Genomic DNA, 57,671 nt, shown 5'->3' with positions numbered 1-57,671 from the left:
CAGTTTTCACATATCTAAATGCACAATACGCTAAAGAAAAGCCACAGGTTCTTGACTTCGCAAAATATGTAGTATCTCCAGAAGGTGCTCAAAGATTGGCCGGTGACAATGGATTTGCTCCACTGCCTGCTGCTCAATATGAAGGATATTTAAAGCAATTAGAAGCTATTAAATAGAGATCAATAAAAGGTTTATACTTTAGGATGAGAAGCACTATGGCCTCTCATCTTAAAGTCGTTTTAAGTAAAGAATGTTTTGGTTTAAGTATATACCTTTTGTCTTAATCTTCAGTAGAAAGGATAAAACCATATGAATAATAATGTAAGAGAAATCATTCTAAAAAATAATAAGAAGCAAAAAAAATCATTAGATAACGTTATGCCGGTTATTTTTTTTACTGCAGCTCTAATTTCTATAATAACAACTATAGGAATTGTGTTAACTTTAGTATTTGATGCCCTGAAATTTTTTCGGGCGGTACCCTTCGCCGATATCTTTAGCACACAGTTGGCACCTTTAGCCGCTAATCCTAGATTTGGAATATTACCCTTAATTAATGGAACAATTCTAACATCTCTGATTGCCATGATGGTGGCCATCCCTGTAGGACTAACCTCAGCTATATATTTAAGTGAGTTTGCTACAGAAAAGATTCGAAAAAGATTAAAACCTATTATGGAGTTATTGGCGGGAATTCCTACAATTGTGTATGGATTCTTTGCCTACTCCTTTGTTACACCATTGCTAATGGCGGTGATTCCAGGATTAGAAGCAAAAAATGCCCTTAGTCCAGGAATTGTAATGGGAATTATGATTATACCCCTAGTAACTTCTCTATCAGAGGACGCTATGAACTCAGTACCCAATGCATTAAGGGAGGGGGCTTATGCTTTAGGATCAACTAGACTGGAGGTTGCTGTGAAGGTAGTGATACCTGCTGCAATTTCAGGCATTATAGCTTCCTTTGTATTGGCCATTTCCAGGGCCATTGGTGAAACCATGATTGTAACCATTGCCAGTGGCAGTTCAAAAAATTTCACCTTCGATATCACCAAGTCTATTCAAACTATGACAGCCTATATCGTGGAGTTTACCAGTGGAGATGCAGGTAGTGGAACCGTCGGTTATTACAGCCTATATGCAGTAGGATTAATATTGTTTGTCTTTACACTACTAATGAATCTATTAGCCCAGTATATTTCTCGTAAATATAGGGAGGAATACTAAGGAAGATAATTAAGTAGATAACCCAATCTATGATTGGCGTTAGTCACTTATCTAGGAATTTGCCATAAGATTTCATTAACATATCTAACTATTTTATGGGAAATTAACTAGCTACCTTATTTCAACATTCAACATTGAAAATCTTTTGAATTCAATAGTATGATAGCGATGACCTTTAAAGCTCGGTAATTGATTTACAGGGTAAACCTAAGGAAAGGAAAGGTTGCAAAATGGAATGCAAAATCACTAAAAATAATGAGCTAAATGTAGAAAATCTTAAAAAGAAAATAAAAAAACGGATTATGATTGATAAATCGGCAAAGCTAGTATTTCTATTATCAGCGTTATTCGCCTTGCTGGTATTAGGAATATTAATATATAGAATTTTTACTCAAAGCATTGGTTGGTTAGATATTCAATTCTTAACCAGTAAGCTTTCAATTTTCCCCGAAAAGGCAGGGATTTTTGGAGCGATTGTTGGGTCCTTTTTATTAATGGTAATCGTGGCTCCGGTAACAATTATTCTTGGTGTTTCGACAGCCATTTATCTAGAGGAATACTCTAGTAAGGGAAGGCTACAGACCCTAATAAAAACCAATATTTCAAATCTAGCAGGGGTGCCCTCGGTAATATTCGGACTCCTGGGGCTTACTGTTTTTGGAAGGCTATTGAATTTGGGATCCAGTATCTTAGCTGGAGGATTAACCATGTCTCTTTTGGTGCTTCCAATCGTGGTTGTAGCCAGTCAAGAGGCAATAAGAGCCGTGCCTGGTTTCTTAAGGGATGCCTCCTATGCTATGGGAGCATCAAAATGGACCACAATCAGTAGGGTAGTTTTACCGGTGGCATTGCCGGGTATTCTTACGGGATCCATATTAGCCCTCTCTAGAGCCATAGGAGAAACGGCTCCTCTGGTGGTTTTGGGAATACCAACTTTAATATTAAAAATTCCACAAAACATCATGGATGATTTTACTGCACTACCGATACAAATCTATTATTGGACTCTAGATACTGTCCTTACGGCTGAGTATGCCAATCTAGCCGCTGCTACTATAGTGGTATTATTGTTAATGCTCTTTACTCTAAACTCCATTGCAATCATTATTAGAAACAAATTTCAAAGAAGATACTAGAAATGGGAGGATTACCTTTGAAAACGATAAATGAATTAAAAGATGAGAAAAAAGCGATTTTTAGTATAAAGAACTTAAACCTTTGGTATGGAAATGATCAAGCCCTGAAGAATATTAATATAGATATAATGGAAAAAGAGGTTACTGCAATCATTGGACCTTCGGGCTGTGGAAAGTCTACCTTTATCAAAACCCTAAATCGTATGGTAGAGATGATCCCTATTGTAAAAACATCTGGAGAAATCCTTTATCATGGCAAAAATATTTTTGATAAGGGCTTTGGTGTAGAGGAGTTAAGAACTACTGTAGGAATGGTTTTTCAAAAACCCAACCCCTTTCCGAAGTCAATATATGAGAATGTTGTCTATGGTCCCAAAATCCATGGTATTAAAGATAAAAGAAAGCTCATGGAAATTGCTGAGGAAAGCTTAAAAAGTGCTGCCCTTTGGGATGAAGTTAAAGATCGTTTAAATGATAACGCCTATGGTTTGTCAGGGGGACAGCAGCAAAGGCTTTGCATAGCCAGATGTTTAGCAATCCAACCGGATGTTTTATTAATGGATGAGCCCACCTCTGCCTTAGATCCAATAGCCACCCATAGAGTGGAGGGTTTAATTGAGGAGTTAAAAAATCATTATACAATTGTTATTGTAACCCATTCTATGCACCAAGCTGCCAGAATTTCTGATAATACGGCTTTTTTCCTGTCGGGTGACCTTATTGAGTTTGGAAAGACTCAAGCCATATTCTCAAAGCCTAGAGATAAGAGAACAGAGGACTATATTACTGGTAGATTCGGTTAATTTTTGATAAAATATAAATAATAATAGTAGGATTGAAGAATGGAGGCAAGCTATGAGAAATCAGTTTCATAATCAGCTAAAGGAGCTTAATTTAAAACTACTCAAGATGGGGGCTATGGTGCAGGAAATCATAAATGAATCAGTGAAATCCTTGGCAAATCAGGATTTGGAATTAGCAAGAAAAATCTATGTAATGGATGATGCAATAGATGAAATGGAATTGGAAATAGAAATGGATTGTATGAATCTAATAGCCCTTCAACAACCGCTAGCTAAAGACCTAAGGGTAATAGGAACAATTCTTAAGATGATAACCGACCTTGAAAGAATGGGGGATCATGCAGTGAACATTGCCAAGGTTACAATTGAAATTGGGGATGAGAAGCTGATAAAGCCTTTGATTGATATCCCTAGGATGGCAAAGCTGTCTCAAGAAATGGTTAAGAAGTGTTTAGATGCCTTTATGACACTGGATGTTGATTTAGCTAGAGAGGTAGCAAATGATGATGAGGCAGTGGATGAAATATACGAAGAAATTTATACAGAGCTTATTAATATGATGATAGAGAACCGAATGATTGTAAAGCAAGCTACAAACCTTATATTTGTAGGGAGGTATCTAGAAAGAATTGCAGATCATGCAACCAACATAGGGGAAAGAATCATTTATATTGTAACGGGAGAAAACGTAGAGATTAATTGATATAAGAAGGGCCTGAGGTTTATCCTCAGGCCTTTTGTTATTATTTCTTAGCTTGGTTTAATGCATCTTGAAGGGCTGCTTTAGCACCATCACTTGATATCGTTGCTTCGGTTACTGTATCTACTTCAGCTGATTGATTTGCAATTGCTTGCTCAATGATCTTTTCAATGGCTTTATCGCCAATTCCAGGAGTTTCATCCATCGCTACGATGCTAATATTGGTTATTTTACCACCTGCAATTTCTACCTGAAGCTTAATGTCTCCGTAAAATCCTTCACCTTGACCAGTATAAGTACCATCCTTATAAGGAGAAGCTGGAGCTGGTGCTGGAGCTGGTGCTGGAGCAGGAGCAGAAGCTTCTTCTTCCTCTTCTTCGGCTGGAGCTTCCTCTTCCTCAGCTTCGCCTACTGCATTAGGATCAATAGCTTCACTTGCTAAAGCTGCTATAACAGCATCAATTGTTCCTTGGCTTGATTTAGTAGCACCTGTGATGGCATCCACCTCTGTAGATTGATATTCCATAATCATAGTAGCTGTATCTTCAGCAGCTGTGTCTCCCATATTGGCAGTATCGATAATTTCTAAGATTTCAATAGCTGAGATTTTTGTCTCTTCTACAGTTACTCTTACTTTTATATCTCCCTTAAAGCCTTCGCCAACGCCTTCGTATACACCATCAACAAAGGTCATAGCTTCTGGAGTTTCTGCTACAGCAGGTGCTTCTTCAAGGCCTAAAGCAACCTTTATTGCTTGAATCAGACCGTTACTTGTACCAGTAGCCCCAGAAACAGTATCAACATCCACTGATTGGGTTTCAATTACTTTTGCTGGTATAGTAGTAATTGCTGGATCACTGATGCCTTTTGTTTCACTATGGTCTAAAACTTCAATTGCAGTAATTTTTCCGCCTGCAACTTCAACCTTAACCTTAATATCCCCAGCATAGCCTTTTCCTACACCTTCATGGGTTCCGTCTGGGAAAGCACCGCCAGCTTCGCCAGATGCCTTCGCGAGGGCCTTCTTAACAGCTTCTATTATACCTTTACTGGATACTGTTGCCCCAGTTTCCACATCAACATCTGCAGATTGTGCTTCAACAATCTTTGCAGGTATACAGGTTATTGCTGGATCGCTGATACCGGCTGATTCGCTATGGTCTGTAACTCCGATAGAAGAAATTTTTCCTTCTTCTATAACAACTTCTACTTTAATATCGCCACCATAACCCTTACCTACTCCTGTGTAGCTTCCGTCTGTGTAACCTGGCACCTCTGCATCTTTATTAGATAAAGCTGTACAGCCTGCTAAGATAGCAACTGTCAATAAAGGCAATAGTATTATAGCTACAATTTGCTTCTTGTCCATTTAATGCACCTCCTATTAATTTAACATATATATAATATCATATTAATTGAGGAATTTAAATATTAATTAACAATCTTTATATATTAAAATTATTTATAACGAATAATTCTCCATTAAAGAAAAAAACCAGTAATCCCATTGGGATTACTGGTTAAATATTGACTATATGCTATGCTGTTGCCTTTTCTTTTTCGATAGTTGGTATGGTTATACCAAGGTATGCATAAATAACATTTACAATTGGTAATAGTAAATTCAAGAATGCATAGGGTAGATAGGTGAAGGGATGTACCCCTAAGGTTTCATACATATAAACCCCGCAGGTATTCCATGGAATTAATGCAGAGGTAACAGTACCAGATCCCTCTAGGGCTCTTGATAGTACCTTAGGATGAATACCCTTTTCGGCATAGGCATCCTTATACATTCTACCAGGAATTACGATTGAAAGATACTGCTCACCAGCCAATATGTTAACGGCTATAGATGAGACAACAGTTGCTAAAACTAAAGAACCGGTACCCTTAGCAAATTTAAGCATTGAGTTTACAACAGCATGAAGCATTCCGGTTTTCTCCATAACTCCACCAAAGGCTAAGGCTATAAGAATCAATGAAACTGTCCACATCATTCCGTCTAAACCGCCTTTACTTAGCAAGTCATCAACTATTGGAACTCCAGAATCTAATACATACCCATAATGGGCGGCATCGATGATAGCTCCCATGCCAGCACCTTGGAAAAGGGCTGCAAATATTCCACCAAGGATTGTTCCGCCAATTAAACCAGGAATAGCTGGTATTTTCAATACTACGATAACAATAACAAGGATCGGTGGTATTAATAATAATAATGAAATATCGAAGTTAGCTGAAATTGTTGATAATATCAAATCTATTTGTACGATATCTAATTCTCTACCTGCGTATCTTAAACCTAGAATAGCATATAATATTAAAGATATTACTAAAACAGGTACTGTAGTATAAATCATGTGTCTTACGTGCTCAAATAATGTAGTTCCTGCCATTGCAGGAGCCAAGTTTGTAGTATCTGATAGAGGAGACATCTTGTCTCCGAAGTAAGCACCAGAAATGATAGCACCAGCAACCATGCCTACTGGAATGCCTAAGCCTGTGCCAACCCCTATTAGAGCAATACCTACTGTTGCTGCTGTAGTCCAGGAGCTTCCAGTTGCTAAAGAAACGATACAACAGATAAGACATGCAGCAAATAGAAAGATTCCAGGTGATAGTATTTGTAACCCATAGTAAATCATAGTAGGAACTGTTCCACTTAAGATCCAGGTTCCGACGATGGTACCAATTACCATCAGTATCAGAACGGCCTGCATGGCCATTTTAATGGTATCGATCATACCCTCTTCAATTTCAGACCATTCAAAGCCTAGCATTGTTACTGCTATTCCTGCCGCAAGTATGGTTGAGGCTATTAGAGGTATATGAGGATCGGCTCCATAAACTCTGATGGCAACAGCTAAAGTAACAATTAAGAATATAATTACAATAAGAGCGTGCCAAATGGTGGCTTGTTTTTTTACCTTAATACTCATTAAATTTTCCTCCCTTTTTTAAAAAATCATGCAAAAATTCTCTCTAAAAAGTAATCTCCCTCCCCTTATTTTTATTATTGGTATATCAGAATAATACCATATGGGGAAGTCAATTTCAAACTAATTAGAATTATTTGACAATAAAAAATATTTAAATCATAAAAAAAAATATATATTTAATATATATACTCAAAGGAATTTTGCAGGTTCTGTCATTAATTATAAGCGAATATGAATAAAAATACAATTAACTATATCTGTAAAGAATGATTTAAGGTGTTAAGCAAATAATAAAATTGGGTAGATAATATTTAAAGGAATTAAGAATGAGGAATGAAGAATTAAAAGTTAAAATCCAGTAGTGCTTTATTTGATTTTCAACCTTCAATCTTTAACTTTTAATTTCTAATAGTTCAACATTCATCATTTAGAAAAATCCTAGTTGAACAACATGAAAATCATGGATGAAACTATTGACATAATCTATTATTCTGCATATAATGAAAATATACACACCCCCCGGGTAAGGGGGTTATGATAAGAAAATAATTCTATAGGGAGGTATAGATATGTTTATTAACGTAACTCAGGAAGCTAAAGAGGTAATTTCCAAGCAGAATCCAGATGGAAAAAAGGTTAGGGTATATGTAAGCAGCGTTACCTGAGGTGGCCCCAAATTTGGCATATCTCTGGATGAGATGAAGGATTCAGATGTTGAAAAGGAAGTTGAAGGGATTCAATTCATTATTGAAAAGGGCCTAGATAATCAGTTTGAGGGCATTGAAGTAGATTATAGACAAAATATGTTTAGCAAAGGCTTTGCCATAACCTTACAGGGCTCTAGAGGCGGCGGTTGCGGACACTAGGAATATTATAAAAAAAGATAGAATCCAATTGGATTCTATCTTTTTTTATATGTACTTTGAGATAATTTCCTTTGCTTCGGCTACTGTGGGAATTCTGCCACTAAGAACTACCTTTCCATTGATCATTAAGGCAGGTGTGCTCATAACACCTAAAGATAAAATTTCAGCCATGTCCCCAATCATCTCGAATTCATCATTAATTCCAAGTTCAGTTAAGGCCTTGTCAACGACAGGCGCTAATTTACTACCTCCTCAGCAAATTTGTTCCAAAAGTTTAATTTCCATAATTTAACCCTCCGTTTTTTATATATTTATAGTGGAGTGATATACTCCTTCTAAAATTGATTACATTACTATAAAAGTTTAGAATCGTACCAACAAATAAGATAGATATAATTATATTACCACATTTTTTATCATTGAAATCATAATTTAAAATATATTTAATAATGGAATATGAATCAAGGTCTATTGAAGCAGATAACAAAGAAATTTAAAGTAAAGGATATTTGGTTTTTAATTAAAGTGTTTTACTTAGTTAAAATAAGGAAATAAATAAAATAAAGGAGTTCTATATGAGGAGTGGTAAATGTGTTTATGAAAAAAGTTCTAATTGCTACAGATTTCTCACCAGCAGCAGAGGCGCTACTAAACTGTATAGATGAGTTTAAAAGGATGGGGCTAGAAGAGGCAATCCTCGTTCATGTCATTGACATTAGATTTGGTGAGGAGACCATAATCGACCTGCAACTTGAAGCTATCAAAAAGCTAGAGTCCATCGGCAAAAAGCTGGAGGCCTACGGAATTAAAACAAAGAAATATACCCCCGTTGGCTTTGCGGCTACAGAAATCGTCCAAATTGCTCGAACAGAGGAAGCATCGTTAATTCTTATCGGATCTAAAGGGAAAAGCGTATTAAAAGAGGTTTTTTTAGGCAGTACAACCTTCGATGTAATACGCTTGGCGGATGTGCCGGTACTGGTGGAAAAGTATAATAAGCATCAAGGTCATGTTAAAAATGTTTGTATAAACAAGTTCCAAAAGATTCTTATACCCATGGATTTTTCAGATTACTCTACTGCCATAATAGAAAAAGTAATGACAATTTCACCCAATATAATAGAAGAAATCATATTACTATCGGTGGTGGAGCAGGGTGAAACCTTAGAGGAAATAGAAGATGCTAAGAAGCAGTATAGAGAGCTATTAGAGGAGATCGCTGGTGAATTTAGAGATTTCGGAATCAGGGTTAAAGTTGAGGCTAGGGAAGGCATACCATCAGTTGCCATCACAGAGCTTGCCAATGAAGAGGAAGTGACCTCCATTGTCATGGGAACCAGAGGGAGGGGCCTAATAAAAGCCCTACTTTTAGGGAGTACCTCCGATGCTGTTGCAAGAATATCAAAAAGGCCGGTGATTCTAATCCCAGTTAACGCTACTAAATAGAATTAAGACCATGAAAAAACCTTAAAACAAAGGAGTAATCCGTTGCTTTAAGGTTTTATTAATTTCCAGCAGCTATTGTATATGTAGTACCATCCTCTAGGATTTTCAATATTTGCATTTTAGATTTTCTAGTAAAGAAGATCTCTATAAAGCAGATGCTACAAAAATATCTAGATTTGCTCAATCGTCCTGTATCTTCATTACCACAAATAGGACACTTCATGATATCCCCCCTAGCTAAAATCCTATCTATCTGTATTTTAGCTTCAAAATTTTTCAAAATATCCCCATTTATACTACCATAATTATAATATAAACGAGACCTCCTTCGCAAGGAATATTTTGAGTATTGAAATTTTTTCGATATATGCATATATTAATATATTTATGCACAGGAAATTTGAAAATTTCATATTATGTATTACTTAGAGTTATTGTAGGTACTTGATTATAGATAATTATCTAAAGACTAAGGGAGGTATATAATTTGGAAAATAACATGGGGCCTGCCCTTCACATATATATTCCCACTGAAGATAAAGTAGTTACAAAAACAATAGAGGATTTCACCAAAGAGCTGGTGGCTTGGAGTATTCCTATAGACTTTCACCTAGAGGCATTAAAATGCCAAAGCATTATTATGCGTACTAGTATCGTGCGTAAAATTAAACGCTACGGTGGAGTCAGTAATGAAGATATCCCCTGTGGTGATTTATCTATAGAGGATTACAAAGGCATTAAACCACTGGAGGAGTATGAAGAAATCTGGAGAGACCAATATCAGGATTATATAAAAAAAATTCATAAGGCTGTAGATGAAACCCAAGGGAAAATTATAACCTTTAATGGTAAAGCAATAGATAGTAGATACCATGTAGCCTGTGGAGGTTCCACTGAAAATAGTGAAAACGTAGATGGAAATGTTGTTTTTTACTTAAGACGTGTTTTATGCAGACATTGTAGTGAAAGTCCATATCTACTAAACTATGTGGATATTCCATTGGAGGATATTGAAAAAAAAGCCAAGGTTCACTTTCCCAATGATAGCAGTGATCGAAATATGGAAATAGAAGATATTTTAGATAACATTCTAAGGGATTCCCATGGAAGGGTTATTAACTTAGAGGTAGCTGGTAAAATTTATGAGGGCAAGAATTTCGCAAAGCTATTAAATCTTAACTCCACTAGATTCAGCTGGAGGCCAAAGGTCCTCCGTTTTTTCACCAGTGGTAAAGGAGAAGGTTTAGGCTTTTGTCAGTTCGGGGCTGAGGGTTTGGCCAAAGAGGGGAAGCAGGCTGAGGAAATCTTAAAATATTATTATACAGGCATTGAAATTGAAAAATTCCATCATACATGTATAAAATTTCCCTTAAAGGGCAAAGTAATCGTGATTGATGCTGGGCATGGTGGAGATCATGGAGAAGATTATAAAGGAACCTTAGGATTAAGGGAAAAGGATGTAAATTTAGATATTGCTATTAAGCTGAAGGAGAGGCTTAAAGAATTGGGGGCAGAGGTTTATTTAACTAGAATAGAAGATCGATTTGTTCCTTTAGGTGAAAGGGCCCAATTAATTAATAGCATTAAGCCCTTATTTTTTTTAAGTATTCATCAGAACTATTTAAAAAACTCTACGATATCTGGAACAGAAATATATTATTACAGAGGAGATAAAGAAGCTGAAGCCTTAGGTAGACTTATAATGGATTCGATAGTCAAAGCTGTAGATACAATAGATCGGGGAATGAAGGTTGCCGAATTTTCACTATTAAGAGATTCCCGTGTCACTGGTCTTCATATTGAGGTTGGTTATTTATCCAATCCCAGTGATGAAAGGAAGCTATCAACAGTTGAATTTATTGATAATTTAGTTATGGCTATGGTGGAGGGGATTTCTAGCTATTTTAACTTATAAATATCTAATTAGATATATACTTGGATTAAAACCATTGATAAAAAATATTTGACAAATTGATGCTTCAAATTATATAATATAAATTTATGAATTTGACAAATACCATGAAACATGTTATTATTATAATGTTAAAATGTGAAAGAAGGTGATTTTTTGGCAACTAGAACCACCCTGAATGAGATAAAGAGAAATATCGAGGGTTTCGTTGGGCAAAAGGTTACGTTAAAGGCAAATAAGGGAAGAAAAAAGATTATGGTTAGAGAAGGTATCTTAGAGAACACCTATCCCAACATATTTGTCGTATTAATTGACGGAGGCTTTGATTCGGTTAGAAGAGTTTCTTATAGTTATTCAGATATATTGACAGAGACTGTTGAAATAACAATTTGTAAAGATAACCAAAGAATTAAAGTAAGTTAATTAATCCACCAGGAAGGTGGATTTTTTTTGCCTTTTTATCTGATTTTTTGGGGGATTAAAAAATCTTTTATAAGCTGAAAATTATGTTTATTCAGTAATCCATTCCTTCAAAATAATTAGGATTTGTGGAGGATGAAGGTATATGGTTGTGTAAAGGAGAATAGAAAAAAATGATTTAAAAACCTGGTGAATAATGTTTCAGCAATATACATTTAATGAATAAAAGTTTAGAAAACCTTATAAAATAGCCACTTGATTTGTGTATAAAAAAAATATATACTGGTGGTAGAAATGGAAACCAAATAACCAAAATATAATTACCCTTAAATAGTGTAGTAAAAATACTTCTATTAAGGAAAAATGAAAGGGGCTGCCAAAAGATGAAAGAGGGATTTCTTAATGTAACCTCCGAAATTGGTAATTTGAAGGCTGTATTGCTTCATAGACCTGGCAAAGAACTTGAAAGACTAACTCCGGAATATCTTCATGAGTTACTATTTGATGATATTCCATGGTTAAAGAAGATGCAAAAGGAACACGATGAATTCGCCCGCCAAATGGAGGCAAGGGGTACTAAGGTTTATTATTATGAAGAATTACTGGCTGAGGCAATAGAGGATCAGCATATTCGACAGCTATTTATTTCCGACGTAATTAAGAACTCTAATATTGCCAATCTGCAATTAGAAAGGATCATCGAGGAGTACCTACAAACTCTAAAGCCAGAGGCGATTGTAGAGATTGCTATAGCTGGGCTTCATAAAACAGATCTTCCAGAAATAGAGAGGGAGCTTCATTTAGTAGATCATATCAAAAAAAGCTATCCCTTCTATATAAATCCTCTGCCCAACCTTTACTTCACCCGTGACCCTGGTGTTGTTATAGGCAATGGATTATCCATTAATAAAATGAAAACTCCAGCAAGAGATCGTGAAACCATGTTTTTAGAGTATATATACCGGTATCATCCTCTTTTTAAAAAGGAATCAACTCCACTCTGGTATGACTATAAAGAGACCTTCAGTATAGAGGGGGGAGATGTTCTGGTATTAAGCGATTCTGTTGTGGCCATTGGCTGTAGTGAAAGAACCTCAGCTAGGGGAATAGAGATTTTGTCAGAAAGACTTTTTGAAAATAGTAATATAAAGCAGGTTTTAGCTATTCATATCCCCTTTACAAGGGCCTATATGCATTTAGACACAGTATTTACAATGATTGATTATGACAAATTTACAATTTATCCAGGGGTAGAGGGCTTATTAAAGGCCTATCAATTAACACCTGGAAAAACCGTACCTAAGGTAGAGCCGATGGAAAGCTTAAATGTTGCCCTTAAGAAGGCATTGAAGCTACCAGCAGTAGATCTGATACAAAGTGGTGGCGGAGATGAGATAACAGCAGCACGGGAGCAATGGAATGACAGTACCAATACTCTGGCCCTGGCTCCTGGAAGGGTGGTTACCTACAACCGAAATGAGGCTTCAAATGAGACCCTAAGAAACCATGGGATAGAAGTTGTAGAAATAGAAGGTTCAGAATTGGTTAGGGGTAGAGGGGGCCCAAGATGTATGTCGATGCCCCTAGTAAGGGAAGGCTTATAATAATGAAATAAAAGACAATAAGGTTTCTTATAATAAAATTACAAAGGAGGATTTACCAATGCCAGTGAATTTAAAAGGAAGAAGCTTAATAACTTTAAAAGACTATACTCCCGAGGAAATTAAATACCTACTAAATTTATCTAAGGAGCTTAAGGCAAAGAAACGTATAGGTGGTAAGGAAAAGCTTTTAGATGGAAAGAACATTGTTCTATTATTCGAAAAAGCCTCCACTAGAACCAGATGTGCCTTTGAGGTTGCAGCTCTAGATGAAGGAGCCCACGTAACCTTCCTTGGCTCCAATGATTCACAAATGGGTAAGAAGGAATCCTTAGAGGATACAGCAAAGGTTTTAGGAAGATTTTACGATGGAATTGAATTTAGAGGCTTTAAGCAGGAAACCGTTGAGCTTTTAGATAAGCACTCAGGTGTACCTGTATGGAATGGTTTAACCGACATGTACCATCCAACTCAAATTTTAGCCGACCTCCTAACCATTATGGAGCATGTTAACAAGCCATTAAACAAAGTGAAGTTTGTGTATGTAGGAGATGCTAGAAATAATATGGGCAATTCCTTAATGATTGGTGCTGCTAAAATGGGTATGGATTTTAGAGCCCTTGCACCAAAGGCCCTTTTCCCAGCTGAAGATCTAGTGGCAGAAATGAAGGTGGTAGCTGCTGAAACCGGTGGAAAAATTACCCTTACTGAGGACGTAGCAGAAGCAGTAAAAGACGCTGATGTAATTTATACAGATGTATGGGTTTCAATGGGCGAAGAAGACCAATTCGAAGAAAGAATCAAGCTTCTTATGCCATACCAGGTGAATATGGAAATGATTAAGGCTACTGGAAATTCAGATGTGATATTCATGCATTGCTTACCTGCCTTCCACGATTTAGAGACAAAGGTAGGAAAGGAAATCTATGAGAAGTTTGGTTTAGAGTCAATGGAGGTTACAGACGAGGTGTTTAGAAGCAAACACTCTGTTGTATTTGATGAGGCTGAAAATAGAATGCATACAATAAAAGCAGTAATGGTGGCTACTTTATAACATTCTAATTCTTAAAGATTTACATAGAGCAATTAGATATGGAAGAATAGCAATAAAACAATTTCCTCCATGTCTTTTTGTTATTGAAAAATAGAGTTTTCACAAAGGAAAAGGAGAGGAAAAAATGGTAAATCAGAAAAGTAGAATTGTTTTAGCCCTTGGGGGTAACGCTCTACAGGCTAATCCTAAGGATACAAGGGCTGAGGCTCAGATCGTTACAGCAGCACAAACAGCTAAGCCTATTGTTGATTTAATTGAGGGAGGCCATGAATTAATCCTTGCCCACGGCAATGGCCCACAGGTGGGACAAATAGTAGGCACCTATGAGTCAGCAGCAGCTGGAAATCCTAGCCTACCTGTAATGCCCTTCCCAGAGTGTGGTGCCATGAGTCAAGGATACATAGGCTATCACCTTCAACAGGCTGTAAGACAGGAAATGGTTAATAGAGGTAATCATAAATCCGTTGCCACCATTGTTACCCAAGTAGTAGTAGATGAAAAGGACGAGGCCTTTAAAAATCCTACTAAGCCCGTAGGCTCCTTCTTTACAGAGGAGGAAGCAAAGGTATTAGAAAAGGAAAAGGGCTACACCATGAAGGAGGATGCAGGTAGAGGCTGGAGAAGGGTAGTAGCTTCACCGATTCCTGTAGATGTTGTTGAAGCCCCTGTTGTTAAAACCTTGGTTGAGGCTGGTCATGTTGTCATCACAGTAGGTGGCGGTGGTGTACCTGTTGTCAATAGAAATGGCAGCTTAGAGGGGATTCCGGCAGTAATTGATAAAGATTTTGCTTCTGAAAAAATAGCTGAAATTCTAGACGCTGACTTCTTAATTATTTTAACAGCGGTGGAGCAGGTGGCAATTAACTTCAATACTCCTCAGCAAAAGAATCTTGATAGAATTACCATAGAAGAAGCAAAAAAATACATTGAAGAAGGACATTTTGCTCCTGGATCAATGCTACCAAAAGTTAAGGCCGCCCTTAAATTTGTTGAGTCTAAGCCTGGTAGAAGAGCTCTTATTACATCTTTAGAAAAGGCCAAGGAAGGTATTGAAGGTAAAACTGGAACTATAATAGTGGCATAAAAATCAGGACAGGATCTAGTCAAAAGTAGATGCTGTCCTTTTTTAAAAATTAATTATTACATTTAATTAACAATTGGAACTTTTTATGGAAAATATACGTCTATATGGATAGACCATCAAATAAGGTCCATTTTACAGTTTAATTACAGTTGCATATAATTGTAATTTATGTAAAAATTATATTGTATACATAAAGGATAAAGGAAAGAAGGAGTGATAAAAATGAAGCTAAAAAAGGCAGTAAGTATTACATTAGTTGCAGGTTTGTTGGTTTCTAGCCTTGGCTTTGCCTATGGTAATGAAGAAGTAAGTGAACCTGAGATTAGACAATCAAAGGCAGTAAAGGCAGTTAAGCAGACTATCGAAATTTCAGAAGAAAAGGCAGAAGCCCTAGCCAAAGATTATATAAAGGATTTCTTTGGCCAAGATGTTGATACCAGCACCTACGAAAAAAGAGTTGAGTATGGCCCATACTGGGGTAGCCAAGGTGAATATACATGGATGATTAGCTACCATAAGTATACTAGAGACTCAAGTAATAGCTTTGAAATTGTACTAAAGGCAGACACTGGAGAAATAAAACAGATATACAGATACAAATATGATAGGGAAACAGAAAACAATGTGACAAAATACAACAGAGATGAGCTAAAAGAGGTTGCTGAGAATTTTCTAAAGAAGGTTAACCCCACCCTGACGAATGAGCTGGTTTATGATGAGAACCAACAATATTATACTTACTACTCATCAATGGGCTTAAGACCTACTCAATATCACTATAACTTTACAAGAGTAGAGAATGGTATAAAGGTAGCTGGTGATGGGGTAGCTATAGGTGTTGATAGTGGCACAGGAGAGGTTGTAAGCTATTCCTACAATTGGTCAGATGATCAACTACCCACCACCGAAGATATAATCTCTATTGAAGAAGCAAGAGAGCTATATAAGGATGAAATAACCCTACAATTATCATACCTTCCTAAGCGTGGAGACTATTATTACATGTACCAGCCTGAAACAGAGGAAATTAAAATTGTTTATAATCCAGTAATGGAAAGGGGTTATTTACTAGACGCCGCAACGGGAGAATTTATCAATGGCTATGGATCAGCAAATGAAGGCATAACAACAATTGATATAACCGATGCTCAAAGAAAAGAATTTGAAGGCGTTAAAGCTGAAAAGGTTGAAAGGGAAAAGGAGCTAACTCAAGAGGAAGCTACTGAGATGGCTACTGAAATCCTAAATGATTTATATCAGCAGGAGGTAAAAATCCAGCATACCAATTTTTCAACCTACTATAGAGGTAACACAAGAAGAAGAACCTGGAATATAAACTTTACCCTAAATGATAATAACTATGTTCATGGTTCTATTGCAATAGATGCATTGACGGAAGAGATTATGAATGTACATTACTATGATTATAGAGCTATGGAAAAGATGATGTATGAAAAGCCTATGGAAAAGGAAGATTCCTACGAAGTTGAAGCCTTAGAATATCCAGATGCCTATAACAAAGCAATAGAAATCATTAAAAAGCTGTACCCAGATAAGCTAGATAATATCCAAACTGAGCAAACCTACCATGGCAATCACTATCACCCAGAATTCTATTTTAACTTTAATAGAATAGAAAATGACATACCTTATCATTACAATCATATATCTGTGTCCATAAATGCTACAACCGGTTTACCTCAGAGTATTTATTTCAGATGGGACGATGTAGAGCTACCAAAGCCAGAAGGATTGCTTCCAGAAGAAACCATATTAAGTAAGTATACAGAGGATATTAATTTACAGTTACAGTATACAAAAATATATACTCATAATTATCCAGAGCCACCCACCTTTGAAACTAAATTGGTATATGCAAATACAGGCCTAGTAAGCACTGGAATGTTTAATATTATCGATGCGGTCACTGGAGAGTATTTAAACTATAACGGCCAAACCATTAAAGAACACAATAAGAGAAATGACCAATTCAATGACATTATTGAAGGCCATGAGGCAGAAAAAGAGCTTAAGATTATGATTGACAATGGAATGCTGGATTTAGATAAATACTCCTTGCAGGATGCTATACCTAAGAAAGAGGTAATAAAAATGATGGTATTAGCCAATGGCTACTATCACCATATGATTGCTGAAGCTGGTGACTTAAAGTTCTTAGATGTAGACAAAAATGATGAATATTATCAATACATTCAAGCGGCAGTATATCAAGGGATATTAACAGATGAAGAGGTTGAACTTGGATTGAATGAGACTGTTACGAGGGAAGAATTGGCTGAAATGCTAGTGAAATTGGTAAGGCTTGAGAAAATTGCTGAGGTTGAGGGAATCTATACCCTTCCTGTAGATGATGTAGATGAGATAAACTCAGATTTACTTGGCCATATAGCATTAGTCTATGGAATGGAAATCATGGGGGATGTTGATGGAAGCTTTAGTCCTAAGGCTGAAGCCACCATGATAGATGTAGCCATCGGAATCTACAGAGCCTTTAGCAAGTTGGGTATTCGATACTAATCAGCTGATTTAGGATTAAATATACAAAAGAAGTGAAAATCAAAAGATTTTCGCTTCTTTTTTTTATACATGCTTCATATATATATAAAGAAATCTACTTGGCCAAACAGTGATAAATAAATCATATTCTGAAATGGAAGCAATATGATATATTAAAGATTATATCAATTTGGAGGGAGGAAGCAAAATGCCTGTAGAATTACTAAAGGATACTTTGGCAACGGATATTACAATAGCCGAGGATACTGCCCAGGCAATCATTGAGGGGGATATATTGGTGCCTGATATAAAGCCCGATATTTCTCGGGTAATATCGGTAGATGGTACAATACAAGTAAATAAGCTGGAGGCAGGAGAAAACAAACTAACTACGGAGGGAAGTATTAAATTCAAAATACTTTATGTTTCAGATAGGGGGGATGCTGCCCTATATAGTATTGATAGTAGCACAGCCTTTAAACAAACAATGAATCTTGAAGGGATGAACAATCAAACGTTGGCTAAGGTTGATGCTGTTATAGAACACATTGACTACACCATAAACAACGAAAGAAAAGTTGGTGTGAAGGCTGTCATTAATCTAAAGGCCACAGGTAAAATGAAACGTCAAAAAGAAATTACCAGAGAAATAACTGGATTAGAAGACATTCAGGTGCTAAGGGAGAATTTCAATTATACAGAGGTAATAGGCCAAGCTACCTCAGAAACCTTAGTTAAGGATACATACGAATTATCTGAAGACCTGCCCGGCATAAGGGAAGTGATTAATTGGAGGGCAACAGCCGTTGAAAGGGAAACGAAGATTACCGATGGCAAGGTAATTGTAGGAGGCATCATGAATATCGAACTCCTATATATTGCCGATGATTATGATGGAACATTAAATATCTTTAAAGAGTCCATTCCCTTTACTCATTTTGTAGAAATTGATAGGGCTCAATCAGATATGAAATACCTGCTTAAGCTAGAGGTTCCAGAGGTTTATACTTCGATTAAAGAAAACCTTCAAGGTGAGGAAAAGGTGTTGGAGGTAGAGGCTATTACAAAGATTGGGGTTAAAGTAATCAACAATATTACCCGGGAGTTTGTTGTGGACGCCTATTCTCCATCAAAAAAGATTAAGATAAAGAAGGATTCTATAGATTTTAAAGAAAACATCGGAATGAATCGATCCCACGTAATGTTGAGGGAAACCATAGATATTCCCAACAGTATGCCATCTATAGCAAAGGTTTTTTCAGCATCTGCAAAGCCAATCTTATCGGATTACTCCATTGTTGATGATAAGGCTGTAATAGAAGGGATACTAGAGGCATCCATCATTTACTTAGCAGAGGAAGGGGATTTACCCATATACAGCATTAGACAAGAGGTACCCTTCAGACATTATGTAGATGTAGATGGGTTAAAGGACAATATGAGTGCAAATATAGATCTATATACCGAGGAAGTAACCTTTGAGCAGATTAATGGCCAACAGGTGGATATTAAAATTAATGTAGGGGCCGCCTGTGAAGGATATTTGAACAAAACCATTGAAGTGGTGAATGAAATTCTAGAGCTTGAAGAGGAAGCTGTCAATACAAATAAACCCAGCTTAACCATCTATTACATTCAACCAGGAGATACCCTCTGGAAAATAGCTAAAAAATACCGAACTACCGTTGAAAGGCTTATGGCAAGTAACACCCTGGAAAATTCATTAAATATTAAGGTAGGAGATTACTTACTGATTGAAAAGGTCCATCACTTTAAGTTCTAAACCGCCCTAGGGTGGTTTTTTTTTGCCCAAGGAATGGTGAAATACTTTCGTTCTTCTTTTCTATAGGCTATAATTATATAGACATATAACAGTCATTTAATCGTATATTTTTATTAGGGCGATTTTTTATTTAATAGGAAAGTTTTCTTGTTACCTATTAAATGGGGGGATTTTAAGGGGGCACCCCCCTTATAAAAATAAGGAGAGGTGAGTTGTGTCACGAAAAAGTGACACTATGCTACGAACGGCGTCGAGACGGTGAGACGACCGAAAACGAAGTGTCCTAGAGAACGCATGGGTTCTCTGGAAAACAAAAGCATTTTAACCATAAATATTAATGCATGAAATGCTTTTGTTATAATCTGTCCTTCGTCCTATAATTATCAATTAGCAGGAAAAAACTTACGAAGGTATAATATATACAAGGGAGATGATGGGGGATGAAAAATATTCATTTAAAGGCAAGGGCAAAGATCAATTTATCCCTAGACGTATTAAATAAACGACCTGATGGTTATCATGAGGTTGAAATGATTATGCAGCAAATCAATCTATACGATGAAATAAGACTTTTCGAAAGAGATGTCAATGAAATCAGGATTTTAACAGGCTGTAAATTTATCCCTACCAATGCCACCAATATTGCCTATAAGGCTGCTGAGCTAATGAAAGAAAGCTATTCAATTGATAAAGGTGTAGATATTTATATTAAAAAGAATATTCCAGTTGCAGCGGGATTGGCAGGGGGAAGCACCAATGCTGCTTCAGTAATAAATGGATTAAATAGAATGTGGAGGCTAGGACTATCTCTAAAGGAAAGAATGGATTTAGGAATAAAAATCGGGGCAGATGTACCCTTCTGTATCATGGGGGGAGCTGCCCTTGCAGAGGGAATAGGAGAAAGACTAACTCCTATCAATTCCCTAAAGAATGTTTGGTTTTTAGTTTCTAAGCCTTCCATATCCGTTTCGACGGCGGATGTATATAGTCAGCTGGAATTGACAAAAATCATGGAGAGACCAGATAATAAGCTTTTGTTAACGGCCATGGAAAAGGAAGACATTGTAACAATCTCAAAAAATATGAAAAACGTACTTGAGACAGTAACAGAGACCAAATATAATGATATAAAGAATATCAAAAGAAAAATGATAGAGTATAATGCATTGGGAAGCATGATGTCGGGTAGTGGCCCAACGGTTTTTGGCATATTTAAAAATCATAAACGTGGAAAGGCTGCCTACAACAACTTATCTAAGCTATATAAGCAAACCTTTCTTGTGCAAAGCTATTATGGGAGGAATGAGGATGAACAATCTACAGAGTTTAAAGATAGAAAGCTTTAAACCCTTAAGAGAAATCGTTTTTGAAAACTTACGGGAAGCTATCCTAGAGGGAAAACTTGAGCCCGGTCAGAGATTAATGGAAATTCAACTAGCCGATCAATTAGGGGTTAGTCGTACTCCTGTTAGAGAAGCCATAAGGAAGCTGGAGCTAGAAGGCTTAGTAATTATGGTGCCTCGAAAGGGAGCCTATGTAGCTGATGTTTCTATTAAGGACATTATGGAGGTACTGGAAATTCGAGCGGTTTTAGAAGGCTTAGCTGCTTCTTTGGCAGCTGAAAGAATGACAGAAGAAGAGCTTGATGAGTTGGAGCTTTTATCTTATCAGTTTAAGCAATGCTATCAAAAAGATGATGTTGATGGGATGATTCAAAAGGACATAGATTTTCATGAACGAATATTTATTTCTGCTAGAAATCAAAAACTCATTCAAATAGCCCTTAGTCTAAGGGAACAAATTCATCGCTTTCGAGTAACCTATATCTCTGAGTATAACAAGGGTAAAGACCTTGCAGCCGATCATCAAAAAATTGTAGAGGCAATTTCTGAGAGGGATGCAAATAAGGCCTATGAAATTGCCACCAGCCACATTGAAAATGCAGGAAGCAATATGATGGAATCTGTACTTTATGGAAAGGACAGAGACTAAATCAGATATACAACAGGAGGCGTATCCATGAAGGTGATATTATTAGCCGGGGGGAGCCCAAAGGATCAAATCGAATTTGATGGTTATAAATCCATAATAAAACTAAAGGGTATTTCTATGATCAGATACGTAGTAGATGCCCTATCCTCGACAGATGATATTGAGGAAATCATTATAGTAGGGAATATTCCAGATTTACCCTCTGTACTAGATGGAAATACCTATAAACTTCTGGAGGAAGGCCCAACCATAATGGATAATGTACTAAGGGGATTAGACTTTGCTGGCGATGAGGACTTTATTTTGATTGCAACCTGTGATATTCCTTTAATAAAGGGAGATATCATAAAGGGCTTTATCGAAGAAGGCATAAAGGCCGATGTAGACTTGTTTTATCCAATCATTGATAAGGAAACCTGTATAAATGGGTATCCAGATATAAAAAGAACCTTTGCGTCCTTAAGGGAAGGAGAATTTACTGGAGGGAATCTCATTTTGTTAAAACCAAAGGCCATATCTAAAATCGAGAGGGTTGGCCGCTATATGATTGATAATCGAAAAAATCCCTTAAAAATGAGTGCCTTCTTTGGCCTTGGCATTATTACAAAATTCTTAACCAAAACCTTAAGCATAGCCCAGTTAGAGGAGTACATCGAAGACCGATTTGATATTAGTGCAAAGGCCTATCACTGTAAAAATCCTGAAATATGCCATGATTTAGACGATCCAAAGGAAATTGAAATATTTGAAAAATACCTATAAAAGATTTAGAGGAAACTCTAAATCTTTTTTTATATTCTTATTTGCTGTATATAAACACCTATTATTGCAAAAATTAAAAGAGATTCTAAAAAGAGGTGAGGGTTTTGAATTTTATTATTGAGAACTTAAAGGACCTATTTACTTTACCAATTCTTTTTTTATTTATTTTTATCGGTGTTTTTTTGCTGCTGGTGGATGTACCTCTTCTTAAAAGGAAAAAGTATGACAGGGAGGCCTTGATGGCTAAACTACTGGGCTATGCCTATATAGCCGGCAGTATAGCTGTATATTTTATGTTTCAAATCATCTAGGGTAGGAGGCATTTAAATGGGACTATGGGATAAATTGTTTAGCAAAGGCAATAAAAATCAAGATGGATTAAAGGTACATAAAAACATTGATAAAAACTTGCAAGCTATCAAAGATATTTTAACCGATGCTTCAGATGTAGTATATAGAGAAATTAAGGTTGGAGATGAATTAGATTATAAGGCGGTTTTAATATATGTCGACGGAATGGCAGATCGGATACTTCTCAACAAGTTTGTTCTAACCAACTTAATGATTAGCACCAGAATCACTGATGAGAGACCTATTTCAAAGGAAGAAGTACCAAAGCTGATAAAGGAAAGGGTAATAGCAGTTTCAGAAACGAAGGAAGTAGATACCATTGACGATGCAGTTTTGAACATCCTCAGTGGTGAGACAGTACTACTATTAGATGGCTACGAAAAAATCGTAATTGTAGCTTCAAAGGGCTGGCCCGCCAGAGGGGTTTCTGACCCTGTTACCGAGTCGGTTATTAGGGGGCCTAGAGACGGCTTTACCGAGACACTAAGGGTAAATACCGTTTTAATACGGAGAAGAATAAGAGACCCTCGATTAAAAACAAAGCCCTATCAGCTAGGGGTGAGATCAAAAACCGACGTAGCAGTATTTTATATCGAGGACATTGTAGAGAAGAATTTACTGGAGGAAGCAAATAAACGCTTGAAGCAAATAGAAATAGATGCAATATTGGAAAGTGGAATTGTGGAGCAATTCATTGAGGACAATTGGATATCTCTCTTTCCGCAAACCCAGTACACTGAAAGGCCAGATGTGGTGGCAGCAGCTCTCTATGAAGGTAAGGTGGCAATCGTGGTAGATAACAGTCCCTTTGTTTTACTAATACCTGCAACCTTCAACTCCTTGATGCAATCTGCTGAGGATTATTATGAAAGGTGGGCCATTGCAACAGCAATAAGATTTCTAAGATATTTGGCTGTTTTTATCTCCTTAACAGCTCCTTCTTTATATGTAGCCCTTACCTCCTTTCACCCCCAAATGATTCCTGTTAAGCTGGCATTAGCCTTAGCTGCCAACCGTCAGGGAGTACCCTTTCCATCAATTGTGGAGGCATTATTGATGGAAGCCACCATTGAAATTTTGAGGGAAGCTGGGGTTCGGCTACCTAAGCCCATTGGAGCCACCATAGGAATTGTAGGCGGTTTGGTGATTGGTCAGGCAGCGGTGGAGGCAGGACTTGTAGCCCCCTTAATGGTAATAGTAGTAGCTGTAACGGCCATATCGTCATTTGCAATACCCAGCTACAATGTATCCATTGCTTTTCGTTTATTAAGATTTATCTTCATATTTGCAGCAGGATTTCTAGGTCTTTATGGTATTTCACTAGTAGGCTTGCTTTTGCTGATTCACCTATGCAGCTTAAAAAGCTTTGGAACTCCATATCTATCACCCTTTGTTGTATTTATAGATAATATAAGTGACTTAAAGGATTCCATCATTAAAGCTCCTGCCATTGCCTTAAGCAATAGACCTTCTACAGCCAATAGAGGGCAAAAAAACAGGATGGACGATAAAAGACCAGAGGATTTTGGGAAGGGAGAGAAATAAATGTATCAAAACAATGATAAAATATCCATCTCTCAAATAACGAGTATTTTAATATTAACCTTAGTGGGAACAGGAATTCTAACCTTACCCCAGGCCTTGGCTGAGGAAGCAGCCACAAATGGCTGGATTATAATAATTGTCGGTACCCTTTCAGCTCTATTGGTTGCCTTCCTCCACAGCTATATTGTTAAATCCTTTCCAGGAAAGGGTCTTTTTGAAATACTTGAAGCCACCCTAGGTAAACCAGTGGCCCATATAATCGGAGCAATATTCTCTCTATACTTTATTGTAATTAACAGTTTTTTATTAAGGATTTTTGGAGAAGTGGTAAAGATGTTTTTACTTTTTAGAACTCCTATTGAAGTAATCATGTTCTTTATGCTAGCTACAAATATCTATTTAGTACGAAGAGGTATAGAGACCTTGGCACGGCTAGCCGAGCTTCTTTTACCATTAATTTTAATACCCTCCTTAGTTTTATTTTTACTCACCATTCAAGGCACGGACTTTAGCAATTTGCTTCCGGTTTTTCAGCTTTCAGTTGGAGATATTATCAAGGCATTACCCATCGTTTTTTTCAGCTTTCTGGGCTTTGATTTAATTTTGGTATTTGGAAGATTCGTGAAACCTGAAAAGAACATTTCTAAGGCCATGGCCATTAGTATATTGGTTGTAGGTTTACTGTATGTATTTCTTAATACCATCACATTAGCTAGGTTTGGGGTAGAGCAAACGGTCCACTTAATATGGCCTACCCTCACAATTTTTAAAACCATTGAATTTCCAGGCCTCTTTATTGAAAATGTTGAGGCAATAGTTATGGTTTTATGGGTTTTTATCGTTTTTATGTCTATGGCTCCCCTTTTTTTAGGAGCAACAATCACCCTATCCAACTCAATGAATATAAGAGAACACGGATTTTTGGCCCTTCCCTTAATACCCATAATCTATTTTATTTCACTATTTCCAGATAGTGTAACAGAAGCCTATTATTACTTAGATTATTTTACAAAATTTATAGCAACCTCAATTATAGTAATCATTCCATTAATAATAGCAATGGTGATTGTCTTCAAAAGGGGTATCAGGAAGGAGGATCAGGGTGCGTAATAAACGATTAATTATGTTGGTGTTATTGATGGCAGCTACCTTACTAGTGGGTTGCTGGGATCAGGTGGAAATCGATGATAGAATTTTTATTGCTATCTTAGGCTTTGATATAGCTCCTGAAGATCTTGCTGAAAATCCTGGTCAAAGCAAGTATCAGCTGTCTATATCCTTTCCTAATCAATCAGGAGGACTTGGGGGAGAGGTGGAGCTGACAAATGTTTATCTAAGCTCTCTAGGCAGTAATATGCATTCCATATTAAGGCAAATTGGAGCAAGAACCAGTAAAAGTATTTACTTTGGACATCTACGGGGATTGGTCCTAGGGGAAGAGCTGGCTAAAGACCCTAGAATGATACGTGAAATTTTGGATGCCTTTGAAAATAATCCTTTAATTAGTAGAAGAATTAGCATAGGAATTGTTGAGGGAAAGGCTAAAGACATTATAGAGATGGAGCCCCAACAGGAGGGTGACGTTGGTCAGTATATCACCAGAATTTTTAGAAAGATGGATAAAAGCCAAAGGGCCCCCTTAATGGATATAGGTGAGGTGCTAATATCCCTCCATAATAATGGAGATGTATTAATACCAAGATTAGTACCAGATGAAAAGGAAATTAAAACAGCTGGTTCGGCTGTTATAAAGAATTTTGCTCTAGTGGGCTGGCTAGGAGAAAAGGAAACCATTGCAGCCAATATGGCTGCAGGAAAGGTTGATTTAATTGTAATAGACATTCCTTTTGAAGAAATGCTTATACCCTATAACATTACCGACGGTAGAGCTAGATATGAGATATTCCATAATAAAGAGGATATAATATTTAAAATTGAAATAGATGTAGAGGGGGATTTGGAGCAAATGTATCTGAATGCAGAGGAGGATTTGACAGATCCAAAATTTATCAATGAGCTGCAGAGCCAAGCAGAAAAGAAGATTAAGGATATGGTGGAGGGAACCCTTGTGAAGCTGCAAAAAGAATTCAATTCTGATGCCTTAGATATTTCCAGCTATATTCAGAAATACCACCCTAGCCTATGGAAGGAGATTGAAGAGGATTGGGATGAGGTATATAAGAATATGAACTTTGAGGTAGTTGCGGATGTTAAAATTAGAAGGGTTGGATTATCAAGATAATAAATAGTTTTGCAATGAAGGCCTCCTTATACGAGAAAATATAAGGAGGCTTTGTATATTTTTTCCCCCTCTTGTACATACTGAAAGTGTACATAATTTTTGGTGAGGGAGGAGAAATTTAAGTGTATAAATCAGCTACTATAATTACCTTCATATTAATACTAATCATTACAGCTATTTATATAATTCCAGAGGAAAATAAAGCCGCCATTAATACCGGCTTTCCAGAGGGAGATATTATTCGCTTTCATGTTTTAGCCAATAGTGATGCCCCAGAGGATCAGATCCTTAAGGAAAAGGTGAGGGATGCGATACTGCCGGAAATGTCTAAGCTTATGGTGGGTGTAGAAGACGTTGTGGAGGGTAAGAAAATCCTGCAAAATAATCTTCAATCCATTAAGGCTATTGCAACACAAGAAATAAAAGACAATGGAAAAGCCTATCCCGTTGAAGTGGTTTTAGAAAATCATTTATTCCCCACAAGAAAATACGGTGACATGGTTTTAGCAGCAGGTGAATATGAAGCCTTAAGGGTTATTATAGGTGAGGGCAAGGGCCAAAACTGGTGGTGCGTGATGTTTCCTCCCCTATGCTTTGTAGATATCAAAAGTGGCTTAATAGATGAAAAGACAAAGGAAGAGTTACAAAAGGTCTTAAGTGAAGATGAATATCAGATACTAATATCTGAATCTGATACAACAGAGGTGCCAATTCAATTAAAGTCTAAAATATGGGAATGGATAAAATCCTCAAAGGATAATCTTATGAGATTCGCTTCGAAATTCTAATATTAAAAGTGCATGGGTACATGCACTTTTTAATTTAATAGGAAAGTTCTCTTTTTTCCTATTAAATGGGGGATTTTAAGGGGCCCCTCCCCCTTATAAAAATAAGGAGAGGTGAGTTGTGTCACGAATAAGTGACACTATGCTACGAACGGCGTCGAGAAGGTGAGACGACCGAAAACGAAGTGTCCTAGAGAACGCATGGGTTCTCTGGAAAACAAAAGCATTTTAACCATAGAAAATTAACGCATGAAATGCTTTTGTTATTTAAGAGTTTTTGATCTTTAAATAATATTAGATACAATAGTAAAAAATAAAAATAAGCCTTAAAGGTTTAATTATAAATTACTAATTATGAATTAATATAAGGAGGTATTCAAATGAGCAAAAATAATCGTCAGAGGCTACCGGAAGATGCAAAAACAGAGATTGCAAAAGAGTTGGGGATTTACGATACAGTTGAGAAAGACGGAGATTTTGGTAATGTAACCTCGAGAAATTGTGGCAACATAGTAGCTAAGGCTGTTGAGAGGGCAGGGAAGAATATAAAAAATAGTTAAGAATTAAGAATGAGGAATGAAGAGTAAAGACCACAAGGAAACCCAGTTATGGTAGCGTATAGAAATAATACGTAAGAATGCTGGGTTTCTGTAGTATAGAACATAATGGTTTTTCAATCGTTATATATCGGTTCTTTTATAAATATAATCGCCAATTAAAGTTGCCAATTACCATAAACAAGAGTAGAATAGTAATATGAAAGAGGGTGAAGTAATGAGCAAGCTCAATGTAATGGTTCTATTTGGAGGAAGATCCGGGGAACATGAGGTTTCTTTAATGTCAGCAGCCTCTATTTTAAAGGCGATAAGCAAAGAGAAGTATAATGTTATACCCGTTGGAATTACTAAAGATGGCCTTTGGAGGGTATGCAATAACCATATAGATGAAATTGAATCCGGAGAGTGGGAAGGTATTCATAATCTGCTATTAGAAAGTAATAAGACAAATGATTGTATTTCTCTACTACCCCTAGAAAAATTTAATGGATATGTTTCAACAGACAATAATAGTCTACAGAAAATTGATGTGGTATTTCCTGTTCTACATGGACCCTATGGGGAGGATGGTACAGTACAGGGATTATTAGAGATTGCAGGAATCCCCTATGTAGGAGCTGGAGTTTTAGCCTCTGCTCTAGCTATGGATAAAGCAATGATTAAAAAACTTTTTATTTCTGAAAGGATCCCTCAGGCTGCCTTTGAGGTGATCTATATGAAAGCCTTCAGAAGGAACCCTGATACTTATATAAATGCTCTAGAAGAAAAATTTAATTATCCTGTATTTGTTAAGCCGGCCAATTTAGGATCAAGCGTTGGAATTAGCAAAGCTAAAGATAGAAAACAGCTTTTAGAAGCAATAGAAGAGGCAGGTAAATTTGATCGTAAAATTGTTATTGAAGAAAATATAAATGGACGGGAAATTGAATGCTCAGTATTAGGAAATGATGATCCAATTGCGTCATTACCAGCAGAAATTATTCCCTCCCATGAATTTTATGACTATCAGGATAAGTACTTCGATGGTAAAACACAATTTATAATACCGGCGGATATCTCAGATGCAATGATTAAAGAAATACAGGAAATGGCAATACGGTCCTATAAGCTTATTGATTGTACTGGCTTAGCCAGAATAGACTTCTTCATAGAAAGGGACACCAATAAAATATTACTGAATGAAATCAATACAATGCCGGGTTTTACCAAAATAAGCATGTATCCTAAGATGTGGGAGGCTACGGGTATCCCCTATGAGGAGCTTTTTAACAGATTAATTCAATTGGCAATAGATAGGTTTAGGGATAAAAGCCAATAGTAAAAAGGAGAACCGATTAAAAAGATGAAGGAAAATATTTTAATTAGAATTACTGGGAAGCAAAAGGATAAGTCTGGAGAAGAAAATCAGATAGAACTGACAACTGAAGGCACTATTTACGATAAAGGTGATAATATCTATATAGTTTACGAAGAAACAGAAATTTCAGGGATGGAGGGAACCACAACAACCCTAAAGATTGAGAAGGACAACAAGGGCCTCCTGAAGAGATACGGAACCAATGTCTCAACAATGGTTTTTGAAGAGGGCAAACGTTCAAACACTCTATATCAGACGATGTTTGGAGATTTTGAGATGGAGGTATTTACCGATAAGGTAGATATAAGCCTTAATAGAGATAAGAAAAGAGGAAAAATCCAAATAGACTATGATTTGTTTATAACTGGAATGGTTGAAAGTAAAAATCAATTAAATATTAGATTTTAAAGGGATGGGGCTACAGTAAAAATTACTGTAGTCTTTTTAAATTATTAAAGGATTTGAAACAAAAACAACGAAGTATATTATATAATTTTTGTAATAAATATTTTAAATAATTGAAATGTATTGACAAAATACGACAACTCTTAAATAAAATTTTTTATATAATAGTGTAGCGTAAGATTTTAATCTTAAACAAAATTGGGAGGGAGAAAATGGACAAGTATTTAAAAATCCTTAAGAATAGAGATTTTAGTCTTCTGTTCGGCGGACAGTTTGTTTCAGAAATAGGAACGATGATTAATTTTGTGGGTCTTATATGGATGATTCAGAATCAGACTGGTTCTGTATTTAATGTAAGTTTATTACTGATAATGCTGCGGATACCATCTATATTTATTGGTCCTATTGCAGGTGTATGGGTTGACAGATGGAATAAAAAATTTATTATCATTCTTTCAGATATTATCAGAGGTTTATTATCAATTTTACTAGTATATCTTCTTTTCATAGGCAGTTATAATTTACTTACTATTTACTCTATTGTTCTACTTCAAAGTATTTTTGATGTATTCTTTAATCCAGCAGTTCGAAGCGTTGTGCCTAGATTGGTTAAAGAGGAAGATTTAATAACTGCCAACTCTATGACGGCATCTGTTCCAGAGATCGCAATGCTATTAGGGCCTGCCATTGCTGGAATCCTATTATTAAACTTTGATATTCAATTGATTTTTCTAATAAATGGAGTATCTTTTTTGATTTCCGCTCTATTTGAGTTTTTTATTAGAATCCCTTCAATAGAAAAAGAAACAGAAGAAAGCCCCTCTAGCTTTATGGTGGACTTAAAAGAAGGCTTTACATATATTTATAAAAACAGACTTATAAAATACTTTATATGCTTTTTTGCTTTAGCTTCAATCCCCTTTGGAGCAGTACCCGTTTTAAATCCTGCCTTGTTATATAGCTTAAGTTACACAGCAGAGACCTACGGATATATTACCACCATCTTTAGTGCTGGACTGATATTAGCAGCCCTAGGAATTGGGGGTATCAGCAAGAAAATCAGTGAGATTACAATGATTGTAGTTGGAATTTTAGCATTTGGATTAAGCTATGCAGCCTTTGGATTGTTTAACCATATCTATTCAATGTATTTCTTTGTATTTCTTTGTGGTGCAGCAGCTGCCTTCGTTAATATATCCTATGGAGTATTCTTGCAAAAAATTGTTGAACCATCAAAATTAGGAAGGGTTTTTAGTATTGATATGGCTATAGGGAATGCCTTAATGCTGATTTCAATGCTGGTTATCGGGAAGGCTGCCGACACAATAGGGCCTGCAATATTAGTGGTAGGAAGTGGTGCCTTTATGGCCTTATTATCTCTATTCACACTAAATGTTAGAGTATATAAAGATGCTAAGGATAAGCAATTAACCACAGCGCCGGCGGAGTAGCAAGCTTTTACCAAAAAAAAATTTAAAAAGCTTATGTGTTTATTAGTTTAAAATATAGGGATTTTTGATAACTTCAAGCTTTCTTGTTTGATAAAATTGGAAGAAGTAAATATATAAGTAAAAGCAATAAATACAGTATAAGTTTTTTGAAAAAATAAAATAATATAGAAATAACTATTGCATTCTGAAAAAAGAAGTAATATAATCGTATTTAAATAAATGTTAAGCCCATTAAATGCATTGATGGGGAGAGTAAGTACTATCGCCGATTTAAAGCGAGTTGGGAACGGTGAAAGCCCAATATGAAGCCTGTACTGAAGAACGCCCCTGAGCAGCTAACCGAAATCTTATTGAAAGTAGACTTAGTCGGAGGTTCACCGTTAAAGGAACTAGGTATCGACCATTGGTCCGTACTGACAAGAGATAGCTGTATTGCATGTTCAGCTAAGTAGGGTGGCACCGCGGATATGATATCCCGTCCCTATACCATATGGTATAGGGACGGGATTTTTTATTTTTTTCTCCACAGGAAAGTTCCTTACTACACTACTAATTTACACTTTTGTTTTAGGTTTAATGGGTAATAGAATATATAGGAGGAGTTTATCATGAAAAGGGTATACGTTAAAGATGTAAGAGAATATTTAGAAAAGGCCATACTGCTGAAGGGTTGGATTCACAAAATATATGATGTAGGTCAAATAAGCTTTATTCAGCTAAGGGATAAAACAGGAATCCTTCAGCTGGTGGTGGAAAAGAACCTTAGAGAAGGCTTAAGATTAGAGATGGCCATCGAGGTGGAAGGCTGTGTAGAAGAGAATCCAAAGGCTGCTGGAGGACTGGAAATTAAGACCACACGGATAACAGTTGTGGGGCAAGGAGATTATGAGGTTCTTCCCTTTGCCATCAACAATGGAGTAATCGATGCCCATTTAGAAACTCAATTGAATGAGAGGACTATAAGCCTTAGATCCCCTAAGGTAAGGGCCCCCTTTAAGGTCCAGGAGGAAATTGTTGAAGCCTTTAGAACCTTCCTGAAGTCCCAACATTTTTCTGAAATCCATACCCCAAAGATTATTGCCTCTGGTACTGAGGGGGGTTCGGAAATGTTTACAGTGAACTATTTTGATAGAAGGGCATTTCTAGCCCAAAGCCCACAATTCTACAAGCAGATGATGGTAGGTGCAGGCTTTGAGAGGGTATTCGAGATAGGTCATGCCTATAGGGCAGAGCTTCATAACACCTGGAGACATCTCAATGAGTATGTAAGCCTAGATGTTGAAATAGGCTTTATCGATGATGAAGGGGATTTAATGGATTTAGAGGAAGCCTTTTTAAGATCTCTCTTTCCCCATTTAAAGGAAACCTGTGGATATGAGCTTCAGCTGCTGGGTATAGAGCTACCAGAGATTAAAGAAATTCCGAGAATACCCTTGGAGGAGGCCCAAAGAGTTCTATTAGAGGGTTATCAAAAGAAATCTCCCCAAGGAAACCTTGATGCCGAAGGTGAAGGGATATTCTCCAGGTATATAAAGGAAAAGTTCGATAGCGACTTTGTTTTTCTAACGAAGTATCCAGCATCTAAAAGACCTGTCTATACAATGCCGGATGATGGCTTGCCTGGAATGACAAAAAGCTTCGATTTAATCTATAAGGGATTAGAAATTACCACGGGTGGCCAAAGAATTCATCAATATACTAGGCTAAGGGAGAACATGCTGGCCTTTGACTTAAACCCAGAGGACTTCGACTTTTACCTAAACACCTTTAAATACGGAATGCCCCCCCATGGAGGCTTTGCCATAGGTCTAGAAAGAATCACAATGAAAATCCTAGATTTAGATAACATAAGACAGGCAACCCTATTGCCAAGGGATTTGAAGAGGATAACACCATGATAAAGTTTAAAGATGAGAGATGAGAGATTATAGAGACAAACAGGTAATAGGTAATAAGGAATAAGTAATAGGTTATGAAATTTGCTAATGCAAATTTCAACATCAATTCAACATTCAACATTCAACATTTAACATTCATTCAAAGGGAGGTTTAACTACATGAAAATATCTAAGGAAGAGGTTCACTATATAGCCAAGCTGGCAAAGCTACACTTAACCGAAGAAGAAGCAGATAAAATGACAGAGGACTTTGAGAAGATTCTTAGCAACTTTGATGCAATAAGAGGTGTAGATGTTGAGGGGATTATGGGTGAAACCTTTAAAACAACTGAAGCACCCCATCTCAGAAAAGATGAAGAGAGGGTATTTGAAGATAAGAAAAAACTATTTCAAAATACCCTTGATTTAAAGGAGGGCTATATAAAGGTACCAAAGATTATTGAATAGAGGAGGGATAACATGACAATTACAATAGATGCTATAAAATCAGCCATTGAGGGAGGGGAAAGATTAACTGAAGAAATCATCCTTCAATTTTACAAAAGAATAGAGGAAAGGGAACCGGAGGTCAATGGATTTTTAACCCTATGTAGGGATGAGGCCTTGGAGAGGGCGAGATCTATTGACCAGAAGAGAAAAAAAGGTGAGAAGCTAGGAAGACTTGCAGGGGTTCCTGTTGCAATTAAAGATAATATCTCCACCGATGGGATGAAAACCACCTGCGCCTCAAGGATGCTAGAAGATTATATCCCACCCTATGATGCAACCGTTATTAAAAAACTTTGGGATGAGGATGCCATCATCATTGGTAAAACCAATATGGACGAATTTGCTATGGGCTCCTCCAACGAAAATTCTGCCTTTAAAGTAACCAGTAACCCTTGGGACACTAAAAGAGTTCCTGGAGGCTCCTCTGGGGGTTCGGCAGCAGTGGTGGCAGCAGAAATGTCGGTAATGTCCTTGGGTTCGGATACTGGAGGCTCCATTAGACAACCAGCAGCCTTCTGTGGAGTAGTGGGCTTAAAGCCAACTTACGGTCTTGTTTCAAGATTTGGTTTAATCGCCTTTGCCTCCTCCCTGGATCAAATAGGCCCCATAACCAGAACCGTTAAGGATTCAGCCATAAGCCTAGAGGTCCTTCAGGGTCATGATCCCATGGATAGCACCAGCTACAAGGGAGAAGCTTCAAGCTACTTAGAAAGTCTTGAAAAAGGAGTAAAGGGATTGAGAATGGCAGTACCCAAGGAATTTTTCCATACTAAGGGTCTAGATCCCGAAATTGCGGATAGTATCAGAGCTTCTATAGAAAGATATGAAAGGCTAGGGGCCATAGTTGAAGAGGTCTCCCTGCCCTTGATGGAGGAAAGCTTAGCTGCCTATTACCTTATTTCTTCAGCAGAGGCCAGCTCAAACCTAGCTAGATTTGATGGGGTAAGGTACGGCTATAGGACAAAGGAATATGAAAAAATAGAGGAGCTAATGGAGAAGAGCAGAAGTGAAGCCTTTGGTAAGGAGGTAAAAAGGAGAATTATGATGGGAACCTATGCCCTATCCTCAGGATATTATGATGCCTACTATAACAAAGCACAAAAGCTAAGAAAAATCATTAGCCTACAATATCAAGAAATCTTTAAGGATTATGACTTAATCATCTCTCCCACCACACCAATACTTCCCTTCTTAAAGGGGGAGAAAACCAACGATCCTCTAGAGATGTACCTAGGAGATATTTATACCATAAATATAAATCTTGCAGAACTCCCAGCATTGTCTATGCCCTGTGGCTTTAGTAAGGAGGGCTTACCAATAGGGCTACAGCTTATTGGCAATCATTACTCAGAGGCAACCCTTCTTAGGGCCGCCCACCAGCTAGAGCAGGAAATTGGTCTAAAAAGTCCCATCAGAAAGGAGGAGGTATAATGCTTTGGGAAACCATTATAGGGATGGAAATCCACGCAGAACTTGAAACAAAATCTAAAATATTTTGTAGCTGTCCAACGGAATTTGGTGCACCTCCAAATCATCATACCTGCCCCATATGCTTAGGTTTACCAGGCACCCTACCGGTGATGAATCAAGAAGTAATAACATTAGCAATAAAGGCGGGATTGGCATTAAACTGCGAAATAAACCTTTACAGCAAAATGGATAGAAAAAACTACTTTTATCCTGATTTACCAAAGGCTTATCAAATTTCTCAATACGACCTTCCCATATGTAAGGATGGATGGATTGAAATTGATGTAGAAGGAGAAAAGAAGGAAATTCGAATCAATAGAATCCATATAGAAGAGGATGCAGGAAAGCTAATCCATCTTGAGGATGAGCCTAACTCCCTAATTGATTACAATAGGGTGGGGGTTCCCTTAATTGAGATTGTATCAGAGGCGGATTTAAGATCTCCTAAAGAGGCAGTTGCCTATGTGAAGGCTCTAAAGGCAATCCTTGAGTATGCTGGAATATCCGATTGTAGAATGGAGCAGGGCTCCCTTCGCTGTGATGCCAACATATCCGTCAGAAACCACGGACAAAAGGAATTGAACTCTAAGGTGGAAATTAAGAATATGAACTCCTTTAAAGAGCTTCTTAAAGCCATGGAAAAGGAAGAAAAAAGACAATTGGAGCTTTATCAATTTGGGGAGGGCCATAAGGTTATCCAGGAAACCAGAAGATGGGATAGCGGTAAAGGAAGAACCATTCCCATGAGGAGTAAGGAGGATGCCCACGACTACAGGTATTTCCCTGAGCCCGACTTAAAACCCATTATCCTTCAAGAAGCAATGGTTAAAGAAATAGGAGATACTTTGCCAGAGCTACCCCATGAGAAAACCATCAGATTCAAAGGGGATTATGGCTTAACCGATAAAGAGCTTGAAATTCTGGTAGGGGATAAGGCCTTAGCCACCTTTTATGAGGCTACAGTAGCAAAGGCAGGAGAACCTAAAGCAGTTGCCAACTGGGTATTGGGAGACCTATTAAGGCTGTTAAAGGAAAAGGAAATAGATAGCTATGCCATACCAGTAGAACCAGAAACCTTAGGAAGCCTTATTCAATTGGTGGATGAGGGTAGAATAAGCGGTAAGATTGCTAAAGAGGTTTTTGAAGAAATGTTTTACACTGGTAAAAAACCGCTAGAAATAATAGAAGAGAAGGGCTTAAAGCAAATCAGTGGTGAGGCTGAGTTGGAAGCTATAATTGATAAAGTTTTAGCCTCGAACCCGCAATCAGTAGAGGATTTTAGAGATGGTAAGAAGCAAGCTCTAGGTTATTTAATGGGGCAGGTAATGAAGGAAACAGGAGGACAAGCAAACCCCAAAACAGCAAAGGAGCTATTGGAAGGGAAATTAAGCTCCTAATAATCATATCTAGGTTTTACTATGTTTTTCAACAATCTAAGGGTTTAAAACCCTTAGCCAGTGGTAAACTATAGATATATTGTAAACGGGAGGTGTCAGCTTATGAAGCTTAGTAGGTTTGGATTAATCATCATGTCACTTCTAATTGTATCTGGCTGTCAGATTAAGGATTCTCCCCTACCTAATCAAGAGGAATATCCATATAGTCAATTGAAGGCAGAGTCCATTCAAGACTTTCAAATATATTGGGATGGAGAAAAATCTTTAAAGGAAACCCACAGTAATAAGACTGAAACCCTTGCAGATTTAATAAGCAAAATTCCTCCCATAAACCTAGAAGCAAAAATAGATGATCCTAAGTGTCTTAGGGGAATAAAGCTTACCTTAAATAGAGAAATAGAAGGCAGCAATCAGCTTTTAATATGTCTTATAGACTCAGAGGAACGAATTAGGCTTGGCCCCCAAGGAAGAGAATATGTTGTCACCTCTAAGGAGTTGGTAGAATTTATAGAAGATAATAGACCACAAAAGCTAGCCATCCTAGAAGAGGAGCATGTGCCCAGCAATGCAATGGATTGGTTTAAGGAATTTAATCGAAAAGAAAAAGCAGCCTATGTCTATCAACATCCCAATGCCACCTTTATTAGAGTTGACGCAGGGGAAAAACCCACTGGAGGCTATGATATTGAGGTTAAAGGCTATGTTGAAGAAGAGTACCCTAGAAGAATTCATGTGGAATTTACAGAGCCAGAGGAAGGACAAGTAGTAACTGAAGCCCTAATCTATCCTACGGTATATTTAAAGGTTTATACCAAAGAAGCCAGTAGATATGACGTTATAGACCAACAGAAGGAAATCTTAAACACTGAAGAGGAATTTGTATATGCAGTGCTGGAAACCCCCTTGGAGGATGATAAAATCGATAGTAATTTTAGAGTAAAGGGGAGGATTATAGCCTTTGAAGGGGCCTTTGTAATTAGAATCTTAGATGCCTACGACAAAGTCATCCATGAGGAGTTCCTTCAAGCCGATGCAGGCGGGCCACAATGGGGTGCCTTCGATGAAAAAATCATTTTTCAACCTCCAAAAGACGACACGGGATTTTTAGAGGTTGGGGAGTTCAGTGCCCAGAATGGAATTTTTCTTCAACGATTAAGAATACCAATAAGATTTGAAGAATAAATAGTGTAAGTAAAAAAGATAAGTCGGCTGACTTATCTTATTTTATTTATATGTAATATTAAAGGCTCCGGTTATGGTTTCTAGATTTATGCTAGAATCCCCTTCGTTGTATTTGGTGTTTATCCTTCCTGTCACGGTTTTAAAGCTTGGATTAACATTAGAATTTTTTGATAGGATAATATCACAGTTGCCTGTAGTTGTCTTTATACTAAGGACTTTTTCACTATTTGCAACCTCTATGGCAACGGCTCCAGTAACGGTTTCTATATTAAGATTGGATTCAACCTGCTGTAATTGAATATTGCCTGTAACGGTTTCTAACTTAGTTTCCTTTGATAGAAGCCGTTGGATATCAATAGATCCCGTTATGGTTTTAAAGGAAAAGGATTTAATGTGTTGAATTTCATCAACCATCAGGTTACCATAGGAATTCTCAATTTCAATATCTTCTTTATATTCCCTTGGGATAGAAATGTCTAAACATAAGTCGGATTCTATATGCAATAGAGGGCTCTCGTAGTGTTTGATTTCACCATAAAGAAATCCATCCTCTACAGCCGTCAACAGGCTGGGGGTTATATAGGCCTCCGAAGAAGAGATTTTTCCGTAAAGGTGGATTTTTATATCCCCTTCGGTGGTAGGGATTAAACGGACGATAGTACCCTTACATTGAAGGTCAATATTTTTTATATTTTCGATTGAATGAACCTCCGCATCGTCAATGATATAATGATGGGTCTGTATTTCAGGCTGATCAAAGACGTTAGAAATACCCCTATGGTGAATTGGAAAGGGTAATGAATAGGTTTTAATTCCACCTGTAGCATTATAATTCATTTTAAATCCTCCTATGTACATAAATAAAAATCCTTCTTATATATATTAGAAAAAAGATAGGAAAATCCTCCTAGTTTTATGGAAAAAATTTAGGACTTTTTTACCAGGATTTTGCATCATTCGACAAATCCTCTTCGAACCAATTGCAAACACATATAAAACCTAATAAAGGATGACTTCTTTAAGAAAAATTGATAAAATAAATTATAATTGACTATAATAACTTTTTAATACAGATAAAATCCAGACTGTTCAAAAGTTATTAGATTCGCGAAGCAAAGGTAGTCAGCGAATGAAGCGTATACAGAAATACGTGAGAATGCTGACTAGCTGCAGCAACAAAGAAGATGATGACTTTTCAACGGTTTGAAATGGGGGCAAAAAATATGGACAACAAACAAAGAGAAAATTTAATAAAAGCCTATAACAAAGGAAAGACAAAATACATCCTACAGCATGGAGTATTAAGCTGGGGGGTTTCTACAGCAATTATATATAGGATATTGGTATCCCTCTTTAATATTGGATTCTCCTTTTCAGCCATTAAAAGGGGTTTATTCTCACTGGATACCCTTTATGCCATACCCCTCTTTAGCATCGGAGGTTTGTTATGGGGAATATTTATGTGGAAGATAATCGAAAAGAAGGCAAGTGAAATTAAGGAGAAAAGGGGAAAAAGAAGAAAAGATAGAGAAGAGACAATTTTATAGACTGATCAAAAGCCTTTAGAGTCGAGGCACAAGAAAACCTAGCACCGCAGCGTATTAAAAACATACGTGAGGATGCTAGGTTTTTGCAGTAACAAAGAATATGGAGGTTTTTCATCAGTCTACTTTTCGGGGCGGTCTTGGTCCATAATACTGATAATAAGTACACTCAATCCTACCATTATAGAGCTTTCTTTTCTTATCGGCCTTTTTACCAAAGAGATCTTGAAAATCTGGATTAGAGGTTATAATGTAATGACTCCAGGTGTCAAGCTTACCGAAGACCTTTCCCATATCACGATAAAGAGCTTCGACTTCTCGTTTCTCACCAATCCTCTCGCCATAGGGGGGATTGCAAATGATACAGCCATATTCAAAACGAGAGGATAAATCCTGAAGCCTTAGCTTCTGCACATGAACATCCTCATCCACACCAGCCTCTGTTATATGATATCTTGCCAAGGATAAAACCTCACCATCAGCATCCGAACCATAAATCCTTAAGGGGAGATCATACTTAGCCAAATCGTGGGCTTCCTTTCGTGCCTGCCACCATAGATTTTTAGGAATTAATGGCCAGTCCTCAGAAACAAAGCTTCGATTTAAACCCGGGGCGATGTTCTTTCCAATCAGGGCAGCCTCAATTGGAATGGTTCCAGAGCCACAAAGGGGATCAATTAAAACCCGATCCGGCTTCCAGTAGCTTAATAAAATTAAGCCTGCTGCCAAGGTCTCCTTGATGGGAGCAACATTAGAAAGGCTTCTATAGCCTCTTTTATGTAAGCCATCTCCACTGGTATCAATTGTTAAGGTGGCAACATCCTTTAAAAGGGCCACTTGAATCTTATATTTTCCTACCTTTTCCTCAAACCACTCTTTTTTATATTTTACCTTAAGCTTTTCCACCACAGCCTTTTTAACAATGGCCTGACAATCGGAAACACTAAAAAGCTTAGACTTTACGGATTTACCCACTACAGGAAATTCTCCATCTTCTGGTATAAATTGATGCCAAGGGAGGGCCTTAGTTTTCTCAAATAACTCATCGAAGGTAGTAGCCTTAAATTCACCCACCTTTAATAAAACCCTGTCAGCCGTCCTCAGCCATAGGTTACTTTTACAAATTCCTTCTAAATCAGCAGTAAAGACAACCCTACCATTCTCTACTATCATATCCTCATAGCCTAAATCCTTAATTTCTCTAGCCACTACTGCCTCTAAACCAAAGGCAGCCGTAGCAATCAATTCCACTTTATTCATTTAAATGCCTCCAATACTATTACTTACATATCATCAATCCCTATTATTATACCCATTATATTCAGTTATGTCGAATCCAAAGTGCAAGTACTTCATAGGATATTAAGCTTGATATGGAGCCTAACCTTGGTACCAAAATTGTAGGAAAATCCATTGGAGATTTAATATTTTACATCTTTTTAATTATGTTAACTTTATTTCAAGCAATAAAAACCTACGATATTAAGAAAATGTCGAATATCGACGAATAGTAATGAACCATTGAGGGAGGGAAAATAAATTTTACATAGAAGTAATAAAAAAGTATTAATTTTGGAATGAATTGTAAATTTAGTACCGTGTGAAAAATCTTTATCAGGATATTTATAGATGTAACGGTACTTTTGGTGTCTCTACATGGTATTAGGCATTGACATTTCTTGAAGAAGTGAAGGAAAGTGCAATATTAACTATAACTGCTGAGCATCAAATATTTATAATGCTATTTTTAACGAATATATAATTATTTATGTGATTTTTATAAAATGATAATAGAATGCTCTATTATTTATTTTATGTATTTAAACTTACATAATAAATCTAAACTATTAAACATTCTTGAAGAAGACTTATTTAATGATTTTACAAATAAGGAGTTAAAAGTATTAAATGGCTATTACTTATGGCGTAGAAATCTTAGTGTTATTAGAAGTAAGAAAAGGAATAGTACAAGGAGTTTAGCTTTTGTCACATTAAAAGATTGTTAATTGTAGTATGGATCAGTATTTAAGTAAGTGGCATTTACGGCATATAGTATTTGTGTAAAAACTTATTTAAAAAGGAGTGTGGGGAAATGAAGAAAGTATTATCAGTCATTTTATCATTATTTATACTAATATCAGCTGTAGCATGTACTGGAGGAACAGCAGATTCTAATAAAGTAGATGAAAATGAGATTACAATAGTTATGTCTCCAGTGGATAGTTTCACTGATGGTTATATGGCCCATCTAAACCTATTCGTTGAAGAATTCACTAGAGAAACAGGAATTAAGGTAAATATAATAAGGAAGCCTGCTAACAGTCAAGAGGAGTACATACAAAGCAGAAATGCTGACTTTTACTTAGATGATGGGCCAACATTAGTATTAATTGGTGCATTAGAAGAGTATAATGATTTGGTTCGACAAGGGGTTGCCTTAGAAATAGAAGAGCTAATACCTAATTATGAAAATATATATGAAAGTCTCAGGGATGGATATCTTGTACCAATGGGTATGGGTGAAAGAGGAACTTTGTTAAATAAAATTGTTCTAGCAGAATTAGAATTGCCAGAGCCTAGCTTAGACTGGTCCGTTACCGATTATCGTTATGTTGCATATAAATCGTATGAGGATAGAAAGGTGCATATGTCTCGGGAGTTATTTGGGGAGATTATTGAAATTGAAATAAAAGAGTTTGGGCCATTTTTAAATGAAAACGGGGAAAGTAAAATGGCTAATGAGAATACAGTCAAATGGATTGAAAAAATCAGGGAAATACTACTATATTCTGATTTGTTCACAATAAATGAAAACTACACTTATAAGAACTATTATAATATGATTTTTTCCCCCCAATCCGATGAAAGAGTAGAATCAAGGGAATTATGGCTTTCCAGTAGAAAAGATGATTTCTTTATATTAAGTAGGTTTCCAAGAAACACTTTAAATTCTTTGGAAACAAGTCGAAACTATTCCTCCTATCTGATTCGTAGTAATGTTAGAGCTTCAGATACAGTTATTTTACCCGAACCATTTGGATATGTACATTACTGGGGATTATTGGTTAATGGAAAGGGTAAAAACATTGAGGCTGGTTTGAAATTTCTAGAGTACTTATTAAGGGATGAGGCTCAACTAAAGCTATACACCGAACCATTAAAGCTACGTAAAGATAGTTTTATATCCTTTAGTGCTCCTGTAGTTAAAACCATTGAGGATAAAATTAAAGCTATTGAAAAGGAGAAAGGAATAGATGAAGATCTAATTGCTTTAAGGGAAGAGGTACTAAATCAAATAAAGAATAATGAGAGGGTCAGACTTTATTCTGGCACTAAAGAAGAACACCTAAAGGATGAATTAGTAAAATTAATTGTTAAAATAGTATTTGCTGATGACAAATATACCAGTGAAGAAATAATGAAGGAGCTAAGGGATTTTGATAATAGAATGAATCTGTATTTAAATGAATGAGTTAATTAAATGCTAAATGAAAAATAGCATTAATGCTACTTTAGATACAAGGGAAGGGTGCTGCTAATTGGAAGACTCATTAAGTAAAATGGAACCAGAAAAGAAAAAAAAGAAACTAGCTAGGAAAAAAATCAAAAAGCTAAAGGGCTATCTGTTTATACTTCCCAGCCTTATAGGCTTCAGTATTTTCTTTATAATTCCCTTCCTTGAAGGTATAAAATACTCATTTTATAAAAGTGGCTTTATTAAAAGCTTTGTTGGCTTTTCAAATTATAAGGATGTGTTAAGTAGCGGAGCCTTCAGATTAGCTTTAAAAAACAACCTATTATTTATGCTTGTAGGGGTTACCCTAGCTATAGCAATATCCTTTTTATTAGCCCTTGTAATATATGAAATAAATCCTCCAAAGCACATTAAATTAGCCATTATACTACCCATAGCTATACCCTCGGCAGTTACATCGGGTTTCTTTAGAAAGCTCTTTACAAGTAGTTTTAGCATTCTTGATTCAGACTATGCCATGATTGCAGTTATACTAATCTACATATGGAGGAGTGTAGGCTATAATCTGATTATTTATTTAGCAGCCTTAACCAGTATGGATAAAAGCATTATAGAAGCAGCCAAAATTGATGGCAGCAATTACTTACAAAGGATAAGACATGTTATATTTCCCCTTACAATACCTTCTACAGTGTTTGTGTTTATTGTATCTGTAATAAACTCCTTTAAAGTCTTTCGAGATGTTTTTATACTTGAGGGCGGCTATCCAAATCAAAAGATATATATGCTGCAGCATTATATGAACAATACCTTTAGAAACTTGAGTTATCAAAGATTAACAGCGGCATCATATATGTTCGCCTTAGCGATATTTGCATTTGCAGGTTTGTTTTTTTATCTGGATAAAAGATATTCAAAGGGCTTGGAAAAATAATATTACAAAGAGAAGGGGAAAAACATGAAGCCAATTCTTTATATTTTAATTATTGTTATTGCTATTATTTTTATTCTACCAATTGTGTATACAGTTTCAAATTCCTTTATGGATGCAAGACAATTGGAGACAAATAAAATAGAGATATTACCTGATAGGTTCTCTTTAAATCAATATTTTGATTTAGCTATATTTAAAGGGGAATACTTTTATTATTTTCTAAACTCAGTTAAGTTAACAACAATTATTATTTTAGGGCAGATACTGGTAGGCGTTTTTGCTGCCTATGCCTTTGCTAAAATGGAGTTTCCGGGAAGAGATTTTATTTTTCTTCTGTATATTTTAGTAATCATTTTACCCTTCCAGGTAACTATGGTGCCCAATTATATTATGTTTGATAATTTGCAAAAGACCTTTAACCTAAAATTTCTAGACACCCTTAAAGCAATTATATTTCCTGGTATTTTTACATCCTTTGGGGTTTTCCTTTTAAGACAGTTTATAAGAGACATACCCAACGATATAATTGAGGCCTCCAGGGTGGATGGAGCAGGGGATATTAGATTATTTTTCAGTATTATCCTTCCGGCAATCAGACCAGCGGTTTTTACCCTTGTTATACTTTCCTTTATAGACAACTGGAACATCATTGAACAGGCAGTCATTTTTATAAGTTCACAAGAAATATTGCCCCTTTCGGTTTTCCTAGAAACAATATATTATAAGGATTTTAATATCTTCTATAGTGCTGCAACATTATATATGTTTCCGGCGATATTAATCTTTACAAAGGGACATAAATATCTGAATGAAGGATTAAATGTAGGGGGTATGAAATAATGAATAGTTCTATACTAAAGGGATTAAAAAGGCTTTCGGTAGAATTCATTGTTTTAATTTTTATATTAGGCTTCTTCTCAAAGACAGTATCAGGTTTTTTTATTACTGAAGTTCAAACCGTTAGGATAGTAAAGGAACAAAACATATCAAAAACCCTCAAGTTGCAGGGAGCTATAGAACCTCGGGAGATCTTAAAGGTACTCCTTGAAAGAGACATTGTTGTTGACTCCTATTTTGTCAATGTAGGAGACAGAGTAAAAGAAGGTGATCCAGTCTTTAAAATAGATCCTACATACGGTAATTTTATAAGTCAAGACCCATTGACGGATTTGAAGCTAAAAATAGAAAATGAAGAAATGAAAAAGGAAAGAATTCTTTGGAATCTCCACAGGGAAGAAATAAGTATTGATGAAATTATAGATACTTTAGAAAAGGAAGAGTTGAACTTAAAAGATACTGAGATTTTACACCAAGCAGGGGCAATACCATATGCAGATATTAAAAGGGCTAAGGAAAGAATAAAAGATATTAAAGCTGATCTGGAGAAGGCTAAGTCAAATTATGAATTTTCACAAAAAGAAGCAGAAATTAGTCTCAAAAACATAGATTATATAATTAACAATTATAAAATTGAAATTGCCCATTTAAATATTAAAAATGAATTCTATTCAACTATTGATAAAGATGGCATCTATTATGCAGCTGCTTCGGGGGTAATACTTAATGTTAATAACCCTAAGGTTATTTTAAGAAAGGACACCCCAATTGTAGAAATAGCTGAGGCAGAGGGCTATGATACAGTTAAAATTGTTGGATATGTGAATGAGAATGACCAAGAACTCTTAGAACTGGGAACATCTATAAGATTTCGTGAGGATTCAAAAAACAAGACTTTAGATGTGAAGCTTACCAATATTAGCAAAATATCTCAAAATAGATTGATAAAAATCGAGGGCATATTTGATGAGGGTATAAAGGGAAAACCTTTATTGGGATCAGTTTTAGATGGTACTATTCTTAAGAATGTGAACGGGTCCTATGTTATTCCCAAGGCTGCAATAATCCCTACAGAAGGCTTTCAGGAGGGGAAAAGCGGGGTTGTTTATATTGTAGAAGCCGAAGAAGGAGTTTTAGGAACAAAATATACTGCAAAGGAAATAATAATTATTATGGAAACCATAGGGGATCTAAGCGTTGCAGTAAAGGGGCTGGAGGCTTATGCTGAAAATTTAATTATCAACAACTTATCCTATAAAATTAAGGATGGAGTGAGGGTGAATTGGAAATAAAAAAAATTTTGATTACTCTAGCTTTACTTCTCCTCCTTATGGCAGCCAGCCTATACATAAGCAATAACTATAATTTGATGGGTGTCGAGCTGAGGTTGGATGGGCCTTTAGATTATGAAGTACTAGAAAGGATCACCTATGGAACAAATTTACTGAACTATTCTATAAATTATGAAGGCAGTACTGCTGGTTTCAAAACGATTATGACAACAGGCAATGATCTGTTATTTAAAAATATAAAGATGGAACAAGGGGATTTCATCACCAGAAATGATAGAAATGTTGTGGCATTAGGAGATAGAGTTTCAGATAAATACTTCAGAACAGCTGATGCTGTTGGAAAGAATATTTCTATTTATGGCATCACCTATGAAGTGAAGGGTGTAATAAAAAACAGTGATCTTATATATATCCCCTATAACAAAGACATGTTAAATGATAACTGGAGTAGAGTAATAGTACGATTTCAGCCCTATACCGGAGGTGAATATAAAAACTTTCATCTAAGAGCAAATAACATTATGGAGTCAATTAATAACAACCCATATACTGTAATTAATTCGATTAAATACATGAATGTTGCTTATTTTTATAGAAATATATCAATTATTATTTTAATATCCATATTACTTAATATAGCTGTAAAGATATACAAAAGTCTTAAGGAGAACCTTAGAATAAGATATGAGGATTATCAAATCAGGAAACTTGAAATGAGTATATTTAGATATATAAGCATAAACATAAAGGATATTATTAATACTGCATTTAAAATCCTTATTGAATTAGCAGCCATATATGCAATGTATAAAATTGCAACCTATACTCGCATTGATAAAGACTTTTTTCCTGATAACTTTTTAGCTTTAGAAAGCTATACAAGCATTTTAAAGGACTTGTATAATTCATGGAAGCTCAGACTGGAAAATGGCCTAACACCTATAATGATGGATTTTTTAAAGGTTAATGTATTTATACTGACCACTATGATAATTCTTATGATCCCAGGCAGGAAGGCAGCTCCCAACGAGGATAAGTCTTTAGGGGAAGGGTTTTTGGAGCAGTAGGCACTTTATGTGAAGGTTAGACTCCTTTAGAGGCAATCATTGGGATTTCTGGTGGATAAAATTAATCCTTCGATGCTACCTATAGCTACTGGAGCAATTATGGTAATATTAACATTTTTCATGTATGGTGTGGAAGAGCTTAAAAAGATATAAGCAATGGAAATTAGTCATCAGCATTTAAAAAACACGTAATAATAATTTGTAATAAACCCATTAATAAGGTACAATAATAGAAGAAGTGCCGATTAATGGGCTTTTTATGGCCGGAAAGTGGGCGGATATTTTATGGAATGGTTTCTATCCCGTCATCATATTGAAGAACTGCTGGACAATATAGGAGAAGGTGTTCAAATTATTGATCGTAAAGGCAAAATAATCTATTGTAATGAAGCGGCTGCAAAGCTGGATAATGTCAATCGTGAAGAGGCCATTGGTCGGAATATCCTAGAGGTCTATCCATCCCTTACGGAGGAAACCAGTACCCTTTTGCAGGTAATGGCAACCGGCAGGCCCATACTAAACCTTCAACAAACCTTTGTAAATTTTAGAGGCTACCGTATAACCACAATCAATTCCTCCTTACCCGTAATGGAGGGTAAAAAAATATTAGGGGCAATAGAGATTTCTCGAGATATTACAGCCGTTAGGGCCTTATCAGAAAGGGTTTTAGACCTGCAAAAGCAGCTTTATAAAGACGAGACCAAGAGAAACAAAGATACCAAGGGTACTGCTAAGTACACCTTTATGGATATCATCGGACAAAGCAAAGAAATCTTAAAATTAAAATCTAAGGCTCTAAAAGCAGCTGAAAGCCTTTCCTCCATAATGGTTTATGGTAATACAGGAAGTGGCAAGGAGCTTGTGGTCCAGTCCATCCATAATGCCAGTAACAGGCGAAACAAACCCTTTATCGCTCAAAATTGTGCGGCTATACCTCCTACCCTATTGGAAAGCATCCTATTTGGAACCGTTAAGGGAACCTTTACCGGAGCTGACCATCGCCCGGGGCTCTTTGAGCTAGCCAATGGTGGAACCTTGTTTTTAGATGAAATAAATTCTATGCCCATTGAGCTTCAAGCTAAGCTTTTGAGGGTTTTAGAGGAATCCTCCATTAGAAGGGTTGGAGACATCAGAACCCGTGAGGTGGATGTACGAATAATCGCAGCCATGAATATCAATCCGATGGAGGCTTTGGAGAATAGGCTCATAAGAAGTGATTTATTCTATCGGTTGAATGTTGTATCCTTAAGGGTACCAGATCTAAAGGAACGTAAAGAGGATATCCCCCTATTGGTGGACTATTTTGTTCGACAGTTTAATGAAAAGCTAGACAAGACGGTGATTGGTGTAGAGGATAATGTGCTAAAAACCTTTATCAGCTATCCTTGGCCAGGCAATGTTAGGGAACTAAAGCATGTAATTGAAGGGGCCATGAATGTGCTGGAGGGGAATTATATAAAGGATGGAGATTTACCTCAACATCTTCAAAGGACCCTGGAAACCATTGAAGATTCTACAGGATTTTCCCTTAGGGAGGTCTTAATAGAGGCGGAGAGAAAGGCCATAGCTTCTGCCATAAAGGAGGCAGAAGGAAACGTAACCAACGCAGCAAAGGCTTTGCAGATACCTAGACAAACTCTACAATATAAAATGAAAAAGCTAAAAATAAAATAATTGCCTAAAATTCGGCAATTTTTTATTTTCCCGGGCTGATAATTATGGTCTACTTACATAAGAATATAATAGAAGCCTTATTATACAGCCACTTAGTATTGATATTACTTATTGGCATAATAATTGCTATTTATCATAAATGGACTAAAATAATATCATTTTAATATTTTTAAGGAGGAAGTAATGATGAAAAAAGGATGCCCATTCGGTACCCATAGGGTTATAGAGCCTAAAGGAGTTTTACCTCAACCAGCAGTTAAAATTGATAACAGCATGGAGATATATGACAACGAGATTTTAATCGATGTACATACATTAAATATTGATTCCGCCAGCTTTACCCAGATAAAGCAAGAGGCCAATGGAAATGAAGAAAAAATTAAAGAAATCATGCTAGCCATCGTGGAAAGTCGTGGAAAACACCAAAATCCTGTAACAGGCTCAGGTGGAATGCTGATTGGTACCGTAGAAAAAATCGGTACAGCCCTAGAAGGAAAGAGTAATCTAAAGGTGGGAGACAAAATTGCTACATTGGTTTCCTTATCTCTAACTCCCCTTCAAATCCATGAAATTATCAGCATTCGTAAAGAAATTGATCAAGTAGATATTAAGGGAAAGGCAATCTTATTTGAAAGTGGAATCTACAGCATCATTCCTAATGATTTGCCACAGAATCTTGTATTATCCGTGTTAGATGTTGCAGGAGCCCCCGCCCAAACAGCCAAGCTGGTTCAACCAGGCCACAAGGTTGTTGTAATCGGTGGTGGAGGTAAATCTGGAATGCTATGTTTATATGAAGCAAAGAAAAGGGCAGGTAAGGATGGGCAGGTAATTTGCTTGGCCCCCAGTGAGGGATCTAAGGAAAGGGTTATGTCCTTAAACATAGCCGACAATTTCATAGTGGCAGATGCCACCAATGCCGTTGAGGTTATGGATAAGGTTAAAGAAGTAACCGGCGGAGAAATGGCAGATGTGGTAATTAACTGCGTAAATGTTGCCAACACTGAAATGGCCAGTATATTAGCTGCAAAGAGTGATGGATTAATTTACTTCTTCAGCATGGCAACCAGCTTTACAAAGGCAGCCCTAGGTGCAGAGGGAGTAGGTAGAGATAATACCATGATTATAGGAAACGGCTATACAAAGGGACACGCAGAGCTTACCCTTGAAATTATGAGGGAGAATCCAGAATTAAGAAGGGTTTACCAAGAGCTTTATGCATAAAAAGAAGTTATAAGTGGAGAGGAGAGATAGGATGCGTGACTATAGACAGATTGAAATGTGGAAGGATGTAACAGAGGAGCAATGGAATGACTGGCATTGGCAGGTTTCCAACAGAATAACCACCGTTGAGGAATTGAAGAAGGTTATTTCCATAACAGAGGAAGAGGAAAAGGGGATACATGAGTGCCTTAAAACTCTAAGGATGGCCATTACACCCTATTATATAACCCTAATGGATGAAAAAGACCCCAATTGTCCTGTAAGAAAACAAGCAGTACCCTTAATGGTGGAGGTCAACAAGAGTGAGGCTGATATGGAGGATCCTCTTCATGAAGACCATGACTCCCCGGTTCCCGGATTAACCCATAGATATCCCGATAGAGTCCTTCTATTGGTTACAGATATGTGCTCTATGTATTGTAGACATTGCACCAGAAGAAGATTTGCTGGACAACAGGACAGTGGACTTCCAATGGATAGAATAGATGCAGCCATTGATTACATTTCAAAAACCCCACAGGTTAGGGATGTATTGCTTTCCGGTGGAGATTGCTTGTTGATTTCTGATGAAAGGCTCGAATATATCATCAGCAAGCTAAGGGCCATCGAACATGTGGAAATCATCCGCCTTGGCTCAAGAACCCCCGTTGTTTTACCCCAAAGAATTACTCCTGATTTGGTGAATATGCTTAAAAAATATCATCCAATTTGGTTAAACACCCACTTTAATCATCCAATGGAGATTACCAAGGAAGCCGAGGATGCCCTGAAACTGATGGCAGATGCCGGGATTCCTTTAGGAAATCAATCGGTGCTACTACGTGGAGTTAATGACTGTGTCCATGTTATGAAGGAGCTTCTCCATGGCTTGGTTAAAAACAGAGTCCGTCCCTATTATATCTATCAATGTGACCTTTCAATGGGGATAGAGCACTTTAGAACCCCTGTGGCAAAGGGTATAGAGATTATAGAAGGTCTAAGGGGTCATACCTCAGGCTATGCTGTGCCAACCTTTGTTGTTGATGCCCCAGGTGGTGGAGGCAAAATCCCTGTTATGCCAAATTATGTAATTTCTCAAGGAGCCCACAAGGTTGTTTTAAGGAATTATGAAGGGGTTATAACCACCTATACTGAACCCAAGAATTATGATGACAAATGTAATTGCAGTGTATGTGCTGGAGAAAAGAAAGAAAAGCTACAGGGTGTAGCAGGATTAATTCAAGGCAACGAGATTTCTATGGAGCCTGCCAACCTAGAAAGACACCAACGCAGCCATAAGTAGCCAATACAGGGGGGCCTAATATGTCCTCCTGTATTTTGAAGTGGAGGATGTTCATGGAGCTTCTTAAATATGCCTACAAAAAATATAACACCCTATCGGTGGTTGGAATGGCCAAGAACGCAGGAAAGACGGTAACCCTCAACAGACTCATCGAAGAGGCAGCGGAGGCTCAGGTTAAGCTTGGAATCACCTCCACCGGAAGAGATGGAGAAAGGTTAGACCTTGTTACCTCTACAGAAAAACCCACCATTTATATTCATGAAGGAACCCTAGTGGCAACAGCAGCCGAGACCCTACTGGCCAGCCAGGTTAAGCTGGAAATATTAGAGGTGACCAATTTCAACACTGCCCTAGGTCAGGTGGTGATTGCCAGAGCCCTCGATAGCGGTTTAGTGGAAATTGCAGGCCCCACAACCAATCATCAAATTAAAGTGGCAGCAGAGATGATGAAATATTTTGGGGCAGAATTGATTTTAGTCGATGGAGCCATAAACAGAAAAACAGCAGCAGCCCCTTCCATTACCGAAGGGACGATTTTAGCAACCGGCGCTGTAATCAGTAGAAATATAAATAAAGCCATTGAAGATACCCTTCATCAGGTAAGGCTCTTTAATCTGCCAGTGGTGGAAGATCATGAAATGAGTCTGTTGGCTAGAGGAATTATAGAAGAAAAGACCTTTGCGGTAATAAATCAAAGGGGAGAGATCACCTATCTAGATATCGCAACCTCCCTTAATACCGGCATAATTATAGGGGATGCTATTAAGGAAAACAGTACCTACATTATAATAAGTGGTAGCCTTACCAAAAAAACCTTAGAGGATATCATTGCCGTATCCCCCTATTATAAAAACGTAAAGATAATTATAAAAGATGGAACTAGAGTTTTTCTCAATTCAAAGGACTGGGGCTACTTCCTCAAAAGGGGAATCAGTCTAGAGGTTTTAGATAAAATAAATGTTTTAGCTGTAACCATAAACCCTGTTGCACCCAGTGGCTACAGCTTTAATCCAAGGGATTTTAAAGAAAAAATGCAGGAGGCCCTAAGGCCAATCCCGGTGGTGGACGTTGTTATGGAGGAACTGTAATATGGGTATGCCCTTTATGGAATCAAAGCTATCAGAATTAATAGGACTCAAGGAAGTATTACAGGGTCTACAGGTATTAACTTCCTATGGAAAAGCCGTCAAGGAGGAGCTAAGACCCTTCCTTCCTGAGGAAGGAGATAGGATTACTAAGGCCCTTGATAACCTTGCCTTTTTTAAGGAGGCTTTGGATTCAAGATTAGAGCTACAGCTATTATTAAAGAATAATCTTAGTCAATTTAAGGATATTAGAGGAACCCTTAAGCGCTTAGAAGGCGGAGAAGCCCTCAATATCATTGAGTTCTTTGAAATCAAGGCACAGCTAATGGAAATGTCAGAGCTTCAATCGATCATTCAAAATAGCAGGTTGAAGCAGATGGAGGCCCTTAAGCTTCTATCTATTGAAGAGGTCATAAAGCTTTTAGACCCTGAAGGAACTGGACTAAAAACCTTCTATCTTTATGATAGCTATGATGAAAATCTTAAGGTTATTAGAAAAGAAAAGAAGGACCTTGAGGAGGAAATTACCAAAGAAAAGAACAGAATCAAGGAAATTATTTCCCAGGAAACACAGCTTAAGCCAAAGCTCAACGGAGAGATTATAGTTGATAAGCAGGATAAGGATAAAATTCGAAGGCTTATGGAGTCCCCTTGGGTATTTCTATCCTCGGAATCCTTTAGAAGTCTGGTTTTTAGAGTGAAGTCCTCATCCCTCTTGGATGAGCTAAACAGTAAGCTATTATTGGTTAAATCGATAGAAGAGGATTATGAGCAGGAGGTACGGCAGAGGTTAACCCAACAGCTGAAAATCTATGGGGAGGCTATCCATCAGAATATAAAGGTTGTAGGGGAATTGGATTTCCTTTTTGGCAAGTATCTTCTAAATAAGAGGATAGATGGTGTAAGACCAAAGCTGGTGGAGGGACCCTATCTTCAAATAGAAGGGGGTAGGCATCCCATTGTGGAAAGGACCCTTCGCAGTAAGAATCAAGATTTTACACCCATTGATATAACCTTAAAGTCTGGAGTTACCCTGATTACTGGAGCCAATATGGGTGGCAAAACCGTTATTCTAAAGCTCATAGCCCTAACCACCATTATGGCCCAGATGGGCTTGTACGTTCCAGCAAAAAGAGCCTATATTGGACCTGTCAGCTTCATCCACTTCTCAATTGGAGATCAGCAGTCCCTAGAGGCCGGTCTTTCCACCTTCGGAGCAGAGATATTCTACTTAAAGAACACCCTCCATCGGGTGGAGGAGGGTGGGTTAATCCTAATGGATGAGCTTGCCCGTGGTACCAATCCAACAGAGGGTTATGCTATTTCCAAGGGAATTATGGAATTTTTAAAGGATAAGCCAACCATCAGCGTAATAACCTCCCACTTTGATGGTCTTTGTAGGGTTAAGGATATTAACCATCTACAGGTGGTGGGGCTAAAAATGGATTTAATAGCTGAAGATAAAGACAAGATTGTGAAACAGCAGCAGGCTGAAGGCTTTCTTGAAGAATATATGGACTACCGACTTCAACCAGTATCAAATGGGAAAGCAGTCCCTAAGGACGCTATATTTGTAGCTAAGCTTCTGGGCCTTAAAGATGAAATCATCCAAGAGGCGGAAAGGGCCATAAAACCCCTAGGAGAAGGAGAATAGCTTTTGCGATAGATAAAAATATTTGTAAGGAGGGAATGTAGTGTCAAGTAAATTGAATCTTGATATTGATAGCATAAAGAAGGCTAGAAGTGCAGCCAGAACCATCGCTGAGGATGTGCAGCAATTTATAGACCAGCATAGTACGGTAACAGTAGAGAGAACCATAGCAAGATTATTGGGGATAGATGGAGTAGATGATGGAGAATATCCCCTTCCCAATGTCTTAGTAGACCATATCCGTCAAAATGGTGGAATGGCTCAAGGGGTTGCCTTCTGGCTGGGGAACGCTATGGTCTATAGCGGTAAAAATCCTCAAGAAATTGCTGAGGCAGTTGCCGGTGGGGATATGGAGATTACAAAGCTACCCCCACAAAATATGGAGGCTATTAAAACTGCCATAAACTCCATTGCTCAGTCAACGGTAGACAGAATAAAATCCAATAGAGAAAAAAGAGACGATTTTATTGAAAATGTAGGAGAGGGAAAAAAGCCCTATCTATATGTAATCGTTGCAACAGGAAACATCTATGAGGATGCCATTCAGGCCCAAGCTGCTGCAAGACAAGGGGCAGATGTAATTGCAGTAATTAGATCTACAGCCCAAAGCTTATTGGACTATGTTCCCTATGGAGCAACCACCGAAGGCTTTGGAGGAACCTTTGCCACCCAAGAAAACTTCAGAGTCATGAGGAAGGCCCTTGATGAGGTGGGAGAAGAGGTAGGTAGATATATAAGATTATGTAACTATTGCTCTGGTCTTTGTATGCCTGAAATCGCAGCAATGGGCGCTATGGAAAGACTAGATGTTATGCTAAATGATGCCCTCTATGGAATATTGTTTAGAGATATCAACATGCAGCGTACCCTTATAGATCAGTACTTCTCAAGGATAATCAATGGCTATGCAGGAATCATTATAAATACTGGAGAGGACAACTACCTTACAACCGCCGATGCAGTTGAAGAAGCCCATACCGTGTTAGCCTCTCAATTTATTAACGAGCAGTTTGCCCTAAAGGCAGGGATTCCAGAGGAGCAAATGGGTTTAGGCCATGCCTTTGAAATGAATCCAGACCTAACCAATGGCTTCCTATGGGAGCTGGCTCAAGCCCAGATGGCAAGGGAAATCTTCCCCAAGGCTCCGTTAAAATATATGCCTCCGACAAAGTTTATGACGGGAGATATCTTTAAGGGACACATTCAAAATGCTTTATTTAATTTAATATCCATATGGACGGGACAAGGAATTCAGCTGTTGGGAATGCTAACTGAGGCCATCCACACCCCCCATCTTCACGACAGGGCCCTATCTATAGATAATGCCAAGTACATCTTTAATAATTGTAAGGATCTTGGCGATGAGATTGTCTTTAAGGAGGATGGAATTATCCAGAAAAGAGCCCATGAGGTTGTCACCATGGCGGCAGATTTACTACAGCAAATCCAAGAGGATGGACTCTTTAAAACCATTGAAGAAGGAAAATTTGGTGGAGTGAAGCGTTCACGAGATGGTGGCAAGGGTCTTGAGGGAGTCGTTAAAAAGGCAGAGGGCTATTTCAATCCCTTTATAGAAATGATGCTAGGGGAGGGAAAATAAATGGCAGTAGAAAAAATCGATTATACACAAGTGAAACCCTATGGGGATACCCTAAACGATGGAATGGTGCAAATGAGCTTTACCCTACCTGTACCCTATGGGGAAGAGGCTAAGGAGGCTGCCCGTCGTCTTGCTCTGAAAATGGGCCTAGATGAACCCAGCGTTGTCCATGCTAAGGATCTGGGTATTGGCTTTACTTACTTTGTGGTTTATGGTAAGTGCCAGCACACTGTAGATTATTCTAGCATAGAGGTTGTGAAGGTTGATGTAGATACCATGTCTAAGGATGAGGTTGAAGACTTTATTGAAGCCAATATCAAAAGGGATATCGTGGTGGTTGGAGCCTGTACAGGAACCGATGCCCATACCGTTGGGATAGATGCCATCATGAATATGAAGGGCTATGACGGTCATTATGGACTTGAAAGATATAAAGGAATTGAAGCCTACAATATGGGAAGTCAGGTTCCCAACGAAGAGCTGGTTGCCAAGGCTATTGAGGTAAATGCAGATGTTATATTGGTTTCTCAAGTGGTAACCCAAAAGGATGTTCACATTCCAAACCTAACGGAGCTAGTGGAGCTTTTAGAGGCAGAAGGAATTAGAGATAAAATTGTTCTAGCCTGTGGAGGCCCAAGATTAAGCCATGAGCTAGCCAAGGAGCTAGGCTATGATGCTGGCTTTGGAACCGGCAGCTATGCCGAGGATGTTGCCTCCTTTGCAGTGAATGAGATTGTAAAAAGAAACTTAATATAGGATATTAGAAGCAGGATTTTTGAGGATCCTGCTCCTTCTTTTCTATAGGAGGAATATTTGTATATATGTTGAAAATATAAGGACATGAAAGCATTAAAAATATAAAAAGGGGATGAATTAAATGAAGGGCTACATTGAAGAGGTATCAAAGGAAGGCTTTGAGGAATGGGTAGCCATGGGTTTGGAGCTATGGCCAGATAATACAGCAGAAGGCTTAGCGGTAGAGTTTAAAAATCTTTTAGAATCTGCAAAAGAAAAGGCTTACTTATATAAAGTTAATAATAAATATGTAGGATTTATAAATATTTCTCTAAGAAATGATTATGTTGAGGGTTCAGTTTCTTCGCCGGTAGGCTATGTAGAAGGAATTTATATTAAGGAAGATTACAGAAAAATGGGGATAGCAAAGCTTTTAGTAGAAAAAGGAGAAAAGTGGGCTAAAGGCAAAGGTTGTAGTCAAATGGCCTCGGATATTGAAGCCCATAATACCATTTGCTACGACTTCCATCTAAACATCGGATTTAAGGAAGCCAATAGGCTAATTTGCTTTATAAAGGATATAGACTAAATCAATTCATGTTAAATAGATTCATTCTTGAGTATAGTTTGTAGCTATACTCTTTTTGTCGATTTTTGGCGATAATTATTTCCATTTTTTGAAAAGTTTTTAGAGGAAAGAGGGCTCTTTTGTTGAAAATAATTGATAGAAAATCTTTACATATGGAAGGTTAGGAGCTTAGGTCATGGATTTTAAAGTTGAAGTAGTATCAAATCAAGTAAATGTTTCATCTCCTTATTCGATGGGGATAGTTGAGAAGCTTCGACAGATCGGAGGTGGAAGGTGGAATCCACATGAAAAACGTTGGGAGTTTCCATATTCAGAAGAGACTATCACCAAGCTAGAAGAATTAAAGAATAAACATAATACTCAAAGAGTACAAATACTCCTATCTGAGTTTCTTGGTTCTTTAAGACTTAAGGGTTATAGCCAAAATACAATAAAGGCCTATAAGGGTCACTTTGTAAGATTTTTAGAGTATATTGAATATGATATTACTAATATAGATAGTCTATCGATAAAACAATACTTATTATTTCTTTTAGACAAAGAAACCTTTTCTCACTCTTATGTTAATCAGGCAATTAACTCAATTAAATTCTATATGGAATATGTAGCTAATGATATAGAAACTGTTGATAAAATAATAAGACCAAAGAAACAAAAAAAGCTACCTCAAGTTCTAAGTGAAATGGAAGTAAAAAAAATATTTGAGGCAGTAACCAATCAAAAGCATAGGCTTTTATTGATGTTAACCTATTCTGCCGGACTAAGGGTTAGTGAAACTGTTAATCTAAAGTTAAGTGATATTGATAGCAACAGAATGCTTCTGAAAGTTCATCAAGGAAAAGGTAGAAAAGATCGATATACCATACTATCAGAAGTTGTTTTACATGAATTAAGGGAGTACTATAAGAAATACAAGCCCCAGCAATATATTTTCGAGGGTTCTGAAAGAACAAACCTAACTGAAAGAAGTGCCGAAAGAGTTTTTAAGGATGCCCTAAAGAAGGCTGGTATAAAACGAGAGGTAGGTATGCATTCATTAAGACATTCCTTTGCAACTCATCTATTGGAAAGTGGTACAGATCTAAGATATATCCAAGAATTATTAGGTCACAATAGCTCAAAGACAACAGAAATATATACCCATGTTACTAGGAAGTCACTGAAGAAAATAATAAGCCCGATAGATAGACTATAAGTCCTAAACTTACTTATATAAGGGATATATACGACACTACGTCAGATATAACAACTATATGGAGGTATATACGACTGTCGTAGATTTGGTAGTTATATGTCATAGGCTATATT

51 protein-coding genes, 1 pseudogene and 1 other annotated feature (1 of these 53 running past the window's edge) are annotated in these 57,671 nt (G+C 37.1%); of the genes and pseudogenes, 46 read left to right on the top strand and 6 right to left on the bottom strand.

Translation table 11 applies throughout. The features are described 5' to 3' along the window. From F8153_RS02370 to phoU, 5 genes are all read left to right on the top strand, one after another. On the top strand, positions 1-176 hold the 3' portion of the coding sequence (locus F8153_RS02370) for a PstS family phosphate ABC transporter substrate-binding protein (RefSeq protein ID WP_151864751.1). Its footprint begins 850 nt before the window's first position; 176 of the gene's 1,026 nt are visible here — the last part of the coding sequence; its start codon lies beyond the left edge, outside the window; the stop codon is at positions 174-176. A gap of 133 nt (positions 177-309) precedes the next feature. Then, the gene (pstC, locus tag F8153_RS02365) at positions 310-1,227 is read left to right on the top strand and encodes a phosphate ABC transporter permease subunit PstC (RefSeq protein WP_151864750.1); all 918 of its coding nucleotides are present in this window, start codon (positions 310-312) and stop codon (positions 1,225-1,227) included. A gap of 230 nt (positions 1,228-1,457) precedes the next feature. Continuing rightward, the gene (gene pstA / locus F8153_RS02360) at positions 1,458-2,363 is read left to right on the top strand and encodes a phosphate ABC transporter permease PstA (RefSeq protein WP_151864749.1); all 906 of its coding nucleotides are present in this window, start codon (positions 1,458-1,460) and stop codon (positions 2,361-2,363) included. A gap of 17 nt (positions 2,364-2,380) precedes the next feature. Next, complete coding sequence (gene pstB, locus F8153_RS02355) at positions 2,381-3,166, top strand: phosphate ABC transporter ATP-binding protein PstB (protein WP_243136870.1); 786 nt, start codon at positions 2,381-2,383, stop codon at positions 3,164-3,166. A gap of 52 nt (positions 3,167-3,218) precedes the next feature. Further along, the gene (gene phoU / locus F8153_RS02350; RefSeq protein ID WP_151864747.1) at positions 3,219-3,869 is read left to right on the top strand and encodes a phosphate signaling complex protein PhoU; all 651 of its coding nucleotides are present in this window, start codon (positions 3,219-3,221) and stop codon (positions 3,867-3,869) included. A gap of 40 nt (positions 3,870-3,909) precedes the next feature. On the opposite strand, the gene F8153_RS02345 is transcribed toward phoU, so the two are convergent. After that, on the bottom strand, positions 3,910-5,235 hold the full coding sequence (locus F8153_RS02345) for an FMN-binding protein (protein WP_151864746.1): 1,326 nt from the start codon (positions 5,233-5,235) through the stop codon (positions 3,910-3,912). 169 nt (positions 5,236-5,404) lie between these two features. Further along, on the bottom strand, positions 5,405-6,808 hold the full coding sequence (gene nhaC, locus F8153_RS02340) for a Na+/H+ antiporter NhaC (RefSeq protein WP_330577590.1): 1,404 nt from the start codon (positions 6,806-6,808) through the stop codon (positions 5,405-5,407). A 698-nt stretch (positions 6,809-7,506) separates the two neighbouring features. On the opposite strand from nhaC, the gene F8153_RS15955 reads away from it, so the two are divergent. Continuing rightward, complete coding sequence (locus F8153_RS15955) at positions 7,507-7,674, top strand: hypothetical protein (RefSeq protein WP_192929618.1); 168 nt, start codon at positions 7,507-7,509, stop codon at positions 7,672-7,674. A gap of 45 nt (positions 7,675-7,719) precedes the next feature. Here F8153_RS15955 and F8153_RS02335 read toward each other — a convergent pair. After that, positions 7,720-7,905: pseudogene (locus tag F8153_RS02335) on the bottom strand (thioredoxin family protein); the annotation flags it as partial. 366 nt (positions 7,906-8,271) lie between these two features. Here F8153_RS02335 and F8153_RS02330 point away from each other — a divergent pair. After that, positions 8,272-9,120, top strand: coding sequence for a universal stress protein (locus tag F8153_RS02330; RefSeq protein ID WP_243136871.1), 849 nt, complete (start codon positions 8,272-8,274; stop codon positions 9,118-9,120). 58 nt (positions 9,121-9,178) lie between these two features. On the opposite strand, the gene F8153_RS15950 is transcribed toward F8153_RS02330, so the two are convergent. Beyond that, positions 9,179-9,343 carry a hypothetical protein gene (locus tag F8153_RS15950; RefSeq protein WP_192929617.1) on the bottom strand — a complete coding sequence of 55 codons (165 nt, stop codon included), beginning with the start codon at positions 9,341-9,343 and terminating at the stop codon, positions 9,179-9,181. A 264-nt stretch (positions 9,344-9,607) separates the two neighbouring features. Between F8153_RS15950 and F8153_RS02325 the strand changes: the two genes are divergently transcribed. The 24 genes from F8153_RS02325 (at position 9,608) to F8153_RS02210 (ending at position 37,374) form a co-directional block, all read left to right on the top strand. Further along, complete coding sequence (locus tag F8153_RS02325; RefSeq protein WP_151864743.1) at positions 9,608-11,035, top strand: N-acetylmuramoyl-L-alanine amidase; 1,428 nt, start codon at positions 9,608-9,610, stop codon at positions 11,033-11,035. A gap of 153 nt (positions 11,036-11,188) precedes the next feature. Further along, positions 11,189-11,455, top strand: a complete 267-nt coding sequence (locus F8153_RS02320) for a Veg family protein (protein ID WP_151864742.1) — start codon at positions 11,189-11,191, stop codon at positions 11,453-11,455. 380 nt (positions 11,456-11,835) lie between these two features. Next, entirely contained in the window at positions 11,836-13,056 is a 1,221-nt protein-coding gene (gene arcA / locus F8153_RS02315) for an arginine deiminase (RefSeq protein ID WP_151864741.1), read from the top strand. A gap of 58 nt (positions 13,057-13,114) precedes the next feature. Further along, positions 13,115-14,107, top strand: a complete 993-nt coding sequence (gene argF / locus F8153_RS02310) for an ornithine carbamoyltransferase (RefSeq protein ID WP_151864740.1) — start codon at positions 13,115-13,117, stop codon at positions 14,105-14,107. Positions 14,108-14,231: 124 nt separating this feature from the next. Then, positions 14,232-15,191 carry a carbamate kinase gene (arcC, locus tag F8153_RS02305; RefSeq protein WP_151864739.1) on the top strand — a complete coding sequence of 320 codons (960 nt, stop codon included), beginning with the start codon at positions 14,232-14,234 and terminating at the stop codon, positions 15,189-15,191. Positions 15,192-15,413: 222 nt separating this feature from the next. After that, positions 15,414-17,729 carry a YcdB/YcdC domain-containing protein gene (locus F8153_RS02300; RefSeq protein ID WP_151864738.1) on the top strand — a complete coding sequence of 772 codons (2,316 nt, stop codon included), beginning with the start codon at positions 15,414-15,416 and terminating at the stop codon, positions 17,727-17,729. Positions 17,730-17,916: 187 nt separating this feature from the next. Beyond that, positions 17,917-19,491, top strand: coding sequence for a DUF3794 and LysM peptidoglycan-binding domain-containing protein (locus tag F8153_RS02295; RefSeq protein WP_151864737.1), 1,575 nt, complete (start codon positions 17,917-17,919; stop codon positions 19,489-19,491). Between the two features lie 440 nt (positions 19,492-19,931). Then, complete coding sequence (ispE, locus tag F8153_RS02290) at positions 19,932-20,837, top strand: 4-(cytidine 5'-diphospho)-2-C-methyl-D-erythritol kinase (protein ID WP_151864736.1); 906 nt, start codon at positions 19,932-19,934, stop codon at positions 20,835-20,837. Further along, complete coding sequence (locus F8153_RS02285) at positions 20,800-21,483, top strand: GntR family transcriptional regulator (RefSeq protein WP_151864735.1); 684 nt, start codon at positions 20,800-20,802, stop codon at positions 21,481-21,483. Before ispE ends, F8153_RS02285 begins: the two co-directional genes overlap by 38 nt. A gap of 27 nt (positions 21,484-21,510) precedes the next feature. Continuing rightward, positions 21,511-22,245, top strand: coding sequence for a nucleotidyltransferase family protein (locus tag F8153_RS02280; RefSeq protein ID WP_151864734.1), 735 nt, complete (start codon positions 21,511-21,513; stop codon positions 22,243-22,245). Positions 22,246-22,349: 104 nt separating this feature from the next. Further along, positions 22,350-22,556: a CLC_0170 family protein gene (locus F8153_RS02275; protein WP_151864733.1), complete on the top strand. Its 207-nt coding sequence runs from the start codon at positions 22,350-22,352 to the stop codon at positions 22,554-22,556. A gap of 16 nt (positions 22,557-22,572) precedes the next feature. Further along, a complete protein-coding gene (locus F8153_RS02270) occupies positions 22,573-24,141 on the top strand; it encodes a spore germination protein (protein WP_151864732.1) in 1,569 nt (522 codons plus the stop codon). Further along, positions 24,142-25,251 (top strand): GerAB/ArcD/ProY family transporter, encoded by a 1,110-nt coding sequence (locus F8153_RS02265; protein WP_151864731.1) that lies wholly within the window; start codon positions 24,142-24,144, stop codon positions 25,249-25,251. After that, positions 25,244-26,383: a Ger(x)C family spore germination protein gene (locus tag F8153_RS02260; RefSeq protein WP_151864730.1), complete on the top strand. Its 1,140-nt coding sequence runs from the start codon at positions 25,244-25,246 to the stop codon at positions 26,381-26,383. The genes F8153_RS02265 and F8153_RS02260 overlap by 8 nt, the downstream gene beginning before the upstream one ends. A gap of 122 nt (positions 26,384-26,505) precedes the next feature. Further along, complete coding sequence (gene spoIIR, locus F8153_RS02255; protein ID WP_151864729.1) at positions 26,506-27,171, top strand: stage II sporulation protein R; 666 nt, start codon at positions 26,506-26,508, stop codon at positions 27,169-27,171. A 377-nt stretch (positions 27,172-27,548) separates the two neighbouring features. Continuing rightward, positions 27,549-27,728 carry a small, acid-soluble spore protein, alpha/beta type gene (locus F8153_RS02250; protein ID WP_151864728.1) on the top strand — a complete coding sequence of 60 codons (180 nt, stop codon included), beginning with the start codon at positions 27,549-27,551 and terminating at the stop codon, positions 27,726-27,728. Positions 27,729-27,942: 214 nt separating this feature from the next. Further along, on the top strand, positions 27,943-29,043 hold the full coding sequence (locus tag F8153_RS02245; RefSeq protein WP_151864727.1) for a D-alanine--D-alanine ligase: 1,101 nt from the start codon (positions 27,943-27,945) through the stop codon (positions 29,041-29,043). Positions 29,044-29,067: 24 nt separating this feature from the next. Then, positions 29,068-29,490 (top strand): DUF1934 domain-containing protein, encoded by a 423-nt coding sequence (locus F8153_RS02240; protein ID WP_151864726.1) that lies wholly within the window; start codon positions 29,068-29,070, stop codon positions 29,488-29,490. Between the two features lie 209 nt (positions 29,491-29,699). Beyond that, positions 29,700-30,938, top strand: a complete 1,239-nt coding sequence (locus F8153_RS02235; protein ID WP_151864725.1) for an MFS transporter — start codon at positions 29,700-29,702, stop codon at positions 30,936-30,938. 231 nt (positions 30,939-31,169) lie between these two features. Then, positions 31,170-31,424, top strand: a binding site (T-box leader). A 122-nt stretch (positions 31,425-31,546) separates the two neighbouring features. Continuing rightward, on the top strand, positions 31,547-32,836 hold the full coding sequence (gene aspS / locus F8153_RS02230; RefSeq protein WP_151864724.1) for an aspartate--tRNA(Asn) ligase: 1,290 nt from the start codon (positions 31,547-31,549) through the stop codon (positions 32,834-32,836). 159 nt (positions 32,837-32,995) lie between these two features. Continuing rightward, positions 32,996-33,283, top strand: coding sequence for an Asp-tRNA(Asn)/Glu-tRNA(Gln) amidotransferase subunit GatC (gene gatC, locus F8153_RS02225; RefSeq protein WP_151864723.1), 288 nt, complete (start codon positions 32,996-32,998; stop codon positions 33,281-33,283). Between the two features lie 12 nt (positions 33,284-33,295). Beyond that, positions 33,296-34,756, top strand: a complete 1,461-nt coding sequence (gatA, locus tag F8153_RS02220) for an Asp-tRNA(Asn)/Glu-tRNA(Gln) amidotransferase subunit GatA (protein ID WP_151864722.1) — start codon at positions 33,296-33,298, stop codon at positions 34,754-34,756. After that, positions 34,756-36,192, top strand: a complete 1,437-nt coding sequence (gene gatB, locus F8153_RS02215) for an Asp-tRNA(Asn)/Glu-tRNA(Gln) amidotransferase subunit GatB (RefSeq protein ID WP_151864721.1) — start codon at positions 34,756-34,758, stop codon at positions 36,190-36,192. Before gatA ends, gatB begins: the two co-directional genes overlap by 1 nt. Positions 36,193-36,294: 102 nt before the next feature. Then, a complete protein-coding gene (locus tag F8153_RS02210; RefSeq protein ID WP_151864720.1) occupies positions 36,295-37,374 on the top strand; it encodes a Gmad2 immunoglobulin-like domain-containing protein in 1,080 nt (359 codons plus the stop codon). Positions 37,375-37,416: 42 nt separating this feature from the next. Here the strand turns inward: F8153_RS02210 and F8153_RS02205 are convergent, their stop codons facing one another. Beyond that, positions 37,417-38,211 (bottom strand): DUF4097 family beta strand repeat-containing protein, encoded by a 795-nt coding sequence (locus tag F8153_RS02205; RefSeq protein ID WP_192929616.1) that lies wholly within the window; start codon positions 38,209-38,211, stop codon positions 37,417-37,419. Positions 38,212-38,597: 386 nt separating this feature from the next. Here F8153_RS02205 and F8153_RS02200 point away from each other — a divergent pair, with 386 nt between their 5' ends. Next, entirely contained in the window at positions 38,598-38,921 is a 324-nt protein-coding gene (locus tag F8153_RS02200; protein ID WP_151864718.1) for a hypothetical protein, read from the top strand. Positions 38,922-39,035: 114 nt separating this feature from the next. Here F8153_RS02200 and F8153_RS02195 read toward each other — a convergent pair whose 3' ends face one another. Then, positions 39,036-40,178, bottom strand: coding sequence for a THUMP domain-containing class I SAM-dependent RNA methyltransferase (locus tag F8153_RS02195; protein ID WP_151864717.1), 1,143 nt, complete (start codon positions 40,176-40,178; stop codon positions 39,036-39,038). A gap of 832 nt (positions 40,179-41,010) precedes the next feature. Between F8153_RS02195 and F8153_RS02190 the strand changes: the two genes are divergently transcribed. The 14 genes from F8153_RS02190 to xerA all read left to right on the top strand — a co-directional run bounded on the left by F8153_RS02190 (position 41,011) and on the right by xerA (position 57,558). Further along, positions 41,011-42,390 carry an extracellular solute-binding protein gene (locus tag F8153_RS02190; RefSeq protein WP_151864716.1) on the top strand — a complete coding sequence of 460 codons (1,380 nt, stop codon included), beginning with the start codon at positions 41,011-41,013 and terminating at the stop codon, positions 42,388-42,390. A gap of 67 nt (positions 42,391-42,457) precedes the next feature. After that, a complete protein-coding gene (locus F8153_RS02185; protein WP_151864715.1) occupies positions 42,458-43,327 on the top strand; it encodes a carbohydrate ABC transporter permease in 870 nt (289 codons plus the stop codon). A 24-nt stretch (positions 43,328-43,351) separates the two neighbouring features. Beyond that, positions 43,352-44,167 (top strand): carbohydrate ABC transporter permease, encoded by an 816-nt coding sequence (locus F8153_RS02180; RefSeq protein WP_151864714.1) that lies wholly within the window; start codon positions 43,352-43,354, stop codon positions 44,165-44,167. Next, a complete protein-coding gene (locus F8153_RS02175) occupies positions 44,167-45,456 on the top strand; it encodes an efflux RND transporter periplasmic adaptor subunit (protein ID WP_151864713.1) in 1,290 nt (429 codons plus the stop codon). The genes F8153_RS02180 and F8153_RS02175 overlap by 1 nt, the downstream gene beginning before the upstream one ends. Then, a complete protein-coding gene (locus F8153_RS02170; protein WP_151864712.1) occupies positions 45,447-46,523 on the top strand; it encodes an ABC transporter permease in 1,077 nt (358 codons plus the stop codon). The genes F8153_RS02175 and F8153_RS02170 overlap by 10 nt, the downstream gene beginning before the upstream one ends. Positions 46,524-46,808: 285 nt before the next feature. Then, positions 46,809-48,197, top strand: coding sequence for a sigma-54 interaction domain-containing protein (locus F8153_RS02165; protein WP_151864711.1), 1,389 nt, complete (start codon positions 46,809-46,811; stop codon positions 48,195-48,197). Between the two features lie 186 nt (positions 48,198-48,383). Then, positions 48,384-49,421, top strand: coding sequence for an L-erythro-3,5-diaminohexanoate dehydrogenase (gene kdd, locus F8153_RS02160; RefSeq protein ID WP_192929615.1), 1,038 nt, complete (start codon positions 48,384-48,386; stop codon positions 49,419-49,421). A 31-nt stretch (positions 49,422-49,452) separates the two neighbouring features. Continuing rightward, the gene (kamA, locus tag F8153_RS02155; protein ID WP_151864709.1) at positions 49,453-50,703 is read left to right on the top strand and encodes a lysine 2,3-aminomutase; all 1,251 of its coding nucleotides are present in this window, start codon (positions 49,453-49,455) and stop codon (positions 50,701-50,703) included. 20 nt (positions 50,704-50,723) lie between these two features. After that, positions 50,724-51,791 carry a lysine 5,6-aminomutase reactivase subunit KamB gene (kamB, locus tag F8153_RS02150; protein WP_243136868.1) on the top strand — a complete coding sequence of 356 codons (1,068 nt, stop codon included), beginning with the start codon at positions 50,724-50,726 and terminating at the stop codon, positions 51,789-51,791. Between the two features lies 1 nt (position 51,792). Then, the gene (kamC, locus tag F8153_RS02145; protein WP_151864708.1) at positions 51,793-53,442 is read left to right on the top strand and encodes a lysine 5,6-aminomutase reactivase ATPase KamC; all 1,650 of its coding nucleotides are present in this window, start codon (positions 51,793-51,795) and stop codon (positions 53,440-53,442) included. A gap of 40 nt (positions 53,443-53,482) precedes the next feature. Continuing rightward, complete coding sequence (gene kamD, locus F8153_RS02140; protein ID WP_151864707.1) at positions 53,483-55,039, top strand: lysine 5,6-aminomutase subunit alpha; 1,557 nt, start codon at positions 53,483-53,485, stop codon at positions 55,037-55,039. Continuing rightward, positions 55,040-55,795, top strand: a complete 756-nt coding sequence (gene kamE, locus F8153_RS02135) for a lysine 5,6-aminomutase subunit beta (protein WP_151864706.1) — start codon at positions 55,040-55,042, stop codon at positions 55,793-55,795. A 121-nt stretch (positions 55,796-55,916) separates the two neighbouring features. Continuing rightward, positions 55,917-56,363: an aminoglycoside 6'-N-acetyltransferase gene (aac(6'), locus tag F8153_RS02130; RefSeq protein ID WP_151864705.1), complete on the top strand. Its 447-nt coding sequence runs from the start codon at positions 55,917-55,919 to the stop codon at positions 56,361-56,363. A gap of 175 nt (positions 56,364-56,538) precedes the next feature. Then, positions 56,539-57,558, top strand: coding sequence for a site-specific tyrosine recombinase/integron integrase (gene xerA, locus F8153_RS02125; protein ID WP_243136867.1), 1,020 nt, complete (start codon positions 56,539-56,541; stop codon positions 57,556-57,558). Positions 57,559-57,671 lie beyond the last annotated feature (113 nt).

The organism is Alkaliphilus serpentinus (genome assembly GCF_009017255.1).
In the GTDB taxonomy this organism is placed as follows: domain Bacteria; phylum Bacillota; class Clostridia; order Peptostreptococcales; family Natronincolaceae; genus Alkaliphilus_D; species Alkaliphilus_D serpentinus.
This window is presented reverse-complemented; position numbering and strand designations above follow the sequence as displayed.

What these genes read in the sequence shown, in the direction of transcription:
- pstC (WP_151864750.1), top strand. Translation starts at nt 310, where the DNA reads ATGAATAATAATGTAAGAGAAATCATTCTAAAAAATAATAAGAAGCAA.
- gatA (WP_151864722.1), top strand. Translation starts at nt 33,296, where the DNA reads ATGACAATTACAATAGATGCTATAAAATCAGCCATTGAGGGAGGGGAA.
- kdd (WP_192929615.1), top strand. Translation starts at nt 48,384, where the DNA reads ATGAAAAAAGGATGCCCATTCGGTACCCATAGGGTTATAGAGCCTAAA.
- F8153_RS02200 (WP_151864718.1), top strand. Translation starts at nt 38,598, where the DNA reads ATGGACAACAAACAAAGAGAAAATTTAATAAAAGCCTATAACAAAGGA.
- kamE (WP_151864706.1), top strand. Translation starts at nt 55,040, where the DNA reads ATGGCAGTAGAAAAAATCGATTATACACAAGTGAAACCCTATGGGGAT.
- F8153_RS02235 (WP_151864725.1), top strand. Translation starts at nt 29,700, where the DNA reads ATGGACAAGTATTTAAAAATCCTTAAGAATAGAGATTTTAGTCTTCTG.
- F8153_RS02280 (WP_151864734.1), top strand. Translation starts at nt 21,511, where the DNA reads ATGAAGGTGATATTATTAGCCGGGGGGAGCCCAAAGGATCAAATCGAA.
- xerA (WP_243136867.1), top strand. Translation starts at nt 56,539, where the DNA reads ATGGATTTTAAAGTTGAAGTAGTATCAAATCAAGTAAATGTTTCATCT.
- F8153_RS02240 (WP_151864726.1), top strand. Translation starts at nt 29,068, where the DNA reads ATGAAGGAAAATATTTTAATTAGAATTACTGGGAAGCAAAAGGATAAG.
- F8153_RS02265 (WP_151864731.1), top strand. Translation starts at nt 24,142, where the DNA reads ATGTATCAAAACAATGATAAAATATCCATCTCTCAAATAACGAGTATT.
- F8153_RS15950 (WP_192929617.1), bottom strand. Translation starts at nt 9,343, where the DNA reads ATGAAGTGTCCTATTTGTGGTAATGAAGATACAGGACGATTGAGCAAA.
- kamC (WP_151864708.1), top strand. Translation starts at nt 51,793, where the DNA reads ATGGGTATGCCCTTTATGGAATCAAAGCTATCAGAATTAATAGGACTC.
- kamA (WP_151864709.1), top strand. Translation starts at nt 49,453, where the DNA reads ATGCGTGACTATAGACAGATTGAAATGTGGAAGGATGTAACAGAGGAG.
- F8153_RS02175 (WP_151864713.1), top strand. Translation starts at nt 44,167, where the DNA reads ATGAATAGTTCTATACTAAAGGGATTAAAAAGGCTTTCGGTAGAATTC.
- F8153_RS02285 (WP_151864735.1), top strand. Translation starts at nt 20,800, where the DNA reads ATGAACAATCTACAGAGTTTAAAGATAGAAAGCTTTAAACCCTTAAGA.
- argF (WP_151864740.1), top strand. Translation starts at nt 13,115, where the DNA reads ATGCCAGTGAATTTAAAAGGAAGAAGCTTAATAACTTTAAAAGACTAT.
- kamB (WP_243136868.1), top strand. Translation starts at nt 50,724, where the DNA reads ATGTCCTCCTGTATTTTGAAGTGGAGGATGTTCATGGAGCTTCTTAAA.
- aspS (WP_151864724.1), top strand. Translation starts at nt 31,547, where the DNA reads ATGAAAAGGGTATACGTTAAAGATGTAAGAGAATATTTAGAAAAGGCC.
- gatC (WP_151864723.1), top strand. Translation starts at nt 32,996, where the DNA reads ATGAAAATATCTAAGGAAGAGGTTCACTATATAGCCAAGCTGGCAAAG.
- F8153_RS02180 (WP_151864714.1), top strand. Translation starts at nt 43,352, where the DNA reads ATGAAGCCAATTCTTTATATTTTAATTATTGTTATTGCTATTATTTTT.
- gatB (WP_151864721.1), top strand. Translation starts at nt 34,756, where the DNA reads ATGCTTTGGGAAACCATTATAGGGATGGAAATCCACGCAGAACTTGAA.
- F8153_RS02250 (WP_151864728.1), top strand. Translation starts at nt 27,549, where the DNA reads ATGAGCAAAAATAATCGTCAGAGGCTACCGGAAGATGCAAAAACAGAG.
- phoU (WP_151864747.1), top strand. Translation starts at nt 3,219, where the DNA reads ATGAGAAATCAGTTTCATAATCAGCTAAAGGAGCTTAATTTAAAACTA.
- arcA (WP_151864741.1), top strand. Translation starts at nt 11,836, where the DNA reads ATGAAAGAGGGATTTCTTAATGTAACCTCCGAAATTGGTAATTTGAAG.
- ispE (WP_151864736.1), top strand. Translation starts at nt 19,932, where the DNA reads ATGAAAAATATTCATTTAAAGGCAAGGGCAAAGATCAATTTATCCCTA.
- arcC (WP_151864739.1), top strand. Translation starts at nt 14,232, where the DNA reads ATGGTAAATCAGAAAAGTAGAATTGTTTTAGCCCTTGGGGGTAACGCT.
- F8153_RS02190 (WP_151864716.1), top strand. Translation starts at nt 41,011, where the DNA reads ATGAAGAAAGTATTATCAGTCATTTTATCATTATTTATACTAATATCA.
- F8153_RS02205 (WP_192929616.1), bottom strand. Translation starts at nt 38,211, where the DNA reads ATGAATTATAATGCTACAGGTGGAATTAAAACCTATTCATTACCCTTT.
- F8153_RS02300 (WP_151864738.1), top strand. Translation starts at nt 15,414, where the DNA reads ATGAAGCTAAAAAAGGCAGTAAGTATTACATTAGTTGCAGGTTTGTTG.
- F8153_RS02195 (WP_151864717.1), bottom strand. Translation starts at nt 40,178, where the DNA reads ATGAATAAAGTGGAATTGATTGCTACGGCTGCCTTTGGTTTAGAGGCA.
- F8153_RS02245 (WP_151864727.1), top strand. Translation starts at nt 27,943, where the DNA reads ATGAGCAAGCTCAATGTAATGGTTCTATTTGGAGGAAGATCCGGGGAA.
- F8153_RS02345 (WP_151864746.1), bottom strand. Translation starts at nt 5,235, where the DNA reads ATGGACAAGAAGCAAATTGTAGCTATAATACTATTGCCTTTATTGACA.
- F8153_RS02330 (WP_243136871.1), top strand. Translation starts at nt 8,272, where the DNA reads ATGAAAAAAGTTCTAATTGCTACAGATTTCTCACCAGCAGCAGAGGCG.
- F8153_RS02270 (WP_151864732.1), top strand. Translation starts at nt 22,573, where the DNA reads ATGGGACTATGGGATAAATTGTTTAGCAAAGGCAATAAAAATCAAGAT.
- nhaC (WP_330577590.1), bottom strand. Translation starts at nt 6,808, where the DNA reads ATGAGTATTAAGGTAAAAAAACAAGCCACCATTTGGCACGCTCTTATT.
- F8153_RS02165 (WP_151864711.1), top strand. Translation starts at nt 46,809, where the DNA reads ATGGAATGGTTTCTATCCCGTCATCATATTGAAGAACTGCTGGACAAT.
- F8153_RS02210 (WP_151864720.1), top strand. Translation starts at nt 36,295, where the DNA reads ATGAAGCTTAGTAGGTTTGGATTAATCATCATGTCACTTCTAATTGTA.
- F8153_RS02295 (WP_151864737.1), top strand. Translation starts at nt 17,917, where the DNA reads ATGCCTGTAGAATTACTAAAGGATACTTTGGCAACGGATATTACAATA.
- pstA (WP_151864749.1), top strand. Translation starts at nt 1,458, where the DNA reads ATGGAATGCAAAATCACTAAAAATAATGAGCTAAATGTAGAAAATCTT.
- F8153_RS15955 (WP_192929618.1), top strand. Translation starts at nt 7,507, where the DNA reads ATGAAGGATTCAGATGTTGAAAAGGAAGTTGAAGGGATTCAATTCATT.